This window comes from Paenibacillus endophyticus (genome assembly GCF_014192395.1).
Lineage (GTDB): Bacteria > Bacillota > Bacilli > Paenibacillales > Paenibacillaceae > Pristimantibacillus > Pristimantibacillus endophyticus.
On the sequence record NZ_JACHXW010000005.1, the window covers coordinates 115,344 to 173,014 of the forward strand.

Genomic DNA, 57,671 nt, shown 5'->3' on the forward strand with positions numbered 1-57,671 from the left:
GTACCCGCCGCTGATTTCCTTATCGCGGATAGGCAAATCGTTCTCCACTGGAACACTTATTAATAACAGCTGCAGATCGCTGCTTAACTGCTTAAATATTAACGTTCCGGTGAGATCTACGGTAGGACTAAGTTTTTGTTCAATTTCAGAGATCGAGCTCATCAATGTGAAAGCAAGCACCAAAATAAGCAAGCCTGTCCGCTTATTCGTCCATCCTTTGGGCCAAGCCCGTTTAATCATAACCGTTAATCCAATCACAATACCGACTACTGCGAGCACAAAATAAAACTTGCCGAGCACAAGTCCAAATAATTTGGATAACGAGCGCCCGACAGCCGCTTCCCCGGAGAGAGCAATAATGGAGATCGTAATAAGCAAAATGCCGTATACTTCGTATTTTAGGTTAGTACCTAATGATTTTCTTCGTCTCTTTTTTTTAGCCAATTCGGTCACCTCTGGTAAAAGATTATACCATAGGTGGGCAATTGTTCCTATGAGACATTCGTACGAACATCCGTTTGGCGTTATCGATATTGAATAATAGTACCTGGCGTGAATTGCGGGTTCAAATAATCATCTAGGCCACACTCGATTAACCTAACAATTTTCCCCATCCCAGGAGCAATGGGAATGACCTGCATTTTAACTCCGCTTGTCCATATCTCCTGCATGCTTTCCCTATCGTCATGAAAACCCTCGAGAACGACTTCTAAAGGCATATTCGTATAAAGCGTCATTGGAGCGTCACCTCCACTTTGCTTTGCTTGGCCGCTTCAATTCGATTATTCAGCTCTTTGAGCGCTTCTCCTAAACCGCCAACGGCATCAATTAGCCCGTGCTTTACTGCATCGGAACCAATAACCGTCGTACCAATATCACGCGTGAGCTCACCTGTCTTGAACATCAGCTCTTTGAAGATATGCTCGGACACATTAGAATGCGAGGTTACAAAACGTACGACACGCTCCTGCATCTTATCCAAATACTCAAACGTTTGCGGGACTCCGATCACTAATCCGTTCAGCCTTATCGGGTGAATCGTCATTGTCGCGGTTTCAGCGATAAAAGACATATCTCCTGCAACAGCGATCGGGACGCCAATGGAATGACCGCCGCCAAGGACAAGCGTGACCGTAGGTTTCGTTAAAGATGAGATCATTTCGGCTATGGCTAGTCCTGCTTCCACGTCACCGCCGACTGTATTGAGCACAATAAATATGCCTTCAATTTTATGATTTTGTTCTGCTGCGACTAGCTGAGGAATAAGATGCTCGTACTTGGTCGTTTTATTCTGCGGCGGTAATACAAGGTGACCCTCTACTTGCCCGATAATCGTCATACAAAATATGTTTGATTCCGTCATTGCTGGTGTCGCGGTCTGACCTAGCTGTTGAATCGTTTCAACGACAGCACTTGCTTTCCTTTTGTCATCTGCATTTGGTTCGGGCAGCTCTGCTGTAATATCCATACGTGAATGCCAATACATGTACAATCCCCCTCTTGTGATATTGCTTGTCATAGTATGGGGTCTCTCGTCGAATTTATGCAGTTGCAACCCATCTGTTAGCAGATATAAAAAAAGAATCGCTTGTATCCGCCGCGGCAATTGCGGAGTGGACAAGTGATTCTCTTCTTTTTAAAATTATTGTATTATACTTCCATTATAATAGGCAGGATCATTGGACGACGACGGGTTTGCTCGTACAAAAAGCGACCAAGCGCATCCTTCACATTCGTCTTAAGCGAAGCCCATTCATTGACTTTATCATTCATCAAACGTGTTAAAGTCGATGTAACAATGCGGTTCGCCTCATCAAGAAGACCTTCGGACTCCCGTACGTAGACGAAACCACGCGAGATAATATCCGGACCAGACAAGATCGCTCCGTCTTGCTTGCTGAGTGTAACAACAACGACTAGAATACCGTCCTGCGAAAGCAGCTTGCGGTCACGCAATACGATATTACCAACGTCGCCGACGCCCAAACCGTCAATCAGAACGTTACCTGCTTGTACTTTCGACCCTTTGCGACCGTTTCCGTTCTGGAATTCGACAGTATCTCCGTTATCAATAACGAAAATGTTCTCACGTTCAATGCCGATTGCTTCTCCCAGCTTCGCATGTTGACGAAGCATACGGTACTCACCATGAATCGGAATAAAATATTTCGGTTTGATGAGGTTAAGCATTAGTTTCAGTTCTTCTTGGCTGCCGTGACCGGATACGTGAACGCCGGATACCGAACCGTTGCCATAGATGACATTCGCGCCAAGACGGAATAATTCATCGACTGTACGACCAACATAACGTTCGTTACCTGGAATAGGCGTTGCTGCAATGATAACGGTATCGCCAGGAAGGATATCCACCTTGCGGTGAGTGGAGCGTGCCATGCGCGTAAGCGCCGACATCGGCTCGCCTTGACTGCCTGTACATAAAATAACGACGCGATCAGCTGCAAGCTTATTGACTTCCTCCGGCTCGATAATCATGCCTTCTGGAATATTCAAGTAACCAAGATCGGATGCAATGCCAACAACATTAACCATGCTGCGTCCGACAACAGCGATTTTGCGTTTTGTCGCGATGGCAGCGTTAATGATTTGTTGAATACGGTGAACGTTCGACGCGAATGTCGCAACAACAACGCGCTGTGATGATTTGCGGAAAATATCTTCAAGGTTGTCTCCAACCTGAGCTTCCGACGGTGTGTAGCCAGGGCGCTCAGCGTTCGTACTATCGGATAAAAGTGCCAATACGCCACGTTTTCCGATTTCGGCAATGCGTTGCAAGTCTGCAAACTGTTCATTAACCGGAGTATGATCAAACTTAAAGTCACCTGTATGGACAACAGTACCTTCCGGGGTGTCTAAGCTAACGCCAACGGAATCTGGGATACTGTGGTTTGTTCTGAAGAATGACGCACGGATGGTTCCTAATTGAATTTCGCTGTCTGCGTTGATAAGAATACGCTTCGTTTCTCCAAGCAAGCTAGCTTCCTTCAATTTCCCTTCAATTAGGCCCATTGTAAGTTTTGTAGCATATAACGGAACATTTAGGCTTTTCAATACATATGGCAATCCGCCGATGTGGTCTTCATGACCATGCGTAATAATAATTCCGCGAACTTTGTCGCGATTTTCAGTAAGGTAGGAGATATCGGGTATTACAATATCAATCCCGAGCATGTCCTCTTCTGGAAACTTCAAGCCCGAGTCAACGACAACGATGTCATTGTTATACTGGATAACGTACATATTTTTTCCGATTTCGCCTACTCCGCCTAGTGCAAAAATGAGCAGTTTATCCTGGTTGTTCTTCTTAGACAAGTGTATCTTTCCTCCTTAAAATTTTGCGAAGCGAAAACCGCTTCGTAATCATCTGTTAAATTTGTCGAAGCAATTTCGCTTCAGAGCATCTGATTATTTTTGCGAAGCTAGAATGGCCTCGTAATTATTGTGTTTATATGGAAAAGCAAAGCTAAACATTACTTATCCATAGGTGTTGTGATGCCGAACTTCTCGCTACCTATGCACGTGTTTCGTCAGATGCCGCTCTGACGTTAAGTTCATTTCCAAATATTTGCCGCACCCAGTCACTTGAAATCATTATACATGAAGAAAAAGCTGGAATACAAGTGAAACACGATATTGCTATTTTGAATTAGGTTTCCCCAAAAAATAAAACCGATGCTGGACGCACCGGCTGGGATAACTAAAATCGAATAATTATGCCAATAAATTGCGTAGGAATGCGGCCTCAGCTTCATTAACGGTAACGAGCGGCAATCGAACCCCGCCAACTGAAACGCCTTTTAAGCCTAATGCATATTTTACTGCCACTGGGTTAGGCACAGGATGCGGACAGTAGAATAGACCTTTGAACACAGGCAGCAGCATTCCGTTAATACGAGCAGCCTCCTGAACATTGCCGTCTAAATGAGCTTGAATAAGCTCTTTCATCTGAACGCCCACGATATGACTAGCTACGCTGATAATACCATAGCCGCCTACAGCCAAAGACGGCAGCGTCGCGCTGTCATCACCGCTGTATACTCTAAAGCCTTCAGGTGCTCCGCTAATAATTTGCGACAGCTGTTCCGTATTAGCACAATCCTTTGTCGCAATAATATTGTCGATTTGAGCTAAACGAAGCGTTGTATCCGCAGAGATATTTACGCCTGTACGGCCTTCCACGTTATACAAAATAATCGGCAGAGTCGTTGCTTCTGCGATTGCTTTGAAATGCTGGAAGAGTCCTTCTTGGCTAGGACGATTGTAATAAGGTGCGACAAGCAGGATTCCATCAACGCCAGCAGCTTCAGCATCTTGGGTCAAATGGATGGAATGGGCCGTATTGTTGCTGCCTGTACCTGCAATAATTTTGCAGCGTCCGTTTGCATGCTTGACAGCAAATCGGAACAGTTCCAGTTTCTCCTCATCGGAAAGAGTCGGTGATTCACCAGTCGTACCTGACACGACAAGGCTGTCGCTCTGCTGTTCCTCAATTAAATAATCGATCAATTGGCCCGTTTTTTGCCAATCAATATGACCATCCCCATCAAATGGTGTAACCATTGCGGTAATCAGTCTTCCAAATTCCATCTGAATTCCTCCTAAAAGTGTTGCTCTCTATCGATGAAGCTCGAACTTCGCGTGGAGAGAACGAAGTGCCTCAGCCATATCCGCTTCACGAACGAGCACCCAAATCGTTGTATTTGAATCAGCAGATTGCATAATGGAAATCCCTTGCTCCGTCAGCGCTTCCACGATACGTGCCATAACGCCGGGTTCCCCGTTCATTCCTCCGCCTATTACAGATACTTTTGCACAGCCATTAATGGCAGAAGGGGCAAAACCAGCCTCTACCAATACCTTTACTGCTCGTTCTGCATCTTGGTCAAAAACAGTATATATTGCACCGCTAGGCGTCACATTAATAAAGTCTACGCTAATACGATGCTTAGCCATCGATTGAAAAACCTGTAGCTGTACGTCATTTCGGCCTTCAATCGCTTTCACTGAAATCTGGGTAATCCCAGAAACGTGAGCAATGCCGGTAACATGCCTATCCTTGACAGATAGCTCTGCTTTCAGCTCAGCTGAATCCGTAACAAGCGTTCCAGTTTCTTTGGAAAATGTTGATCTTACACGCAGCGGTATGCGTGCTTGCTGTGCAATCTCCACAGCACGAGGATGAATGACCTTCGCGCCTTGCCTAGCCATATTGCAGATTTCAGCATAACTCACTACAGGCAATGGTTTCGCTTCCTCAACAATTCGAGGATCGGCTGTCAATATGCCATTCACATCCGTATAGATATCAACCATCTCTGCTCGAAGCGCTGCTCCTAGAGCTGTAGCCGAAGTGTCGCTGCCGCCTCGTCCTAGTGTTGTCGTATCGCCATGCGCCGTGCTTCCTTGAAAGCCCGTTATAATAACGACGGTACCTTCCCGCAAATGTGCAAGCACCTTTTCTGGTCGGATTTCTTTAATCCGTGCATGCCCGTACTGCTCGTCAGTCATCATGCCCGCCTGTCCGCCAGTGAGGACAACGGAAGAAATCCCGCTCGCATGGAGTAAGCTGCATAAAGCAGCTGCGGAAATAATCTCTCCGCAGCCAAGCAGCATATCTCGCTCGCGAGCCGGCAAGCTGTCGCCATTATCACGTATCATCTGCAATAAAGTATCTGTTGCATAAGGATCACCCTTGCGTCCCATAGCGGAGACAACAACGACAATGGCAAAACCATCGTTTCGTTCTCTAGTAATATGTTCGATCACATGTTCTCTGGCATCATTGGTAGATAGTGAAGTGCCCCCGAATTTCTGAATCAGGATGCGCATAATATAATCCTCCATGATCGATCCCAGGAAAAAGCAAACAATGACCTGCTTAATACATTAACCTTTTGAAATATGTTCTGCGATTTGTACGGCATTCCATGCTGCGCCTTTGAGCAGGTTATCGGATACAATCCACATATTAAGTCCGCGCTCAAACCCAAGATCGCGTCTCAAGCGACCAACAAAAACATCCGGCTTGCCGGCAGCCTCAGTCGCTAGAGGGTACTGCTGATTTGCTGGATCATCAACAAGCGTTACGCCCGGTGCGTCCGCAAGCAGCTGTTTAACCTCTTCCAAATCGTAGTCGTTTTTAAGTTCCACATAAACAGATTCCGAATGCCCGTATACAACAGGAATACGAACGCAAGTCGCCGTAACCTGAATCGACTCGTCACCCATAATCTTTTTTGTTTCGCGAACCATTTTCATTTCTTCTAGCGTATAGCCGTTGTCCTGGAACTTATCAATCTGTGGAATCGCATTGAATGCAATTTGATGCTTAACAGGCAATGAACCCACAGGTAGAATAGCGGGATTTACTTCTTCTCCATTCAACGAGGCAGTTGTCTGACGAAGCAGCTCATCGATTGCAAGGCTCCCGGCGCCGGATACTGCTTGATACGTAGATACGATAATGCGTGCTATTCCGTAACGATCTTGAAGCGGCTTAAGCGCAGCTACCATTTGGATAGTGGAACAATTGGGATTAGCGATTATACCCTTATGCTCGCTAATCTTCTCTAGATTGACTTCAGGGACGACAAGAGGAGTATTCTCGTCCATACGAAATGCATTCGTATTGTCAATACATACTGCTCCATGCTCAACCGCATGAGGCGCAAGCGCTTTTGTTACGTCGCCGCCCGCGCTGAACAACGCGATTTCAATGCCTTTGAAGCTATCAGGTGTTGCTTCTTCAACCGTATGCTCCTGACCTTTAAAGGTAATGATTTTACCTGCGGAACGGGCAGAAGATAATAGCTTTAATTGTTTGATAGGGAAGTTTCTGGACTCGAGTAAATGTAGTATTTGTTCTCCAACTGCGCCTGTTGCACCAACCACTGCAACATTAAACAATCGCTGATTCGACATTTGTAGTCGTCTCCCCTCGTCCATCTGTCCTTAATGCCGCTCGACAAGCAGAGGCTGCAGCTGTTTGCCTTGAAGGGCAGCTTCGCATGCTTCCAAGACCAAATCCATTCTAGCAACAAGCGAATTCGGCTTCTGCACAGGATTGTCTTGGCCAAACGGTACAAAATAAATATGTTTAGCCACTAATAGCTTCGCTATGTTAGCAGCATTTAAACCTAGTCCATCATTCGTCGAAATCGCAAGAACAAGCGGGCGTCCATTGCGCATTTGCGCTTTGGCGGCCATAAGAACGGCACTATCCGTTATCGCATTCGCTAGTCTGCTTGTTGTATTTCCAGTACACGGTGCAATTACAAGCACATCTAGCAGCTTGGATGGACCTAGCGGCTCCGCCTGCACAATCGTTGAAATAATTTCATTTCCTGTAATCGCCTTAAGCTGTGTCTGCCAATCCTCGGACTTGCCAAACCGCGTATCCGTAGTCATAATCGTATTCGATACGATCGGCACCACATTCGCACCTGCATCGACGAACCGTTTAATTTCTGGCATAACCTCAGCAAACGTACAATGTGAGCCTGACAAAGCATAGCCCACCGTAATTCCAGACCAATTCATATCCCATTCCCCCGCTTAATCGTATCGTCCAAAATCAACTGTGATAAGCAATCCGCCATGATACGTCCAGCTGTTTTGGGTGCGACGATACCGGGAAGTCCGGGCGCGAGCATCGCTTTAATCCCGCGCTTCTCTGCAAAGCGGAAATCAGTGCCGCCAGGCTTCGATGCGAGGTCAATAATGACGGCCCGCGAAGGTAAATTTGCGATAATTTGCGCTGTGACTATCATAGTCGGAATTGTATTAAAAAGCAAGTCAATATTGCTCACATGCTGCAATAAACCACTGATGTAGAAAGGCTCAAAGCCCATTTCTGCCGCTCTTGCGAAGTGCTCGGAACGACGTACGCCAACCTTCACTTTAGACCCTAAACCCTTCAACGTACGTGCCATCGTGAAGCCCGTTCTTCCGAAGCCCAGGACCATGGAAGAGGAGCCATGAATTGTGATATCCGTATTCTGAATCGCCATCATCAAAGCGCCTTCTGCCGTCGGGATCGAATTGTATATCGCAACATCGTCACGGTCAAACAGCTCGACTAACGACAAGGAATGTTTCTCGCAAAGCTGGCGCAGATAAGACTTTGCCATTCCGGTGTAAACCGTGCAGTGTTTAGGCAGCTTCGAAAAATGCCCCTCTGTTACTTGCATCTCCCGGTCGCTGAATACAGCGTGAATGATACCTTGGTCATCGGTACCTACCGCAGGCAAAAGCAGTGCATCGACAGCTTCAAACAACTGTTCCTCAAACTCCGCCTGAACGGCTCCGTCCAGCGATGAATGTAAGCCGTCAAATCCTGATATAGTGACTGAAGCATCAAGCTCTGTCAACTTGCGAATGACCTCAAGCTGCCTTGCATCACCGCCAAGCAACAGCACTCGGACGCCTGTTAGCATTAAGCTCCACTCCTTTCTTGCTAATCGCTCAAGATCATCTTATGCTTGCGCCCAGAGCGGGGTGAAAAATAAAAAAAGATCGGGCAAATAACCCGATCTTCTTCCAAGTTGGAACTTATATGCAATTGCTTACTCTAAACGCCTGTATGACCAAAGCCGCCCGCGCCTCGCACCGTTTCGGGAAGCACTTCCGCCTCGATAATGGAAACCGCTGGCACAAGCTGAAACACCATTTGCGCGATACGCTCGCCACGTGTAATGGTAAATGGTTGCTGCCCCAAATTAACAAGCAGCACCTTCACTTCACCGCGATAATCGGCATCAATCGTACCTGGAGAATTCAAGCAGGTTATGCCATGTTTATATGCCAAACCGCTCCGCGGCCTGATTTGCGCTTCAAGCTCTCCAGGCATCGCCATCGCAAAGCCTGTTGGAATAAGCTTGCGCTCTCCTGGCTGCAGCTCGATTGATTGTTCAACGGCTGCTTGCAGGTCGAAGCCCGCGGCCCATTCAGACATTTTTTGCGGAACAGCAATATCCTCATTTCCAGATAAACGCTTAAACAGTACCTGATACAAATTGATTCCTCCCCAATTGCGCTGCTGCCTTATCATTCGAGCCTACCATCGCTACGGAAAAAGGAACGGACAGCATTCTTTTCGTAACCTCAACCACATGCGACATCTCTACAGAATCGATGCGGTTCAGCAATTCATCCAATGTGTAATGCTGGCCTAACATCAGCTCGTTTTTGCCGAGACGGTTCATCCTGCTGCTCGTGCTCTCCAAACTTAAGATCAGGCTCCCCTTCAATTGCTCCTTGCCGCGGTGCAGCTCATCCTCGCCTAACCCTTTGACGGATAGCTCATTAAGCTGTTCCATCGTCAAATCAAGCACGTCTTTGGTTTGTTTCGGCGCAGTACCGGCATATAGCGTAAATAACCCGGTATCCGCATAAGAAGTATGATAGGAGTAAACGGAATAGGCAAGGCCGCGCTTTTCCCTAATTTCTTGGAATAGCCTGGAGCTCATGCCTCCACCTAGAGCGTTGTTCAGCAGAATCATGGCATACAAATGTGAGTCCGTAATCGAACAGCCCGGAAACGATATGCATAAATGGTTTTGTTCCGTTTTCTTCTTGTAGAACAGATAATCGCCATGAAAGGATGGTGCCGTCACGATCGCGGAAGCCGGCTTGCTATTGGTGAAGCTGCCGAAATGCTTTTCCAAAAGCGCTAATAAACTTTGCTCTTCTACATTGCCTGCAACACTGATAACGACATTCTCCAGCGTGTAGTTGTCATTCATGTATCCGCGCAGCGTCTCTGAAGTCATCGCCGTCAACCGTTCCTCTAGCCCCAAGATGGAGTAGGCTAACGGATGGTCACCGAATGCAGCACGTGACGCTTCGTCATGCACTTTGTCATCGGGAGTATCCTCGTACATCGATATTTCTTCAAGTATGACATTCTTCTCCTTAGCCAATTCCTCTGGATCTAGCTGCGAGTTGAAAAACATATCGGATAAAGCGTCAACGGCGAGCGGCAAATGCTCATCAAGCACTTTGGCGAAATAACATGTGTATTCTTTGGAGGTAAACGCATTTACATTGCCTCCAATTCCATCGAACAGATCTGCAATGTCCTTTGACGTACGGCTTTCTGTTCCTTTAAAAAGCATATGTTCAATAAAATGCGAAATCCCGTTGTTTTCCGGCGTCTCGTTTCTTGACCCAGTTTTGACCCAAATGCCAAATGAAACCGATCTAACAGTCGGTATGTATTCAACAACTACGCGTAATCCGTTGCTCAGCATATATTTGTTCATCAGTAGTCCTCCTAGTGTTTCGATCGGCAAATCGAAATGCAGACAATATCATTAAAAATATTCGCCTTACAAAACTCGCATCGTTAAACATGCTTTCTTGAACATGAATGTTTTTACTATAGCAGAATCAGTCGGCTCCCTCAACCGCAGCAGGAAGCCGTTTAGAAGAAAGCGTTTCGCTTACCGTTCCGATCGCATACCCTTTTGCTTTTGCAGCCGCTATGATGCCCTGAAGCGCATCACGCGTCGTTGCTGTTGGGTGCATTAAGATTAAAGCTCCAGGCTCAAGCTTGGCGGATATTTTTCTAATAACCGAGTCCGCCGGCGGCTTCTGCCAATCAATTGTATCGATCGTCCATAACACCGTCTTCAACCCCATCTCCTCGGCAATCTGAACGGTCGTTTGGTTGAAAGAACCTGAAGGCGGAGCAAACCATTTGTTATTAACGTGAAGCTTCGTTTTCAGAAGCGCTTCTGTCTTTGCAATTTGGTTATATTGCGATTGTCTGTCTAGTGCTTTCATATCTGGATGCGTATAGGCATGATTGGACATTTCATGCCCTTCAGATTGAATGCGGGATGCGAGCTCCACATTTTTGTATAACCAGCTTCCATCCAGAAAAAAAGTTGCCTTTACGTTTTCACTCTTCAGTGTGTTAAGAATGGCATCCATGAATTCATTGCCCCATGCCACATTAATCATTAGAGAGATCATCCTCTTATTAGAGTTTCCTCGATAGATCGGATGCGGTCCCAAATCATTCAGCTTAATTTGAGGTTCAACTTCTTTGAAGACATATTGAATTGTTTCTGCTGGCAGTGCAAGCAAAGCAGCTTCCAATGTTTTTTCCACATCCACTTCCAAACCATTGTAACCTGGAATGGCTCTCCACACACGGTCGATACGCGCGTTTACTGGTGAAACCTTTAGTTTATCAGCTTCTGTCTGGATAACCGCCAACAATCGATCGCGCTCTTTCGTCCCGATATATATGTTTGTTGTTGCTGTAACGTTGTCTTTATACTTAATAGTAGCCAGATATCTAGAAACATCCTCATTCATGCTTACCAGTGCAAGCACGAGCAGCATGCTTGATACAATCATCGCTGCCTTCCTCACCATCATTTCGTCCACTCCCATAAAAGTCCTAGCATGCCTTTTAAGCTTGACCTTAAACCAGCATGTTAATTCATATGTATGAATCATTGGACGAGTTTATGCAGCAGCTCCACGCTGTTAACGATGATGTAGGCAACAAAAAGCAAAAAAGAGCCAGATTGAATCTGTCTCTTTTCATATTTCACATATATGGACCATAAACATAAATGTCTATTGCGGTGCAGCTTCAGTCGTCATCAACACTTTTGCAGACAAGTTAATTCGTCCTTGTTGATCGATTTCAGTTACTTTCACCTTAATTTGATCGCCGATGTTAACAACATCTTCCGTTTTGGCAACACGTTCAGTTGACAGTTGGGAAATATGGACAAGTCCATCTTTGTTCGGTAGAATTTCAACGAAAGCACCGAACTTCTCAACGCGCTTAACCGTACCTAGGTAGATCTCACCAACTACAACCTCTTTCACGATACCTTCAATAATGGATTTGGCTTTTTGGTTCATCTCTTCATTAGAAGAAGCGATAAATACCATTCCATCCTGTTCGATATCGATTTTGACGCCTGTTTCTTCAATAATCTTGTTGATAATCTTGCCGCCGGCACCGATTACATCACGGATTTTGTCCGGATTGATACGAAGCGTCAAAATTTTCGGAGCATATTTGGATAAGCTAGTCCGAGTTGTCGGCAGGCTTTCAAGCATTTTGCCAAGTATGAAAATACGTCCTTGACGGGCTTGCTCAAGCGATTGCTCTAATATTGCACGGTTGATGCCGGCAATCTTAATGTCCATTTGAATGGCCGTTACGCCTTCAGCTGTACCTGCAACCTTAAAATCCATATCTCCAAGGTGGTCTTCCATCCCTTGAATATCCGACAAGATCGCGAAATGGTCGCCATCTTTGATGAGACCCATAGCAATTCCTGCTACTGGAGCTTTGATCGGTACCCCTGCATCCATCATAGCCAGCGTGCTAGCACAAATACTTGCTTGCGAAGAGGATCCATTTGATTCAAGCACTTCAGATACAAGGCGAATTGTGTAAGGGAATTCCGCTTCAGATGGAATAACCTTCGACAATGCTCGTTCGCCTAATGCGCCATGACCAATTTCACGACGACCTGGTGGACGAAGTGGGCGAGCTTCACCTACGCTAAATGGAGGGAAGTTGTAATGATGCATAAACCGTTTTGTTTCCTCAGGCGAAATGCCGTCCAAAATTTGAACATCACCCATTGCACCAAGCGTACAAATACTTAGCGCTTGTGTTTGTCCACGCGTAAACAATCCTGTTCCGTGCGTTCGCGGAAGAATCGCAACATCACATTCAATTGGACGAATCTCATCGAGCGAGCGACCATCCGGACGGATCTTGTCGTGTGAAATTAGACGGCGTACCTCTTCCTTCACGATATCATAAAGCACTTCCTTGACATCAGACAGAAGCTCAGGCGTATCAATATATTTCTCTTCAAAATGGGCAACAGCCCCGCTATTTACTGCATCAATTGCGTCTTGACGAGCATGCTTTTCTTCTACTTTAATTGCATCGACTAAACCAGCAGAAGCATATTCACGTACATCGGCATTAACTTGCTCATTGACTTTGCGCAGCTTAACTTCCATCTTCGGTTTGCCGGCAACAGCCTGCAATTCTTCGATTTTAGCTACAATCTTTTTGATTTCATCATGTCCGAACATGATTGCTTCAAGCATCACGGATTCAGAAACCTCGTTCGCTTCGGCTTCTACCATCATGATGGCATCTTTCGTACCGGCAACGACCACGAAAATATCCGTTTCTTGGCTTTGTTCAACGGTCGGGTTAATGATAAATTGACCGTTTACTCGGCCCACATTAACGCCGCCAATTGGGCCGTCAAACGGTACATCGGAAATCGATAATGCCGCAGATGTACCAATCATTGCAGCAATTTCAGGCGAGCAATCTTGATCCACGCTCATAACGATGTTCATTACTTGAACATCATTACGGAAGCCTTCTGGGAACAATGGACGAATAGGTCTATCTGTAAGGCGGCTCGACAGAATAGCCTTCTCACTTGGACGGCCTTCACGTTTAATGAATCCGCCTGGAATTTTACCAACCGCATACAAACGCTCTTCATAGTTAACCGTTAGCGGAAAGAAATCCAAATCCTTTGGACCCGCAGAAGCTGTCACTGTACATAATACGACAGTATCTCCATATTGCACGGTTACTGCAGCATTTGCTTGCTTTGCAAGACGGCCTGTTTCGATGGATAGCGGTCTTCCGCCTACTTCCATCTCAATTCGTTGTACCATTATATCCCTCCTATACGTTTCTATGTAGACTATTTTACTGCAATACGCAGGTAATTATAGGTGCTTCCCTATTACAAAAAGCAACCCGAATCCGCTTATCCGTTATTCCCGGACGGCAGGACAACCAGGTTGCTTTTCATTACGCATAGTTTAGCGGCGTAGGCCGAGTTTTTCGATCAATGCGCTGTAACGTCTAACATCATTGTTTTTAAGGTATGCAAGCAGCTTACGGCGCTGACCTACCATCTTGAGCAAACCACGACGGGAATGATGATCTTTCTTGTGCTCCCGCAAATGTTGAGTCAAGTTAACGATGTTTTCAGTCAGGATAGCCACTTGAACTTCCGGAGAACCGGTATCAGTTGCATGTGTCTTATGCGTCTCAATCAGTTCGTTTTTACGTACTTGTGTAATTGCCATCCTAATTCACCTCCTTCTTGATAATCGCCAATAGCCACGAAGCCGTCGGTGAGAACGGACATCCAAGCTAAGGTTAAGTTAATGAATACTTCATACAAATCGTATGACTACTCACAACGTTGTATAGTATAACATATATGTTGGACAAATGTCGAGAAGGATAACATTAGTTTGCAATGAAAACTGTTCACAAACCAACTATTCGGAATACCCGAGTATCTCTTTCGCTTGCCGAGAATCAGTACCGATTTGTTCAATCAGCTCTGTTATCGAATCAAACTTCTTCTCTGACCTAATAAATGAAATAAATTGAAGACGCAGCTGCTCATCATAGATATCGCTGTTGAAATCGAATAAATGAGCTTCCATTACGGGCTGCAGACCATCCTTGTTGAAGGTTGGCTTCAGTCCATAATTCAAAACACCGGAATACGCTTTGCCGTCTAACCAAGCTGTAACCGCATAAACACCTAAACGTGGCGTTATATATGGTGCTGTTATCTGGAGGTTTGCAGTTGGGAAACCGATAGTCCTACCTCTTTTATCTCCATGTACGACACTGCCTGTTACTTCATAAGGACGTCCGAGCAAGCGTTCTGCTAGCTCAATCTCCCCTTGCTCCAACGCTTCTCGTATATAAGTACTGCTAACTTTAATCCCATTCTCGAATAAAGGCTCAATGACTTCGACAGAAATATCGGGTTGACCCAGCTTCATCAAGGCATCAGCATTGCCGAGTCCTTTATGTCCAAAATTAAAGTCAAAACCCACTACGACATGTTTGGCCCGCAGTGTACGCAGTACTTCAGCTACGAAACGCTCTGGTGAGACCGAAGCGAATTCCGTATCGAATCTCATTATAAAGACCAGGTCCACTCCAAGCTCGGCAAATAAAGCAGTTTTCGCATCAAGTGGAGTTAGACAACGATAGTATTGCTCGCCTTGCCCTAGCACTTCCTTCGGATGCGGATCAAATGTTAAAACCGCCGATAGCATATCAGAGCCCTTTGCTTCATTAACCGCCTGGCGAATGACGTTTTGATGACCGCGATGGACACCGTCAAAATGGCCGATTGCTATGGAAAGCGGTTTGTCCAGCGATAACATGGACAAACCGTTTAAAGGGAAACTTAATGGAATTATTTCCAACGCTGAAACACCTGCATTTCCTTTTAGCTTTCTAGAACGTTTATTATGCCGAAAAAACTTTAATTGGCTTGAAAACAGCAGAACCAAAGTCAATCTGGAAAATACCAAGAAAAGAGCCATGCTCGTTGTAAAGACGTACTAGCTGCTCATTCTGCATAATGTCCAAATGGATACCAGAATGGGCAAGCCCTACCTTCTGTCCCATTAAAGCAAGCCGGCCAATCGATTCAGGAACGCTTGCGCGCTCTAAATGCGTAATCGCTTCATCGGCGGGAATCAGATGGTTATTCAACTTTCCTGCTTGCTGCAATTCCTCAATTTGTTCAAGCGTCAAGCAGCTTTCCTTCGTAATGCCGCCAGACATCGTTCTCGTCAGGTGAGCCATTGCTGCAGGAACCCCTAGCGCTTTACCAATGTCCACACATAACGTGCGGATATATGTACCTTTGGAGCACACGACAGAAAAAGTTACTCTCGGTTGATCAAGCTCAAGCTGAAAATCCAGAAGGTTGATTTCATGAATAGTCACCTTCCGAGACTTCCGTTCCACCGTTTTGCCTTCTCTTGCAAGCTCATATAAACGCTTGCCATCAATTTTAACGGCTGAATACATCGGAGGTACTTGTTCGATCTCACCAATGAAACCAGTCAAAGCTTGACGAACCTCTGCTTCTGTTACAGATACTGATGCTTGGCTTTCGACCACCTTACCGGTTAGATCCTCCGTATCGGTTGAGATGCCAAGCTGCAGTACTGCTTCATAGGATTTCGGACGCTCCTGCACGTATTCAACGACTCTCGTTGCACGTCCAAGACATAGAGGCAATACGCCGGTGACCATAGGATCAAGCGTGCCTGCATGTCCAATTCGTTTCATCTTTAACACTCGGCGAACTTTAGCGACCACATCGTGGGAAGTCCAGCCTTCGGGCTTCCAAACTGCCAAAATGCCGTCCATCGATTAAACCAACGCCTTTCTCACTGCTTCAACTAACACGGCAATCGAAGTCGGTAACGAGCCTTCCAGACGACAGCCTGCCGCCCGAACATGTCCTCCGCCACCGAATTGCTGCGCAATGGCAGCCACATTGGCTTTACCGGCTGAACGTATGCTCGCTTTAACTGCACCATCTTCTGTTTCCTTGAACAAAATACCCACTTCAACCCCATCGACATTCAACGCGTAATTCACGATTCCTTCAAGATCCTCAGGAACAGCGCCTGTTTCGCGAAGATCATCCTTTCCGATATAAACCCAGCCGATTTCCTGGTTATCTGAGAAAGTAAGTCGATTCAAGGCTAATTGAAGCAGCTTGAGTTTGGCTCTTGTCATTTTCTCAAGGAGATGATCTGCAAGTTCATTTCCCGATACTCCCAATGCAAGAAGCTGCGATGCAATTTCCATTACACGCGGGCTCGTATTGGAATAACGGAATCCGCCTGTATCGGTTAATAAACCGGTATAGATTGCTGTTCCGCAGTCCAGATCACAAGCGATCCCAGCTCTTTCTATCAAATCGAACAAGATTTCAACGGTAGCTGCTGCTTCTGCACGTATGACATTGACCGTGCCAAATCCATTATTGGTCGGATGATGATCGATATTGAGCAGCTTTGCATCAGGTGCAAAGCTGCTCGAAACCTCACCGATCCGTTTGAAATCAGCGCAGTCAATGGATATCACCGCATCGAATTTCCGCTCCGGAATGGCATTCTTATAATGAATAATGGAATCAAATTGATTCAGAAAGCTAAGCCGCGAAGGCAGCTCGCTTTCATTAATCAGAATAAAGGTTTTACCCAGCTTTTCAAGAAGCCAGCCTATAACGACAGTCGAGCTTATCGCATCCCCATCAGGCTGAACATGAGAAACAACCAGAAAGTCATCGTAAGTTCTCATAAATGCCAGCGCTGCATCGAGCTCCTTTAAATAGCTGCCTTGTTCCATCATCGAGCCGAATTTCCGTTATTGATATTTTCAAGCAAAGCCTCAATTCGGCTGCCGTATTCAATACTGCTGTCAAATTTAAACAGCAATACTGGCGTATGACGCAGTCTCATGCGCTTGCCAAGCTCTGTACGGATAAACCCAGTTCCGCTAGCAAGCGCTTTTAGCGTTGCTTCCTTCTGCTCTTCGCTGCCAAGTACACTTAAGTATACTTTTGCTTGAGAAAGGTCGCTTGACGTTTCTACGCCTGTTACGGTAATAAAGCCGATTCTTGGATCTTTAAGCTCAGTCTGTATAATCTGGCTTAGCTCTTTTTTAATTTGTTCGCCAACCCGTCCTACCCGGATTTTAGCCATACTATACTCACCTCTCTACTGATTCCATGACAAACGCTTCAATCGTGTCGCCTTCACGAACATCGTTGTAACGATCTAGCGTAATGCCGCATTCGTAGCCTTGTGCTACTTCCTTGGCATCGTCCTTGAAACGTTTCAAGGAATCGATTTTGCCCGTAAAGACCACTATGCCGCCGCGAATCAAACGCGCTTCCGCGGAACGTGTGATTTTACCGGAAGTAATCATACAGCCTGCAATTGCGCCAACCTTCGTCACTTTAAATACGTTACGAACCTCAGCGTGGCCGATTACAACCTCTTTGAAGATTGGATCAAGCATGCCTTTCATTGCCTGTTCAATTTCATCGATTACGTTGTAAATAACGCGGTGCATACGGACATCGACTTTTTCTTGGGCAATTGTTGCTTCTGCCTGCGGATCAGGTCTAACGTTAAAGCCGATTACAATCGCATTCGAAGCGGATGCCAATATAATATCGGACTCCGTAATCGCTCCAACGCCGCTGTGAATGATCTTAACGCGAACGCCTTCGATATCGATTTTGGCTAACGAGCCTTTTAGTGCTTCAGATGACCCTTGAACGTCGGACTTGATGATAACGTTCAGATCTTTAATTTCACCATCTTTGATGTGGTTATACAGATCATCAAGCGTTACGCGCGTATTAGCGCCCATATCCGATTGACGTTGTTTAATCGAACGACGATCAGCAATTGCGCGAGCTTTGCGCTCATCCTCAAATACCATGAACGGATCGCCAGCTTGCGGAACTTCAGTTAATCCTGTAATTTCTACCGGAGTTGAAGGACCAGCTTCTTTTAAACGGCGGCCTTTGTCGTTAACCATTGCTCTAATACGGCCGAAACAGTTGCCGGCAACAAAAGCATCTCCGATTTTCAATGTTCCGTGTTGTACGAGAATACGGGCAACTGGACCTTTTCCTTTATCGAGCTCGGCTTCGATAACCGTTGCTCTTGCACGCTTATCAGGGTTCGCTTTGTAGTCGTTAACTTCAGCAACAAGCAGAATCATCTCAAGCAAACCTTCAAGACCGATTCTTTGCTTAGCGGAAACCTCGACGAAAATCGTATCGCCGCCCCACTCTTCCGGAACAAGCTCATATTCAGTCATTTCTTGCTTGATTTTTTCTGTGTTCGCTTCAGGCTTATCAATTTTGTTTACCGCTACGATAATAGGTACACCGGCAGCTTTGGCATGATTGATCGCTTCAACGGTTTGAGGCATGATGCCATCATCGGCTGCGACAACAATAATCGTAATATCGGTAACCTGTGCACCGCGCGCACGCATTAGCGTAAACGCTTCGTGACCCGGTGTATCTAGGAAAGTAATTTTCTTGTGGTTGATTTCAACCTGGTACGCACCAATATGCTGTGTAATACCGCCTGCTTCTCCACCAGTAACGTTTGTTTGACGAATAGCATCAAGCAAAGTCGTTTTACCATGGTCAACGTGACCCATAATGGTAACAACTGGAGGACGTGTTACTAAATCTCCATCCTCGTCTGACTCCTCAACCGTTTCGAAGGAATCTTCCTCAACCGGAATTTTCACTTCTACTTCAACGCCGTAATCAGTAGCGATCAAATGAATCGCATCCATATCGATCTCTTGGTTGATAGTAGCCATAACGCCTAAGAAAATTAGCTTCTTAATAACTTCTGAAGCATCCTTATGAAGCAATTTGGCAAGTTCGCCGACAGTCATTGTACCGCGAACGATAATTTTTTTCGGTGTATTGTCAACTTTCTCGCGTGGCGGCTGTTGTTGGAACTTGCCACCGCGACCTTTTTGACCGCCACGGCCGTTGTTGCCTCTGAAGCCGCCTGGCTTGCCGTCTTCAAATTTCTTCTGGCCTGGTCTTGCATTTCTGTTGTCGTTTCCGCGCGCTTGCCCCTGCGCCGGCTTGGAGTCAAAACGACTTTGACCGGATGGAGCAGGACGACTGGAAGCATCTTGGCGCGGAGCGCTAGGACGACTAGCTGAACTGCCTTGTCCTCCTTGCGGCGGGCGGCTCTGTCCTCCAGATGATGGACGGTTGCCTTGTCCGCCTTGGCCTTGCCCTGGACGACTGGAGCTGCCTTGTGAAGGACGGCTGCCCTGTCCGCTTTGAGCTGGACGGCTGGAATTGTTGCTGCCCTGTGAAGGACGGCTGGAATTGCTGCTCTGTGCTGGACGATTATTGCTGGATGCTTGCGCTGGACGACTCGTTTGTTGTCCGGCTGGTCGTTGTTCGGATTGTTGCTCTGTGGTTTGTGGTTTCGTATTAATAGAATTCATAGGCCCCTGTCTGTCTTGCGTAGTATTTTTGTTTTCCTGAATCAATTGCGGCTTTCGTTCCTGCTGATGCGGCTGCTGCGATTGCGGCTTGTTGGCAGTAGGCTGTGCGGAGGAAACCGAGACGTTCGTCGTTTCCTGTGCGCGCTTAACGGCAGCGTTTTGTTTGATATTGCGAAAAAACCCTTCGACTTTGTTTACCATTTCATTTTCCATAACGCTCATATGGTTATTAACTGGCAAATCCAGTCTTTTTAGAATCGTAATAATTTCTTTGCTGCTCATATTAAGTGACTTGGCATACTCGTAAACGCGCAGCTTATCTTTATTATCCTTGCTGTCTTGTTTATTGTCCAATATGATCCACCTCCGTATTATGGCTCAGATGACTCGCAATCATTTTTCCGAACTGCATATCGGTTACCGCAAGCACAACCCGTTCTGGCTTACCAATCGCCCTACCTAGTTGCTCACGATCGAATGCTTCGGCGAGTTGTATTCCGTAGGTGTTGCATTTGTCACGAAATTTTTTCTTCGTATTGTCTGAAGCATCTCCTGCGATGATAACGAGAAATGCTTGTTTGTTTCTGACGGCTTTGAGGACAATTTCATCCCCTGTAATCAGCTTTCCCGCACGCATCGCCATGCCAAGCTGTGATAAGCTTTTATTCTGCTTCATCGCTTATCAGCTCCTTATTCGCGATAAACTGCTCCTCTACCGCTACGAAATCCTGCTCGAGCTGGTCATATATATGTTCTCCAACTTGCTGTTTCAACGCTCGATCGAGCGCTTTGGATTTTTTCGCCAGTTTAAAACAGCTCACTTTGCCGCATAGATACGCGCCGCGTCCAGCTTTTTTCCCTGTCAGGTCAATCTGCACCTCTTCGGCCGGTGTCCGCACAATCCGGATGAGTTCCTTCTTCGGTTTCATGTCCTGACAAGCGACGCATTTGCGAAGCGGTACTTTTCTCGGTCTCATTGCACACCCCTCCTCTGCCAGCTGAATTGACGCTATCATTGCCGAAACGGATTAATCGATGGATACCGAGTCTTGGTGCATAATGGTAGTCAACGATTTCGGACGGCCATATTCTTGCTCCGCTTGCGTTTCACTTTTAATATCAATCTTCCAGCCAGTCAGCTTAGCTGCCAGCCTTGCATTCTGACCCTTAATGCCAATCGCAAGCGAAAGCTGGTAATCAGGAACGATTACCCTTGCCATTTTCTCTTGTTCGAATACGATAACTTCAAGCACCTTCGATGGGCTAAGTGCATTCGCAACGTACTCATCCACGCTTTCAGACCAACGAACGATATCGATTTTTTCGCCTTTAAGCTCGTTTACGATCGTCTGAACGCGCAGTCCTTTTTGACCGACGCAAGATCCTACCGGATCAACTTCGGTGTTGCGGGAATGAACCGCAATTTTGGAGCGGAAGCCTGCTTCGCGGGCAACCGAGCGAATTTCTACTACGCCGTCGTAAATTTCTGGCACTTCAAGCTCGAACAAACGTTTGAGCAAGCCGGGGTGCGTACGGGATAAAATAATTTGAGGACCCTTAGTCGTATTCTCCACTTTCGTGATGTAAGACTTTACGCGATCGCCGTGCTTAAACTTATCGGTAGGCATAAGCTCAGTAAGTGGAAGTACCGCTTCGACCTTGCCAAGATCCACAAACAAGTTGCGGACATCCTGACGCTGAACGATACCGTTAACGATATCTTCCTCTTTATCGATAAATGCGTTATAGATCAGTCCACGCTCAGCTTCGCGAATGCGCTGCGTTACGACCTGTTTAGCGGTTTGGGCCGCAATTCGCCCGAAATCGCGCGGCGTAACCTCAATATCCGCAATGTCATCGATTTGATAATGCGGATTGATTTCACGAGATGCCTCTACCGTAATTTCAAGACGCGGATCAAGCACTTCGTCGACAACCGTTTTGCGTGCATAAACTTTAATTACGCCAGTATGGCGGTTAATGTCAACACGCACATTCTGCGCGGTATTAAAATTTCTTTTGTAGCTGGAGATAAGCGCAGCCTCAATCGCTTCAAGAAGAATATCCTTCGAGATTCCCTTGTCTCTTTCTATTTCTTGTAATGCTTCAATAAAATCCATGCTCATTGGACTGAATTTCCCCCTTTCAATATAAAAAACGAATATTTAGAATACGATAGCCAGTCTAGCTCCGGCTACCTTATCGTAAGGAATCGTATACTCCTTCTTGCCAGTTCGAACGATCGCATTTACCCCGTCAAACGCAAGCAGCAGCCCCTCAAATTCTTTAGCGCCGCTGATCGGTTCATATGTCGTTATGTAAACGTGTTTACCGATAGCTTTACGAACATCCTCTTCCTTCCGAAGCGGTCTTTCTGCACCGGGGGAAGAAACCTCAAGGAAATAAACGTCGGTAACCGGATCGTTTTTATCCAGCTGCTCGCTCATAAATTCGCTAATACGGCCGCAATCATCAATATCGATGCCGCCTTCTTTATCCACGAATATACGAAGGAAATAGTTGCTTCCTTCTTTCACATACTCAATATCAACCAGTTCAAATCCATTGCTGCTGAGGTATGGCAGAGCCAATTCTTGGACAGCGGCTTTGATTTTGGATGTACTCAAATTCAGTTGACCTCCTGTTTATACGCACTATGCCATTTTGCCGTTTACAAAACGTAAAGAGTGGGTTTCCCCACTCTTCTGCATCAAAGTCTTTATCATCATCATTGCCAGAAAAATTATAACATAACCGCACTATAGTGACAAGAAATCTTTTCTATTGAAACCAATTCTAGAACAAGGAAAGCTGGTTGGATTCAGGCAAACCACGGAAGCAACCCATGCTTCCAAGGACCTCGATAATCGTCTTGGTTGCCTTGGATTTCATCTGGAAATCTTCAATTGACAGGTATTCGCCTTCGTTCCTAGATGCAGCAATATTGCGTGCCGCATTATCTCCAATACCAGCTATCGCTGCGAAAGGCGGAATGAGAGAATCACCATCTACCAGAAACTTGGTAGCATCCGAGCGATAAAGGTCAATCGGCTTGAAGGAGAAACCGCGAGCGGTCATTTCAAGCGACATTTCGAGCTGGGAAACCATGTTTTTCTCTTTCGGCAGCGCATTGAATCCTTTTGCTTCGATCTCGATCAGCTTTCGCAATATCGCATCATAACCTTGGCATAGCAGCTCCAAATCAAAATCATCCGCTCTTACCGTGAAATAAGTTGCATAATACTCAATCGGATAATAAAGCTTGAAGTAGGCGGTACGTACAGCAGAAATGACATATGCGGCAGCATGTGCTTTCGGGAACATATACTCGATGCGCAGACAGGAGTCAATGTACCACTGGGGTACTTTGCAGCGCTTCATCTCATCTATCCACTCTGGAGTAAGTCCCTTCCCCTTACGAACGCTTTCCGTAATCTTAAAGGCAAGACCGGCATCCATCCCAGCTTTGTAGATGAGGAAGAGCATGATGTCATCCCTACACCCAATAACCGTCTTGATATTGCAAGTGCCTTTCTTTATAAGCTCTTGTGCATTACCCAGCCATACGCCCGTACCGTGAGACAAACCTGAAATTTGAAGTAAATCCGCAAAAGAAGACGGCTGCGTTTCCTGAAGCATCTGTCTTACGAATTTTGTACCCATTTCTGGAACGCCATAAGTGGCTACCGAAGACCGGATTCGCTCGCCTGGTATGTTGAGTGCCGCTGTAGAGTTGAACATGCTCATCACTTTCGGATCATTCATTGGAATGCTTATCGGATCAACACCAGTCAAATCCTGAAGCATCCGCATCATAGTCGGATCATCATGTCCCAGTATATCGAGCTTAAGCAAGTTTTCATCGAAGGCGTGATAATCGAAATGTGTCGTTTTCCACTCTGCGTTTACGTCGTCTGCCGGGAACTGAATAGGCGTAATATCCTCAACTTCGATGTAATCGGGAACAACGACAATCCCCCCAGGATGCTGCCCTGTGCTGCGTTTTACGCCGGTGCAGCCGCTAGCTAGCCTAGCGAGCTCTGCTCCCCGCCATTTCTTGTTATGTTCTTCTTCATACTTCTTAGTGAACCCATATGCCGTCTTCTCAGCTACTGTTCCTATCGTTCCTGCCCGGAATACCGCTTTCTCACCGAACATGATTTTCGTAAAGTTATGGGCAATCGGCTGATAGTCGCCAGAGAAGTTAAGATCGATATCGGGAACTTTATCGCCCTTAAATCCAAGAAAGGTTTCGAACGGAATATCTTGTCCTTCGCCCTTCATCGGCTTTCCGCAATTCGGACATAATTTATCCGGAAGGTCAAAGCCGCTCGGAATGCTGCCATCTAGAAACCATTCACTATGCCGGCAATCCGAATTTTTGCAAAGGTAATGCGCTGGCAGCGGATTAACCTCGGAGATGCCAAGAAACGTCGCCACGACCGATGAGCCTACGGATCCCCTTGAGCCAACCAAATAACCATCAGCATTAGACTTTTTGACCAGCTTCTCCGATATCAAGTAGTTCGCAGAAAATTTGAATTTGATAATTGGAATAAGTTCCTTTTCTAACCGATCAATGACCACCTGCGGCAGGTTTTCTCCATACATAGACTTCGCCGTATCATAACAGGTATTGCGGATTTCATCGTCCGCACCTTCGATATCCGGGGCAAACAAGCCTTTGGGGAACATGTCGAAAGGTTCAAAACGCTCTGCAAGCTCTACCGTATTAGTGATAACAACTTCGCGGGCTTTTGCATCTCCCAAAAAAGCAAATTCCTCCAGCATTTCCTCTGTTGTCCGAAAATGAGCGTCAGGCTTGCGTATGCTTTTAAGCGGGCTAAAGCCTGTAATCCCATGAATCGTAATATCGCGGTACATTTTGTCCCGAGGATTCAAGTAATGGACGTTTCCTGTCGCAATAACCGGCTTGCTCAGCTCATCCCCGATTTGACAAACCCGGCGATGGGCTTGCTCGATCTCTGCACGGCTGCCGACGAGACCTTTCTCTACAAGATGCATATAGAAATCGATCGGCTGGATTTCGAGAACATCATAGAAACGAGCAACCTCTAACGCTTCTTCATAGGACTTGTTCAGGACGGTTTCAAAAAACTCGCCTTTCTCGCACCCTGATATAACAAGCAAGCCTTCACGGTGCTCGGTAAGCTTCGTTTTTGGAATCGTTGCAACACGCTTGAAGTGTTCCGTATGGGATAAAGAGATAAGCTTAAATAAGTTTTTCTTGCCAACTGCATTGAGAGCATAAACATTGCTATGAAACGGCCTGGAGTTCGATAAATCAATGCCGACATAATCATTAAGCTGGTGGAGATTCGTAATATTCCGTTCTGCCGCATCGGCAATTAAGCCGTACAGCACACCGCCGAGAGCAAGAGAGTCATCTACTGCACGGTGATGGTTCTCGAGGCTAACCTTGTATTTATCCGCCAACGTATTCAGACGGTGATTTTTGAGCGACGGATATATAAATCTGGCGAGTTCAAGGGTGTCCAGAACTGGATTTTTCACCTCAGGCATACCGAACGCTTTACAATTCGCTTGTATAAATCCGATATCAAATCGCGCATTATGCGCAACAAGCACGTCATCGCCAATAAACGAAATAAATTCGCGAAGCATAGGCTCAATTTCCGGCTGTCCTTTGACCATATCATCATTAATATTGGTCAGTTGCTGAATATGGTAAGGAATTTTCTCATGCGGATCGATCAGCGTCGAGAAACGATCGATTTCTTTGCCATCACGCATCTTAACGCCAGCCAGCTCTATGATTTTATTATTGATAACAGACAAGCCCGTCGTCTCGATATCAAAAACGATATAAGTTGCCGTTGCCAGTGGCTCAGGCCTCGAATGCAATACCATAGGAACAGCATCGTTAACAATATTGGCTTCCACACCAAACAGCACTTTAATCCCGTGTTTTTTTGCTGATTTATTAGCGTCAGGGTAACATTGAACATTGCTATGATCCGTTACAGCAATCGCCTGATGGCCCCATTTGGCTGCAGTCTTAATGTACGTATCCACTGGTGTAACAGCGTCCATAGCACTCATTGTCGTATGCAGATGAAATTCAACGCGTTTTTCTTCCGCTTTGTCCATGCGGTCAGGCGGTGATTTGACTTCATGCAAATCATTCGGCATCATGACTAGCTCCGGCTCCTGCATGAAACGATCGTATTCGATTCTGCCCCGTGCTTTCACCCATTTGCCATTTGAGAGCTGATTGAGTATTTTCACGTCATCCTTCGTCTTTGCAAACATTTTCATTGCAATCGAATCACTGAAATCGGTGACGTTAAACGTAAACAAGGTACTGCCGTTGCGAAGCTCTTTTACATCCAGGCCAAACACGGAGCCTTGAACGGTAATTTTCTTCTCTTCCTCAACGATATTCATGAGTGGAACTGGCTCTTCACGAATATCATAGCCCACCGCAAGTCTAATTTCAGAATCATCAACAAGATCAGATTCTGCTTGCGAACTTGCCATGAGTTCTTGCACATATTCTCGTTCTTCTTGAACAATCTTGAGTGCGTACTCATCCAAAATGTCCTGTCTAGACTCGCTAATAATCATTTTGACTTTGCAGGAACGCTGAAAATACTGATTATAGAAGCGAATAATTTCATCATCAAGACGTTTTTTTCTAGCAAGCTCCAATCCCGTATTGTCCAAAAGGGACAAGATCAACGTATCGCCTTCAACCGCTATCGTCGCTTTTTGAAGCCAGCCGTTAACGGAGGCAATCTCACGCTGCGCCCATTCCATGAACAAACCCCAATATTGCGTTACGATAGATTCTGTTTCCACGACCTCATCATAAATGAGAATAAACTTGACCTCAGCAATATGCTCAAACTTTATACGCGCCGCCTGACAAAGGCCATTGTAGGCCTGTAAAGGAACCATGGACGTTTTGCGTATGCAAAACGTCCATTCACGATTACTGTTGCTTACTATAACCTGCTCGATATATCCATCTTGAAAATAAGTTTGTATTAGTTCTTTCGGCAGCCCCGACTGCTGCAATAGCATCTCGAAGCGCTGCCGATTATCTGCGGTTTGGCCCAAAAAAATCAACCCCTTAAGATCCGAACCGAACTAGCTTCAGTCCTTAATAAGCTCTTGCAAATACGACAGTATGTTTAGCGGAGTCGCCGCATACTAAACAGTTCTCTTTATGAACAGTAGGCTCGAATGGAATGTTCCGGCTTGTTGCCCCGGTTTCTTCTTTTACCTGCTTCTCGCATGCCGCAGAGCCGCACCAGCCTGCTTCTACAAAGCCGCGCTGCTCTTCCAAAAAGCTTTTCATTTCATCAAGCGTATCTACCGTACGGGAATTATCGACTCGGAATTGCTTGGCACGGTTAAACATCTCATGATGCGTTTCATCGAGCATCGTTTCAATTTCAGCAATTAGGTTGTCTTGTTTGACGATACGCTTCTCGCCTGTAATACGAGATACGAGAACCACTTGACCGTTTTCCATATCGCGCGGTCCAAGCTCCAGACGAAGCGGCACACCGCGCATTTCGTATTCATTGAATTTCCAGCCGGGACTTACATCAGCACGATCGTCAACGCGCACACGTATGCCAGCTTTTTTGAGCTCCGCATACAGCTCATCTACACGACCTACTACTTGCTCACGCATCTTGGCAGGACCAATCGGAATCATAATAACTTGTGTAGGCGCAACTTTTGGAGGCAAAGCAAGACCCCTGTCATCACCATGAACCATGATTAACGCACCAATAAGTCTTGTGCTTACTCCCCAAGAAGTCGTATGCGCGAATTGCAGCGTATTCTCGCGATCGAGATACTTAATATCGAACGCAATAGCAAATTTAGTTCCGAGGTAATGCGAAGTACCCGCCTGAACGGCTTTGCCATCCTTCATCATGGCTTCAATCGAATACGTATCTACTGCACCGGCAAATCGCTCTGAAGGTGTCTTTTCCCCTTTAATGACGGGGATTGCAAGAAACTCTTCGACGAATTGCGTGTATACATCAAGCATTTGCATCGTTTCTTGACGTGCTTCTACTTCGTTCTCATGAGCTGTATGGCCTTCCTGCCACAAAAACTCGCTTGTGCGAAGGAAAGGCATCGTGCGCTTCTCCCAACGGACAACGTTCGCCCATTGGTTGATCAGTAGCGGAAGATCACGGTAAGACTGGATCCACTTCGAATACATATGGCCGAACATCGTCTCAGATGTCGGACGGATGGCAAGACGCTCTTCAAGCTTCTCGCCAGCCGCTTCTGTTACCCAAGGCAGCTCAGGGTTAAAGCCTTCCACATGTTCCTTTTCCTTCTGAAAGAAGCTCTCTGGAATGAACAAAGGGAAGTATGCGTTCCGGTGTCCCGTCTCCTTGAATCGGCGGTCCAGGTCACGCTGAATATTTTCCCAAAGCTCATAGCCCTCCGGGCGGAATACGATACAGCCCCTTACAGGCGAGTAATCCATAAGCTCCGCTTTTTTGATTACGTCGAGATACCATCTTGAGAAATCCTCGCCCTGCGGCGTGATTTCGGTTACGAATTGTTTGTCTTTAGACATAAGCGACCAATTACTCCCCTTTTACTAAACGTAAAATATCATTATAGGTGACTACGAGCATAAGAAGCATGATGAGCGCGAAACCCACAAAATGAACCATGCTCTCGCGATTTGGATCAATTGGACGACGGCGTATCGCTTCAATTCCAAGGAAAATGAGACGGCTCCCATCGAGTGCCGGTATCGGCAATAGATTGAATATGCCTAAGTACAAGCTAAGCAGCGCTGTCCAAGAAGTTAATTGAACAATGCCTTGCTGTGCAATCTGGCTGGTTACTTCGGCTGTGCGTACGGGACCGCCGAGATCATCCAGCTTGAATTCTCCGAAAATCAGCTTTTTGAAGCCTTCAAAAATACTAATCGTCATGCTTTTCATCAGTTTAGCAGCACCGGTAAAGGTTTCTCCAAAGGTTGCAGAACGCGTAGGAGTTGAAGCGCTGATGCCTACCTTGCCTACGCCTTCTTTATTAGCTTCTGGGGTAATGACGACCTGCTGTGCTTTGCCGTCACGGATGATATCGATACGAATGGGAACATTCGGCGATTTCCCGATTATTTCAATCATCTTATCGAAATCGGCACCGATTTTGACGCCGTTAACGGCATCAAGAACATCTCCCTTTTTCAGATCCGCCTTCGATGCGGGCATCCCCTCTGAGATATCGCCCACGAGCAGCTTATCCGGATTTTCTACTGGAATGCCGGCCATTTGGATGTAGGCAGCAAATAATACGAAAGCAAGAATAAAGTTCATCATCGGGCCTGCAAAAATAGCAAGCGCACGCTGTGGAACTGTTTTGCTCCCGAATTGTCTATCGATTGGTGCAATTTGGGTTTCCTTGCCTTTTGTTATCATTAATGCAGTTGGATGAACCGAATACGTTTCATTCTCGCCTTCCACATCCAATGTTACTGAAAGCTTGTGCTCCAAATCAATGGTAACAATTTCACCGCGTATGACGCCGCTCCGCTCGTCAAGGCGATCCAAATAGAGTCGGGTCACTTTATTGTCCTTCACTCGAACCGCAATCGTCTGGCCAGGCTGGACATCGACGATTTCCGGGTCCTCGCCTGCCATTCGCACGAATCCGCCTGCAGGAATTAGACGAAGCGTATATCTTGTTTCTCCGCGCTTGACTGAAAACAGCTTCGGTCCGAACCCAATGGCAAATTCCCGAACCAAAATGCCCGCACGTTTGGCAAAATAGTAATGACCCCATTCATGAATCGTCACAATGACGAAAAAGACGAGTATAGTCAAAAACACAACTTGAATCATGTGCATTAAGCTGAAGCCTCCTGTTCATTACGGCCTGTACATAGATTATCATTATTCTCCCGTCCGATACAAGAGAACCGGTTTTCGGCCAACTTAAACGGATTCAGCCATTCTGCGTGCCCAAGCGTCCACTTCCGCAATCGTCTCCACATCATGAATATTGACTGCGCTGTGCTGACCGACTACTGTTTCCAGTATCCGTTCAATGTCAAGAAATGTGATCTCGCCTTTTAAAAACCGTGCTACGGCAACCTCATTCGCTGCATTGAACACAGCTGGTGCAGATTGTCCCAGCCTTCCGCATTCAAAAGCCAATCGCAGGCACGGATATCGCTCAAAATCCATTTCACGAAAATGAAGCTTGCCGATTTGAGCAAGGTTCAGCCTCTCTGTCGGTGTCGTCTTCCGCTGCGGATACGACAAGGCATATTGAATCGGTACGCGCATATCTGGCATTCCCATCTGCGCAATCACACTATTGTCGGAAAACTCAACATAGGAATGAATAATGCTTTCCGGATGAATAATGACATCTATTTGGTCGTATGTAACATCGAATAACCATTTCGCTTCTATAACCTCTAAGCCTTTGTTAACCATCGTCGCGGAATCGATCGTAATCTTTGCTCCCATCGCCCAGTTCGGGTGGTTAAGCGCTTCGGCAACCGTTACTCCCTCAAGCTGGGCTCTTGTCCGATCACGAAAGGAACCGCCCGATGCCGTTAAAGTAATTTGTTGAACCGATTTGCGATCCTCGCCGTTCAAGCATTGATAAACAGCGGAATGCTCGCTATCGATAGGCAATATCGATACTCCGCGCATTTTAGCTCGATCCATCACGATGTGTCCTGCCGTCACTAGCGTTTCTTTGTTAGCAAGTCCAATCGTTTTGCCCGCATCAATTGCTGCGAGCGTCGCTGGAAGGCCCCTGCTGCCCATAATTGCAGTCACGACTAAATCGGCATCTGTTTCTGCCGCAACTGCAATTAAACCTTCTTCGCCATAAACGACCTTGGTTCCGAGCGGCAAATGAGTACGTGCTGCATCAGCATCTGCTTTGGATGCCAAACTTACAATCGTCGGTTTAAACTGCCTGGCTTGAGCAATCAGCAAATCAACATTAGAACCAGCGGATAATCCGACTACTTTGTATTCCTCGGAATGATGAGCGACGACATCCAAGGTTTGCGTTCCAACTGATCCCGTCGAACCTAATACACTAATTTTTTTCATGCAAATCCTCCTGGCCTATACAGGTAGCAGCTCCGTAAGCACTAATAGCGGAAATACGATAAGCCAGCTGTCGCATCTGTCAAGAACGCCGCCATGCCCCGGAAGCAGTGTTCCAGTATCTTTAATATCCCTAACACGCTTGTAAGCCGATTGTATTAAATCTCCGAATTGGCCAGCCACAGCAGCTATGCAGCCAATCAGCAAAGCTTTCGACAGCGTAATAAAATCCGGAAAGCATAATGCAAAGACAGCAGAAACCGCCAACGAAAACAAGACGCCTCCGAGTGCACCCTCAATCGTTTTATTCGGGCTGATGGATGGCCATAGCTTTGTTCTACCAATAGCTCGTCCAGTAAAATAGGCGCCAATATCCGATGCCCAAATACATCCAAAAGACAAAAATGTCCACATCATGCCGTAAGTTTCAATTTGCCTAACCTCACCCATTGCAGCAAAGCCGTAACCTACATATAAAGCGCCTAGCAACATAAGTGCGGCGCCATCGATTGTTGTTCTATTTTTTGTAATCACGGTAAGTGCCAGCAACAAGAAGGCTAATATCCAAAGGATTGCCAACGTGGACGGAACACTAATTCCCCACTCCGACCAAGGAAGCACAAACAGTAGCACACCCGCGTATCCGAGCAATGAAGACGGATGCGACCATGCTACACCATTCATGCGCGCATATTCAGTAAAGCCGATAATTGCCAGTAAGACGAGCAGAGCGGTATATAACCAACCACCAACCACAGTTAAACCGATAAAACCTACACCTGCTATTACACCCGTAATAATTCGTTGTCTCAATGAAAAGTCACACTCCGTTGCTTGAAGCTACAATCCACCATATCGACGCGCACGACGCTGATATTCCAGAATCGCTTCTTGAAAATGCGCTTCCGTAAATTCCGGCCAATACACATCCGTAAACCACAATTCACTATAAGCAAGCTGCCACATCATGAAATTACTTAATCGCAATTCTCCGCTTGTTCGAATAAGCAAATCCGGATCCGGCAATCCGCTCGTGAGCAATCGATCCGACATCACCTTATCGTCTATATCATCGATTGACAGTTGTCCTTGCTGTACATCCGAAGCGATCGTTTTTATCGCTTCAAGCATTTCCTTGCGACTTCCATAATTAAGTGCAAAGTTCAAAACAAGGCCAGTATTGTTAGCCGTTTTTACGATGGCTTCCTCAACAGCGCTTAATGTGAAAGATGGCAAATCCTCTTTATGCCCCATCATCCGAACCTGTACATTGTTTGCGATCAGCTCTTCTAATTCAATCTCAAGAAATTGCTGAGGAAGCTTCATCAGAAAATCCACTTCAGCCTTTGGTCTTTTCCAGTTCTCCGTAGAAAATGCATATAACGTCAAATATTTGACGCCAAGCCGATCTGCTGCAATAGTGATGCGTTTGATCGCTTTCATCCCAGAATGATGACCTGCCATTCTTGGCAATCCGCGATGTTTAGCCCAACGGCCGTTACCATCCATAATAATCGCAACATGCTCAGGCACGTTTTCTGAGGCCACAGAATCAGTCGGCTGTAAGGACGATTTGCCTAATTTGGCCCAAAGTCGCTCGATCATCTTACTTCCTCCCAACCGAAATCAAAACCAAACCCCACCTAGCGGAGGGGCCCAGAGATTATTATACTTCCATAATTTCTTTTTCTTTTGTTACCAGTACTTTATCCACTTCAGCGATGAACTTATCGGTCGCCTTTTGAATATCCTCTTGGTGACCGCGCGATTCATCCTCGGAAATAGCCGTTTTCTCTAGCTTTTTAATGCCGTCATTAGCATCACGACGAATGTTGCGAATGGCTACTTTAGCTTCTTCACCAAGCTTTTTCGATGTCTTTACGAGCTCGCCACGGCGTTCTTCCGTAAGTGGCGGAATCGAAAGTCGAATGGATGTGCCATCATTCGATGGCGTTAAACCAAGGTCCGATTTCATAATCGCTTTTTCGATAGCTGACATCGATGTTTTATCCCACGGTTGGATAAATAATGTACGTGAATCAGGAGTACTGATGTTGGCAAGCTGATTCACTGGCGTCATTGATCCATAATACTCAACTTGAATACGGTCCAATAATGATGCACTTGCTTTTCCCGCACGTAGTGAAGACAAATCTCGTTTTAGGGCCGAGATTGCTTTATCCATACGTTCTTCAGCGTTTTTTTTCAATTCTTGTGGCATTATTTCGCACTTCCTCTCACAATCGTTCCGATTTTCTCACCCAGCACGACGCGTTTAATATTCCCTTTCTCTGTAATCGCAAATACGATAAGAGGAATATTATTATCCATGCAAAGCGATGCAGCGGTTGAATCCATAACGCCTAAATTACGGTTAAGCATATCCAGGTATGTAAGCTCCTCGAATTTCTCAGCCGTACTATCTTTAAACGGATCGGCTGAATATACACCGTCCACTTTGTTTTTCGCCATTAATATTACTTCAGCTTCAATCTCTGCAGCGCGCAATGCCGCTGTAGTATCCGTAGAGAAGAAAGGATTTCCTGTTCCAGCTGCAAATATAACGACGCGCCCCTTCTCCAAATGACGGATAGCACGACGTCTGATGTATGGCTCAGCAATCTGTTGCATTGCAATTGAAGTTTGGACGCGAGTCGGTACATCGATTTGTTCAAGCGCATCTTGAAGTGCGAGTGAATTCATAAGTGTAGCCAGCATACCCATATAATCAGCTGTTGCGCGGTCGATTCCTTTAGCAGAACCAGCTATGCCGCGCCATATATTGCCGCCGCCAACTACTATAGCTACTTCTATCCCAAGTGCTACGACTTCTTTCACTTGATCTGCAATTGATGATATGACAGTTGCTTCAATGCCATAACCTTCTTGCCCAGACAATGATTCACCGCTGACTTTCAAAACGATACGTTTATAAACAGGCTGCTCCAACGTTAATACCTCCATCATGCACCTCATTTTTGCTGAGGTCCTTCAAATATGTTCTATTCATACAAGCAGGCGGGGCGGACGCCCCGCCCCGCCTGTGCGTTCGGATTAATGTTTAACTTGTGCCATAACTTCTTCAACGAAATTGTCAACTTTTTTCTCAAGACCTTCACCAAGTTCATAACGAACAAAGCGACGGATTGAAATGTTTTCACCGATTTTGCTGATTTTTTCGTTTAGCAATACAGAGATCGTTTTGTCTGGATCTTTGATGAACGATTGCTCAAGAAGACAGAACTCTTCGTAATATTTCGAGATACGGCCTTCAACCATTTTTTCAACGATTTTTTCAGGTTTGCCTTCGTTAAGCGCTTGAGCTTTCAAAATTTCGCGCTCTTTTTCTAGTTCTTCGGAAGAAACCTCTTCACGGCTAACAAATTTAGGGTTAGCTGCAGCGATTTGCATAGCAACGTCTCTTGCAAACTCACGGAATTGATCCGTTTTTGCAACGAAATCCGTTTCACAGTTTACTTCAACGATAACGCCAATACGGCCGCCTGCGTGAATATATGATTCAACTACGCCTTCAGTTGCAATACGACCTGCTTTATTAGCTGCTGCCGCCAAACCTTTTTCACGAAGTACCGCAATTGCTTTTTCAACATCATTGTTTGTTTCGTCCAAAGCTTTCTTGCAATCAAGCATTCCAGCTCCAGTTCTTTCCCGAAGCTCTTTTACCGCGCTAGCACTAACTGCCATTGTAAGCCCTCCTATAGGTTTCACGAAGTCTATGTAGCTTCGCAAATAATTAATATTGGTTTTAATGATTTACATTCGAAAAAAGGGCAGTGAGAGGTTTATCACCATCTGACCACCCTTTGTTGAATAACTGAAGCTTTAAATTAAGCCGTTGTTTGTTCGCCTTGATTAGCTTCAACAATAGCATCAGCCATTTTGGACGTCAACAACTTAACGGCACGGATTGCATCATCATTACCTGGAATCACGTAGTCGATTTCATCCGGATCACAGTTTGTATCAACGATACCTACGATTGGAATTCCAAGTTTGCGAGCTTCTGCAACTGCAATACGCTCTTTGCGTGGGTCAATAATGAACAACGCGCTTGGCAAACCTTTCATGCCTTTGATACCGCCGAGGAATTTTTCCAAACGGTCTTTTTCTTTGTTAAGAATGATAACTTCTTTCTTAGGTAGAACCTCGAAAGTGCCATCCTCAGCCCATTTTTCAAGTTGCTTCAAACGATCAATACGTTTTTGAATCGTTTGGAAGTTAGTCAAAGTTCCACCCAACCAACGTTGGTTGATATAGAAGTTGCCGCAACGCTCTGCTTCTTCTTTTACGGAATCTTGAGCTTGTTTTTTCGTACCTACGAACAGCATAGTGCCGCCGTCTGCAGCGATCGATTTAACAAAGTTGTACGCTTCGTCAACTTTCTTAACCGTTTTTTGCAAATCGATAATGTAAATCCCGTTTCTTTCTGTGAAGATATAACGATCCATCTTCGGGTTCCAACGACGAGTCTGATGACCGAAGTGTACCCCAGCTTCTAGTAGCTGTTTCATGGAAATAACCGCCATTTCTTCAACACCTCCTAATAATGGTTTTTTAGTGCTCCTCCGCTAGTCGCATCTTTTGTCAAAACTTCCGCCGGGCGGAAGCACCATTTGACAAAATTGACCTGCGTGCGTTTTTAACACCGTGAATTAATATACCATAAATACAATCTTCGCGCAACATTCGTTTCCGAAAGATAGACTAACTATTTTTAGCTGATGATAATGCCGCCGCTTGTTCTTCCGTAAGCGGTTGGCTTGTTACTACAGTTATAACTTGTTCAATTGTGCTGTCTTCATGAAACAAAAAATAACCGGCGCGAACCAGCTTTTTAGACTTTTTCATTTCAGCAATAAATGCTGCGCCATCATCAATGATATGATTTGAAGTAAGCAGCTCAGCCGTCTTGGATAGACCTATGCCAGCTTTGATTCTTATCACATGATTAATAACAGCTTTTTCATTTTCAGGTACTACAGTCGGACTCTCAGCAGTCTCCTCGACCTTGTTCGGCGGCTCTGCACTCGGTACTGGGGTTACGGCCGGCTGCGTTTCTTGTTTGCTAGCTTCAGATCCAACGTCTTGGTCAAGCTCAATGGAATCACGTTCTGCCTTAAGCAATGCATCGACTTCAATCTGCGTGTATAACTTGTCCGTAGTCTCGTTGTCCCGCTCTGCCAGCTTCTCTCTGCTCTGCTCTCCTGAGAGCATTAATTGAAACAACAAGGCACCGATCATAATACCCAAGCCTAATCCGATTAAAAATATTCGATTTTTAAGCACGGGATGCCTCCTCTTGCTTAGACAGCTGAATAATAAGCTGAACCTCGCCTTTGTTCATCCCCAGTTTCTTCGATATAATTTCTATCGATTTGCCCTGCTCATAAAGTGAAAAAAGATCCTTGTAGCGCGATTGTATCGACTGTTTATCCGTTTCTGCTTCTACTTGTGCATCCAGTATATGCATAGCCTCTTGCTGTGAAGGTACAGGGAACTGTGTTTGATTCGAATCGCTTGATGTATGCTGTGCGTATTCTATAGCTGATAAGCTGCCAGATTTACTCACTTTGGTGAGCGTATCTTGCAGCTGCTCCGTTAGCTGCTCGCATCTGGCTTCCAACTGCGCAATGCGCTGTTCTTTTCGAACAGCATCCGATTTCGATTCTTCTTGTGCGTTTTTTACTAAAAGAACCAGCTCTTCATTATCCTTTTCCATGTTCTCCATAAACTGCTCCAGCGCGTTCTCCATATTTTCCATGGATTTCGGCCGCGTTACTACTTCCTGCTTCTTGCGGGGCATAACTAAGCCGCCTACAATGACAACCGCTCCGAGTAAAATAATATATTGCAAGTAAGGCTGCATCGTTTTAGCCTGCCTTTCTAAAATAGCCTGGTTCTAAAGCTTTAAGTCCAATCGATGCCCTTTGTATGGATGTGCAGGTGGATGATCTTGCTCCTCATTATCTAAGCAAGGCTCTTTTCGCTCCTGTTTGGCGTTTCGGTAAGCATTACCTTGCTCTCCATCCTGATCATTGCGTATGTGAGCTCCATTGGATTGCTCAACAGCCGTATTCTTGCCGCGCAAAAGCTCGGTTTGTTTCGTTGTTTGAGCAGCCAGCGTATTCTGATCCGCCACTGGCTTATGAAGTGCTTGACCATGCATGCCGCTAAATTCCTGCGTGCGCGGTATAGACATCTGTAAGTCAATCGATTTGAAGGTCATATCAACTCACCCCTTTGGGTTATTGATCAACAATGAACTAGCTTGAGTACGGTACTAACACGATATCTCCATCCGAATACCGAAAAGAAACCCGCTGGGAAGAATCCTTTACAAACTTTGTATATCGGCCAATTACAATTTTTGTCCCGCCATAAACAATATTGCTGACATCCACTTTTGAGCGTTCCGTATCCTCAAGCGTCCTTTCAATTTCAAGAATTCGTGATTTGACAGCATCATTTTCCATGACGATCTGACGCTTGGACGTCGTTAATTTTATTCTCAGAGCAAGCTTTTCCGGAGTAAGATGTCCCGCAGCTGCTAGTTGATCAAGTATAGTAAGCGCTTTATCGGTTTTGTCAAGATTATCGAAATACTGCCTGCCTCTTGTTCTCAAATCGAGCAGTTCCGTACGGTACTCAGGATTGACACCAACTTCAATTATAGTTGCAGTAGACATCGAATTCCCTACCGTTCTTGCGCTAACCAAATCACCAGCTTGCACTAAACCACCTACAATAAGGCCTTTAGCACCTGAACAAATGACATTCTTTCCAGCTTTTACATGAGAATGCATGATACTTTGAGAAACAAGCACCTCTTCGCCCGCTATTACATTACTATCTTGAATAAAGCTGCTTCGTACGTTGCGAGCCGCTTTGACAAAACCTTTGTTCCCGCCTAATATCCCGCCTGTAATTTCAATTGAGCCTTCCGATTCAATTTCGGCACCTTCCACCCCGCCAATTACGCGAATATCGCCGGATGCCTTAATGCGGAAGCCGCTAAGAACGTTGCCCCTAATGACAACGGTACCTACAAAATCAATGTTGCCAACGCTGTAATCAACGTCCCCATTAACCTCATAAACCGGAAAGACATTGATTTTTTCTTTATCTGTCAAAGAAATCAAACCATCTATAGCGGAATACATTGCAGTTTGCTGATCGTTCAATACCACATTTTTGCCTACTTTAAAACGGACCGATTTCCCCGTCTTAGAAGGGATTTCTTCGCCTGTCACCGTTTTCCCCGCTGGACCTGGTGTGGGATCAAACCGCTCCGCAATCAATTGACCGCGTTTGACATTTTTTAGCTGTACAACCTCTTTGAAATCAACTTTGCCATCCTCAAGCTCTGCTGGAGCCTTATTAGCTTTGTTCACATCATGTACTAGCTTAACGTATCCATCCTTGCCTGGTAGCGGCGGCTCCCCTTGTGCGATAAGTGTTTGTTCTTTGCAGTATGTGAGAGGATTAGTGCCAATCTGATTAAGAACTTCTGTTCGAAGACCATAAACGATTCCCTTGCTTCTTAGAAACCGTTCAAGCTCATCGCCGTTACATTCGAATTCATCCGTAATCCTGCTAAATGTAATAAAGGCAGACAGCTTATCGGCTGATGTCTGGATGCTTAGGTATGATTCTAATTGTAGATTATCCACCTGACTCCTCCTCTCTTAATGTTGCATGAGTTGATCTTTATGCTTAGCCAAAGCTCCTCGCAGCCGTAGAATGGCTTTGGAATGGAGCTGGGAGATTCTCGACGGTGATAGTGACATTACTTCTGCAATCTCACTCAAGGACAGCTCTTCATAATAAAACAATGAAACGACAGTTCGTTCCTTTTCCGTTAACCTGTCAATGCCTTTTACCAGCGATTCCTTAATGTAGAACTCATGTACTTTATGGTCAGGGTTTTTAGCTTTGTCATCCACAAGCAACGACATTCTCGTCTCTGACTCTTCTTCTCTTATCGGGTCTTCCAGCGAACATACGGTAGTGACCGAAATATCTTGCAACATATTCGTAAATTCCTTCTCTGTCAGCTCCAGATACTGGCTGATCTCCGCATCTGTGACAGAGCGCAAATATTGCTGTTCTAAATGCTGGTAGGCTTCTTCAACTCTTTTCGCTTTCTCTCTGACCGAACGCGGTACCCAATCTCCTTGTCTCAGCCCATCTATAATAGCTCCGCGAATTCGCCAAGATGCATAGGTCTCAAACTGTAAGCCGCGTTCGTAATCAAATTTCTCGATGGCATCGATTAGTCCCATCACACCATTGCTCGCAAGATCATCTTTTATAACGTTTTTGGGAAGTCCAATAGCCATTCGGTTTGTAACGTAATCAACTAAAGGCAAATATTGTTCGATCAGACTTTTTTTCGCTTCCAAATCGCCCTGTTCTCTCCAGGCTTGCCACATCTGCAAGTTTGTCAAATGAGGGGGTTTCTGCTCAGTCATCGACTCACTCTCCTGTCAGGTGACGAATGGCTTTAACCAATTCTTCAGGTTGTGTATTTTTTGTAGATAGCAATTGCGGCGGGCTTAACGGTTTGAAATCAACTGCTGCATTATTGTGAGAATCAGTTGTCGGAGATGATCCTCCATCCTGCAGCTGCGATTTCAGCAATGCATTTAAATCCGCCGACTCGTCAGGTGTTTTTAAGTCAAGCTGTGTACCTTTACCATCATTATCTTCGAGTGAATCGCCCACTAATGAAGGAGGCTGAAGAATGTAGGCCAAAATGGCTCTTACTCCATACGCAAGAACAAAAAAAGCGATGAAAGCATACATACTTCTTAGCAGCATGACAACAATCGGATTATTTCCAATTGAGAAAGCTACCGTCAGCACGGTGCCGAAAATTCCAAATACGACATTCCATCGCCATGTTCCCAGCATATCAAATCTCCTTTGTTCCAAACTGGACGCTTCTTATCGAAAGCATCCCGCTAATACTATCAAATTCAATTGTCCTTCCGAAACTGCCTCCCGTATCTTGTGAGATAATGGGAATTTTAAACCGGTGAAGCATCTCCGTGCAGGATTCCACGTTACGGGGTCCAATTCTGAGTGAATCGGTATGCCCCGACATAGCAAACATCTGGGCGCCGCCCGCCATTTTAGCCTTCATGCTAATAACATGCGCGCCTGCCGCTAACATACGGTCCAGCAGCTCTGGGATGGCTGTATCTGCATACTTAGCCAAATTCATTTTGGTCTCACGGGCAATTTCTGAAGATGGCAGCATCACATGTGCCATTCCGGCTATTTTTCGAATGGGATCAAATAAAGTAAGTCCCACACAAGATCCTAAGCCGGTTGTTTTGAGTATTGCTCCATCTGTTGCAATATTTAAATCAGCCATGCCGACTTTGACCAAATTATGTTGTATCATTCAGAAACGACTCCCAAAGCCCTGAAAATTTTCTCAAACGACTCTGGATCCGGAATCAGGAAGAAATGCCCTTCCAGTGATTGACGATCCTCTAAAAACGTCGTTTCAATTAATAGGGCCGAGTCGCCCATCTCACCGTACTGCATTAAACCATAGCTGAGTACAGCACCAGCCATATCAACTGCGATCGCAGGAACAGAAGGTGCCATTGTAAGATGAGTAAAATCTGCAAGTGAGGATAAATAAGAACCTGCCAGAATGTTGCCGATCTCGCAAAGCGCCGAGAGCTCCATTTCTGAATATCCCTCTTGCTCCTCCATATTTATCGAAAGCAGCTGCCTCAAGATTCTTCTCGCGGAGGCTTCTTCAATAATAAAAAACATATTGCCTGGTGCTTCGCCTTCCACCCTGAGGAAAACTGCAATTACAATTTGCTCAGAACCACCAACTCGTTCAGCGACTTCTTCGAACGGAAGCAGGCTTACCTTTGGCACAGCCATATCGACGGGTTTATCCAACAATCGTGATAGTGCAGTAGCAGCATTGCCTGCTCCGATATTGCCGACTTCTTTCAGTACATCCAGTTCAAACGCTTCAAATCGGCTAAATAAGCTCACCTCTTAAACCTCAAGCTGTTCGATTTGGATGATTTCATTCTTATTAAGTACCTCGGACAAGTTAAGCATGATGAGAAGTCGACCTTCACCAAGTTTAGCAATGCCTCTTAAGTATTTAGCTTTAATCCCGCCAACGATCTCAGGAGGCAAGTCGATTGCATCCGTATCAATATCGATTACGTCATTTGCTGAATCAACGATGAAACCTACCTCGATATCAGCTACAGCTACAACGATAATTCTTGAATTTTCTGTTGGTGTCGTTTCCGTAAGGTTAAAGCGACCGCGAAGGTCGATAACTGGGACGACAATACCGCGAAGGTTAATAACACCTTTTATAAATGCCGCAGTTTTAGGGACGCGAGTAATTGGAGACAGCCTTTCAATCGTGCGAACCTTATCTACTTCGATACCGTACTCTTCGTTGCCAAGCGCAAACACGATAACCTTTAATTCTTCTCCCATACTAAAAACCTCCCTATTTGATTAGTGCATTCGGATCAATGATCAGTGCGACGTAACCATCGCCTAGAATGGTAGCCCCCGAGATTGCTTCAACATTGGTCAAATATTTGCCCAACGTTTTCAAAACAATTTCACTTTGGCCGATAAACTCATCGACCATCACAGCAGCCCATTTTTCACCTTTGCGCACGACTACGATTTCGGTTTCTGTCTCTTCGTTCTCATTGAAATCAGGAGAATCGAGTACTTTGCTTAGCGATACGAGCGGAATAATCACATTCCTAAACTCAATCATCTTATTGCCGTGCACATGCAGAATTTGTTCCTTGCGAATAATGCCGGTCTCAACGATTGATGATAATGGAATGGCATACTTCTCGGAACCAAGCTTAATTAACATCGCAGATATAATCGACAGTGTGAGAGGCAATTGAACAGAGAACTTCGTTCCTCTGCCAAATGCAGAATCAATCGTAACATTGCCGCCGAGCGAAGTGATTTTCGAACGTACCACATCGAGCCCTACGCCTCGTCCGGAGATATCGGATATTTTATCAGCAGTACTGAATCCAGCTGCAAATATAAGCATGTTAATTTCATCGGCAGACAATAGCTTCGCTTGTTCTTCGGTTACGACACCATTCTTAACAGCTGTTTTAAGCACGCGCTCGTGATGAATGCCTCGGCCGTCCTCTTCTACCTCAATGAATACATGGTTCCCGCTGTGATAAGCACGCAGGTAAATCGTTCCCGTCTCTGGCTTCCCTGCCGCTATTCGCTCTTCAACGGTTTCAATGCCGTGATCGACGGAATTTCTTAACAAGTGAACAAGAGGATCCCCTATTTCATCAATCACCGTACGATCAAGCTCTGTATCGGCACCGGTAATGACAAGATCAATTTTTTTGTCCAGCGATTTCGCTAAATCGCGAATCATACGCGGAAAACGGTTAAATACAGAATCCACCGGAACCATACGTAGTTTCAGTACGATACTTTGCAAATCGGAGCTGACTCGCGTCATATGCTCCACGGTTTCCGTTAAATCATTGCGTTTAATTTCACTTGAAAGCTGTTCTAGTCTTACTCGGTCGATAAGCAGCTCGCTGAATAGATTCATCAGCGCATCTAGTCTTTCAATATCAACACGAATGGTTCTAGAAACATTAGCAGGTGTATTTGCTGCTGCAGGTGCTTGTCCCTTAGCTGCTTGACTGCTCGGAGCTGCATCTTCTTTAGCTTTAGCAACGACAGGCGCTTCAATTTGAGCTGCCTCGACGGTCTCAACAGCCGCAGCCGCAGTGGACTGACCGAGTACAGCTAATGATTCAGCATCTAACAGTGTCACCTCAGCGGTTTCAATCTCAGAAATATTAAGAAGCTGGGATTGAAGATCCTCCTGCTTCAAGTTTGAGATCGTAAATACAGAAAAGGTAAAATCAAATTTTTCCTGCTCGATATCTTGCACGGATGGATCAGATTTAATGACCTCGCCATTTCGCTCGAGTAAATCAAAAACCATATAAGCACGAACGGCTTTCAGCATGCAATTATCGCGAATGGCGATTTGAATATGATAGACATTGTGGCCGGTCTCAATCGATTGAAGAAGAATTGAAGATTGGAATTCATCGAGCAGCATCGCCCCTGATGCGCTTGATATTGATGCATTAGCTGCAACGACAGGAGCTGCTGAAGCACTGCTCGCGCTGTAGTCGCTTTTAAGAATAATTTGCAATGACGCTACGATTGATGTGACGTCGGCTTTGCCTGTTCCTCCGCCAACAATATCCTGAACCATCGCTTCAAGGGCATCCAGCCCTTTGAACAATGTGTCAAAGATAAAGCTGTCCATTTTGAGTTTGCTGTTACGTACGAGGTCTAATACGTTCTCCATTTCGTGTGTAAGTGCAGCCAAATCTTCGAAACCCATTGTTGCTGACATCCCTTTCAGCGTATGCGCTGATCGGAAGATGTTTTGAACGATACTAAGTTCTTCAGGCTCGCTTTCCAAACGAAGTAAATTTTCATTCAAGGATTGCAGGTGATCATTAGATTCATCGATGAACATCGATAAATACGCATTCATATCCATTTCCTAGCACCTCCTGTTAGTATGTTCTTGCGAGTGTGGCCTATTTATTTCAGCATGGCTTGCACGAGTTGTGAAGCTATGTTTTGCAGCGGTACGATTTGATTGACACAGCCTGCTTCTACCGCAGATCTTGGCATCCCATAAACCACACAGGATTCTTCGGCTTCTGCAATAGATGTCTCAATCCCAGACTCTGATAACAGCTTCATCCCTTTTGCGCCGTCGCTTCCCATTCCTGTCATAATAACAGCATGACGTTTAAGCTCACGAATCGGCAGTAAAGATTCAAACAGAACATCAACGGATGGACGATGACCATTTCGCTGCGGCTGCTCGGTGAGCCTAATGAAGTATCCGGCGGCATCCTTTGCAAGCTCCATATGAAAAGCACCTGGTGCGATATAAACCTTCCCTGCTACAACTCTCTCGCCCTGCTCCGCCTCTACAACATGAAGCTCGCTAAAGCTGTCTAACCGCTGAGCTAGCGACTTTGTAAACTTAGGAGGCATATGCTGAACGATAAGTACAGGTGCTGGAAAGTCGCCTGGTAAAGAGGTAATAACTTCATGCAGGGCCCTAGGACCTCCTGTAGATGTACCGATAGCCACAATATGCTTAAAGGTTCCAGTCGCTCCGCTAGTCTTGCTTTTTTTGATACTAGGCGGTTCAGGAATTAAAGGCTTAATCTCTGGAAGTTTCGACTTCACAACCGGCTTCAGTGTTGGAGCCGTTAGCTTCGCATTATTCGGAGCAGGAGTTTCAGATCGTTTAGATTTTTGCTGTTTATGTAAAGGGGATACCGAACGCTGCGTCACTTGCTGCTCCTCTGGCTTCGGAATCAAGATCGAGTCCGAACTAAATGGTGCAGTCGGCTGAGTGGGAAGGCTTGGCTCCACAGGTTGTACTTTCTTCTCTATCGCAGCAGAAATCTGCTGCTTGGCTTGATGGTTTTCTGCAATAATAGAAGCGGATTTCTCATTAATGGAGATAACAGGCTGATAACGCTTGGTTAATACTGCAATCCGCAACTTTTCTAGTAGGACCTCTCCAACCTGATGAATATCATTTGAAATGGCGCTCGAAGGCTTACGGATAAAGTCAAAGGCCCCGAACTGAAGCGCTTTGATCGTTTCTCTCGTATTATCCTCACTAATACCTGACAGCATAATAACAGGTGTTGGGTTTTCTTTCATAATGGCTTGCAAGGCTTCAATGCCGTTCATTAGAGGCATTTCCAAATCCAAGGTAACAGCATCTGGCTTCCATTCACGCACTGCTTCAATCGCTTCTTGGCCGTTCACGGCAGTAGCCACAATTGTAAATTGCGGGTCTTGAACGATCAAATCACTAATAATCTTCCGCATGAATCCGGAATCATCAACAACAAGTACGCGGTAAGGAACCATTCTTTTCACTCCTCACTTCCAAAGGATTATCTTGAGAGTCTGAACATTTTGTGCAAAAATCCTTTGACGCCACCGCTAACTGTATCACTTTGTGGGATTTCAAGAAAACGTTTTGCAATTTGATTAATAGCAATAGATGCCTCTGTTCCCGGGTATGCAAGGGTAAAAGGTACTTGGCGCTTCACAGCCTTCGAAACATTGGGATCATCCGGGAGGATGCCGAGATGCGGAAGCTCCGATTGGAGAAACCGTTGTGAAACCATGCTGATTTTGTCCGCGGTTTGTTTTCCTTCTCTCGCATCGGATGCACGGTTAACAATCAATTTGAATTGAATGTCTGCTTCCATTCCTTTAACCATCTTAATTAAAGCATATGCATCGGTAATCGATGTAGGTTCAGGAGTTGTAACGACAATCGTTTCTTGAGCAGCCGTTATAAACTTCATGGTCTCCTTCGATAATCCAGCGCCAGTATCGAACAGAATGACATCATATTTGCCGTGAAGCTTGCTGATTTCAGCCGCGAATCGGTCCAACTGTTCCAATGACAAGTCCATTAAATCACGGAACCCGGATCCCCCTGCAATAAAGTGAAGCCCCTCTGGACCTTCCTGCACAATCTCCCAGATTGTTTTTTCTTGCTTTAGCAAATGATAGAGATTGTAAGTCGATGAAACCCCCATCAGTACATCGATATTTGCCATACCGATGTCAGCATCAAAAACAAGTACTTTTTTACCTAACCGCTGCAATGAAAGAGCAAAATTCAAACTAAAATTCGACTTCCCTACTCCGCCCTTCCCGCTGGTTACCGTTACAACCCGAGTCGCAAGAACATCTTCACCGCGTTCTTGCTGTTTGACTAAGTTACGCAACGCTTCAGCTTGGTCCATCATGAGACACTACTCCTCAAAAGCTGTCGAATATACGAATCAACTTTAAAGCTTTCAATATCATCCGGAACGGTTTGCCCGCTTGCCATGTATGTCGGCAGCAGCTCATAATTCATGATGAGATTGAAAATGGCTCCATATACGGATGTTTCATCAAGCTTTGTGAATAGCACCTTCCGTACACCGTATTTGCAAAAGTGATCTGCAACTGCGGCCATATCACGTGTTTTGCCTGTCATGCTTAACACGAGCACCGTTTCGCTCGGCTCGCTCGTTTGAAGCAGGCTGTTCACTTCTGAAACGTGAAGCTCGCTGCGGAAATTTCGACCTGCTGTATCCATATAAATTAATTCACGCTCTTCAAGCTGCTTGAATGCGCGTGGCAAATCCATTTGCGAAAAAACAACCTCCATCGGAACGTTCAAAATGTTAGCGTAAGTCCTAAGCTGGTCCACCGCTGCGATTCGATAAGTATCTGAAGTAATAAACCCAACTTTTTTCCCTTGCTTGATGGTTTGTTCAGCTGCCAGCTTTGCAATAGTCGTTGTCTTGCCAACACCTGTCGGACCTACGAAATGTACTACTCTGACTTGATCGCTAATGCCGCTTCCGCTATAAGGTTGAAGCCAGGCTTCGAGCAGCAAAAATGCCTGCTCCCAGACCTGCTCTTTATTATAGGAAGTTCCTTCTTCCGTTTGCTTGTCTAAAATTTCGTTAAGCAAGCGTTCAATCCATTGCGAATCCATCTCTTGCTCAGCAAGATGGTCACTTAATGCAATCAGATGCTCTGACAGCTCTGTGCTTTGACTCTGCTTCTTTGACAAAGTGACCATATATTCTTTTAAATCTCTGATTTCATCAATTATGAATTGTTCCCGCTCATTGCGTTTTTTTTCCTGCTCGTCAATCAAAGGTGCTGGTGGCGGCTCCATAACTGCAGTAGCCGTTCTTTGTACCGATTGAAGGATTTGTTCGACAGCAGCATCGACTTGCGGGTTCGGTGCCCGCTGCGCTTGAGCTGGGGGATTGGCTTGATTCGTTTCAATAGCTGCAATAACTTCCATCTTTTTTTTGCTAAACATGCCCATAAAGCCGCCGACCTTGATTTCTTTTGTGTTCAGAATAACGGCGTCTTTACCTAGCTCACTTCTAATTAACGACACGGCCTCAGGCAATGCGTTTACGACATATCGTTTCACTCTCATAAATTCACCACCCCAACGCTTTGCACCTCAATGTTTGGCTCTAGTTCACTGTATGAAAGCACCGGTACATCCTGCATCGTTCTTTCAACAATTTGTCTAAGGTACATGCGAATTGTAGGCGAAGCGAGCACAACTGGCTGCTGGCCTGATTGAATCTGACGATTGACATGCTCGTTCAGCTTCTGATAGATCTGCTGCGTGGATATCGGATCCAATGCGATATAACTGCCTTGATCCGACTGCTGAACAGACTCAGCGATTTTTTTCTCCAGCTGCGGTCCTACTGTAATCACTTTCAGCGTATCGCTGCCTGATGAGAATTGTTGCGTAATTTGTCTTGATAATGACTGTCTTACATATTCCGTCAATATATCAGGATCCTTCGTATAATTTCCATGATCCGCTAACGCTTCGAATATCGTCACCAGATCACGAATGGATACCTTCTCGCGCAACAGCTTGGACAATACCTTTTGAACATCACCAACAGTAAGGATGGCAGGAATCAGTTCTTCAATAAGTGCTGGGTATGATTCTTTAACATTCTCAACAAGCTGCTTCGTTTCTTGCCGGCCAATAAGCTCATGAGCATGTCGTTTAATAATTTCTGTCAGATGCGTCGCAACTACAGATGGGGGATCAACAACGGTATACCCGGAGAGCTCTGCCCTCTCCTTCATCTGCTCATCAATCCAAATGGCTGGCAATCCAAAAGCAGGCTCTACCGTTTCAATCCCAATAACGGAATCATCCTCAAACCCAGGACTCATTGCCAGATAATGATTCAGCAACAAATCTCCTCGAGCTACGGTATTTCCTTTTATTTTGATTACATATTCATTTGGCTTCAATTGAATGTTGTCGCGAATCCGTATAACAGGAACAACAAGTCCCAGCTCAAGAGCGCATTGCCTGCGAATCATAATGATTCTATCAAGCAAGTCTCCACCCTGCTGGGTATCTGCTAGAGGGATAAGACCATAACCAAACTCAAATTCAATCGGATCAACCTGCAGTAAACTAATTACGCTCTCTGGGCTGCGAACTTCTTCGATCTGCTGCTCTTCAACGAGCATCTCCTCTTGTTCTTGCTGTTTGTTGATTGCTTTTTGCATATACCAGCCGCCAAAAGCAAGCATAATTGCAAACGGCCACGTTCTTAGCGGACCGATTGGCGTTAAACCGAGTAATCCGATTGTTCCTGCCGCAATAAACAATAACTTAGGATACTTGAATAATTGAGCGGTAACATCCTCTGCCAAGTTGCCGTCTGATGCTGCTCTCGTCACAATAAGACCAGCCGCTGTCGAGATAAGCAAAGCAGGGATTTGACTCACAAGTCCATCACCAATAGTCAGAATAGAGAAAGTGGAGAGCGATTCGCCAAAACTTAAGTCGTGAATCGCCATACCGATAATGAAACCACCGACTAGATTTATGACTAGAATAATAATAGATGCAATTGCATCCCCTTTTACGAACTTGCTTGCACCGTCCATCGCTCCGTAAAAATCAGCTTCCCGCTCGATTTTCGAACGACGGGCTTTTGCTTGCTGCTCATTGATCAGTCCGGCATTCAAATCCGCGTCAATACTCATCTGCTTACCGGGCATTGCATCAAGCGTGAATCTTGCCGCAACCTCAGCAACACGCTCCGAGCCTTTTGTGATTACGATAAACTGCACCACAACAAGGATAAGGAAGACGATAAATCCTATCGCAATTTGTCCTCCGCCTACCCAGCTGCCGAAGGCCGCGACAACTTCCCCAGCCTCGGCATGAGATAAAATATTTCTTGTTGTTGAGACGTTTAGAGCTAGTCGAAACAGGGTAGTTATTAACAGTATTGCAGGGAAGATAGAGAAATCCAGCGCTTCCTTCGTATTCATCGCAATAAGTAAAATCATCAAGGCAATTGAAATGTTTAAAATAATGAGTATATCAAGTAGTAGGACTGGGATCGGGATTATCATCATGAGTACAATGCCAATTACGCCAAATAATACTACAAAGTCTTTTGCTTTCATGACGCCGTCTCCTCCCGTAGTGTTAAGATGATTTTACTCGGCCTTTCATTTTGTATACATATGCAAGCACCTCAGCCACCGCTTGAAACAAGTCTGGAGGAATGACATCCCCGATTTCAGCCCGTTCATACAACGCTCTGGCAAGTGGTTTATTTTCCATCATGACTACGCCATTTTCTTTAGCTATCTCCCTAATGCGAAGCGCCACGTGATCCATCCCTTTTGCAATGATCTTCGGTGCTTCCATCTTAGAGGCATCATATTTCAGTGCGATAGCAAAATGTGTAGGGTTGGTAATGATGACATCCGCGTTAGGCACTTCCTGCATCATGCGCTGAAACGCCATTCTCCTCTGACGCTGGCGAATTCTGCCTTTAATCAACGGATCTCCTTCAGATTTCTTATGTTCATCTTTAATATCTTGTTTTGACATTTTCAAACTTTTATTGTGTTCGTATCGTTGATAGAAATAATCAGCAATTGCCAATACAGTTAGTACAGCCCCGATTTCTATCCCTAATCTCAACGTTAAACTTGCAGTAAAAGTAAATATTTGTTGAATGGGTAGACTAGCAAGAACTAATATTCGTTCCCATTCTTTTGAAATTGTGATATAAACTAAAACACCAATAATTAGTAGCTTCAAGACGCTTTTCAAAAATTCAACGATCGTCTTAGCAGAAAAAATTTGTTTAAAACCACTTATTGGATTCAACTTCTCTATTTTCAACTTTAACGGTTCACCTGTTAAAAGAAATCCAAACTGTATAACATTACCTAAAACCCCAATAACCATTGTTATTACAAAAATAGGCATTAATATTAAGAGCATTTCAGTTGATATATCAATAAAGAGTGACAGCACGTTGCCCGTGGTTAGTTCCATGAGCAACCAGTCTTCAAACAGATTCCCAAATAGCATCATAATATGTTTCTTGTAATAATCACCAAACATAATAAAGCCCATAAAGATAAACAGTAATATAAATGATCCTGGTAGATCAGAGGATCTAGCAATTTGTCCTTTGTTTCTAGCTTCACTCTTTTTCTTTGGAGTTGCCTGTTCTGTTTTTTCTTGACTGAAAAGCTGGAGATCAAGCTTTAGACGATAATCCCGCACACAAGTATTCCTCCTATTGCCCCACAGTCGGTGGTCTTTGAACAACTCCTAATAATTGCTCTAATGACTCGAACATAATGGAAAATAATTTTTCAAAAATACCTGCAAGACTCGGCATTAACAAAATTAATAAAAAAAGACCTATTATAAGTTTAATGGGAATTCCGATTACAAATACGTTAAATTGAGGTGCTGATTTTGTCAAAAACCCTAATCCAGCATCTGTAAGAAACATCGCAACAATTAGTGGTGCTGCAGTTTGAATGGCTAATAAAAAAGTGTTGCTAAATGTTCTTAACAAAAAATCCGTTATACTACCATTCATAAAACGACTGAACAGTACGTTATCGAGTGGCATCCATTGATAACTGTCCATGAGGCCTGTCAATAAAAAATGATGGCCGTTCATCATGAGGAAAATTACGATAATCAACATGTATTTAAAGTTACCAAGCAGTGGGGCAGAAGTTCCTGTATGCGGATCAACGATATTTGCCATTGCGAATCCAACCTGTAAATCCATAAAAGCTCCAGCCGTTTGAACCACAGTGAAAAATAAATAAACAACATAGCCCATTAACACACCTATCAATATCTCGCGAAACAAGATGAGCACATACTCTGCATCAGGCACGATCGATTGTTTCATTCCATACGTTAGGAAAACGATAAATGAAATGAAAAAACCGAGTCCTAGTTTAAAGACATTCGGCACGCCTCGCGAAGAAAAGACAGGCGCAACGACGAAAAACGCAGTTATTCGACAAAAGATCAACAAAAAAATAGGAAAACCTTGTACGATCGCATTCATCCACTCACAACCTAACCGATGTAATTATGAAGATTATTCAGCAGATTGTATGTGAAATCGATAACCGTATTTAGAATCCATGGTCCAAAAATGATAATGGATACAAAAACCGCTACAATTTTCGGAACAAATGCGAGCGTCTGCTCTTGAATCTGAGTTGTTGCTTGGAAAATACTAATGATTAGACCTACGACCAAAGCAAGAACGAGCATTGGCGCACTGGCTTTCAAAACCACGAATACAGCCTCTCCGGCTAACCCGATTATGAAATCAGTACTCATCGAACGTCACTCCCTGCTAGTATCACGTGTTGAAGCTTAACAATAAAGATTTAACGATTAAGTACCAACCATCCACTAACACAAACAGCAATAATTTAAACGGTAGAGAAATCATAACAGGAGGCAGCATCATCATCCCCATAGCCATTAAGGTGCTGGCTACGATCATATCGATGACTAGAAAAGGAATGAAAATCATGAAACCCATTTGAAAGGCTGTTTTCAATTCGCTTATTGCATAAGCTGGTATTAATACCGTAATAGGAATCTCCTCGAATGAAGCAGGCTTCTCCGTTTTTGTGTAATTCATGAACAGCATAAGATCCTTTTCGCGCGTATGCGAGAACATGAACTTCTTCATTGGAATAGATGCTTCTTTAAAGGCATCGGTTTGACTGATCTCTCCTTTGAGGTATGGCTGAAGTGCAACCTCATTCACCTGCGAGAAGGTTGGAGCCATAATAAAAAAGGTAAGAAACATCGCTAAGCCGATTAGCACCTGGTTAGGAGGCATTTGCTGTGTACCAAGCGAAGTCCTGACAAAACCCAATACGATTACAATTCGTGTAAAGCTAGTCATAAGCACCATTATTGCTGGAGCAATGCTTAACACTGTAATCAAGAGAAGTATGGATAATGCGCTTGTACCGGGTGCTTCGCCATTCCCGTCACCAATATTGATGGATACATCGGGCAACGGCTCTGCAAATGCTTGATCATGAACGAACATGGCAAGCATCAGTACAGCGACGATTGATATCCACCACTTATTTTTCATCATCCATCAACCGTTCATTTAATTTTGAGTTATGCAATAGCGATTCCAACTGCTGTTTACGATCAGCTTGCTGACTAAGTTTATTTTGTAATAAATCTTCAAAAGAGGACGATTTGTTCCATTGTTCATTTATAGGCTCTGATTCATTCTTTTTGTTGCGATTTTTGAGCTTGTTAATTACTTGTCCTACAACGTCATTGCCCCATCCAGCATCCTTTTGACGCTCTAACGCTGCAATTACAGCGGTAACCTGCTCTGGATCGTCTAACTTATCAATTAGAGTGATGCTTTCGCCAACGCCAACTATGTAGATTCGACCTGCAATTTCAACGACTTGCATGGAATTGTTCTGGCCGAGTGCAATGCCGCCGAGTGAGCGAAGCGATCGATTCGCTCCCCACATACGGTTGCGCTGAGACAGCCATTTAATGACAAAAATAATTAATACGATTACGATAGCAAGTGCGACGATGACCCATACCAAACTGCCTGCGAGATCATTTGATCCCGTGAACACCATTTGTTCGTCATTGCTTGCGCTGCTGCCGTCTAAGGCAGCAGCAGCCGCAAATCGAGGCCATATCGCCATCCCAAGAGCAGACACCATTGAAATGCGCGAAGTTAAGTTAAGCATAATATCTAACCGTTATCCGAGAGTTTTCTTAATCGCTTCGATTACACGATCAGCTTGAAACGGTTTGACGATGAAGTCCTTTGCGCCTGCTTGAATCGCATCAATTACCATTGCTTGCTGACCCATTGCTGAACACATAATCACTTTTGCGTTTCCATCGAGCTTTTTAATTTCTTTCAATGCGGAAATTCCGTCCATTTCAGGCATCGTAATATCCATCGTTGTCAAATCTGGTTTTAGTTCCTTGTACTTCTCAACCGCCTGGGCGCCATCTTGGGCTTCACCGACGACTTCGTATCCGTTCTTTGATAAAATGTCACGAATCATCATTCGCATAAATGCTGCGTCGTCTACGATTAGAATGCGGTTTGCCATCTTTTTATCCTCCTAGGATGCTATTGTAATTTTTGAATGCGGTCCCATTGGCTTACGATATCCGTAACTCGAACACCAAAGTTTTCATCGATAACAACAACCTCGCCTTTGGCAATGAGTTTATTGTTTACCAGGATGTCAACCGGCTCACCGGCTAACTTGTCCAGCTCAATAATTGAACCTTGCGACAGCTCCAAAATATCTTTTATCTGCTTTTGGGTCCTTCCTAATTCTACAGTGACCTTTAGCGGTATGTCGAGAAGTAAATTGAGGTTTGTCTCATCTGGCTGAATATATGGCACATTGCCAAAATTAGCAAATTGGACAGGCTGTACATTAACGTTTCGATTCGCAGCATGACCATAGGTATGCGGACCAGGCGGCTGCATGCTCATATCATAGCCCGCTGCAGGCGTTTGGTACTGCGTAGGCGGCATTTGCTGCTGCATAGGCGGTGCTGCATGCATTTGAGGCGGCGCAGCGTTCATATACGCGGTTGCTGCCGTTTCCTGCATCGCGGCTTGTTGTGCCGAAGCAGGCGGTGCTGTTTGTGGTGCTGCCACGGCTTCTGGAGCTGCCGGTTCGTCTACCGTTCCCATCAAAATATCTACCATTTGCTTCGCAAAAGGGATCGGAAGCAGCTGCATGATCGTTGAATCAATGAGATCGCCTATTGTCAATCGGAAAGATATTTTGATAAACAAATCAACCGGCGGCAAATGCTCCATGCCGTCACCATTGTTCACATCTAAAATATCGATGCCAGGAGGCGAAATATTAACAAAACGATTGAATATCGTAGACATCGAAGTCGCCGATGAGCCCATCATTTGATTCATTGCTTCTTGCACAGCGCTGATATGAATTTCATTTAGCTCTTCAACCGTTATATTGGTTCCTTCGCCGCCGAGCATGAGATCCGCGATGATCTGAGCGTCCTTCGTTTTAATAACCAAAGAATTAATGCCTTGAAACCCATCGACATATTGAACGCTAACAGCAACATGAGGTTTAGGGAAAATATCGGCAAGCTCTTCCTTTTTCACAATCGTTACTTGAGGTGTCGTAATGTCTACTTTTTTACCTAACAACGTCGATAATGCTGTCGCTGCGCTGCCAAAAGTAATGTTTCCTATTTCACCGAGCGCTGATTGTTCCATCTCAGATAGGAAGTCCGAAAGCTGCGATCCGCCTTCTGAAGGTTGCTCGGCTTCCGAATCATTGGAGGACTGACGAAGCAATGCATCGATTTCCTCTTGTGACAAATAGTCCTTACTCATCATAATCTTCTTCCACTCCTTCAACGACAATCTCATCTACTTGAACAGCTATCCGATCTTTAACAGAGCCGGGACTGCCAATAAACTTAAGCTTATCCCCCACTTTAATTTTCAAGCCTTCATCCACTGACTTATTAAGTGAAATAACATCCCCAACATTCAGACCTAAAAATTCTTTAATGGTAAGCGCCGATTCACCTAACTCAGCAACGATGGGAAGCTTAGCTTTGTTAACACGCTGCTCCAGAATCTCCACCTCTTCTGGCGCGCGAGCTTTCTTCTGGGAAACAAACCAATGATGGACAGATAACCTTGACATAATGGGTTCAATAACGACATGGGGGATACAGAGATTGATCATACCCGTTGTGTCGCCAATTTTTGTGCTGAACGAAATTAGGGCTATCGTTTCATTCGGCGAAACAATCTGCATAAACTGCGGATTGGTTTCCAAAGCTTCTAGCCTTGGCGAAATGTCGATAATCGTTTTCCATGCTTCCTGCAAGCTTTCAAACGTTCTGCTGAAGATTCGTTCCATTATAATGGTTTCAATCTCCGTTAAATTGTTGATTTTGGAAGGTGCTATGCCTTGTCCTCCAAGCATACGGTCAAGCATGGCATAGGCCACATTCGGATGAACCTCAAGCACCATTCGACCTTCGAGCGGCTCCGCTTCAAATATATTCAAGATCGTCATTTTAGGAATCGAACGAATGAATTCGTCATAAGGCAACTGCTCGACCTGCACGACATTAATTTGAACAAAAGTGCGAAGTTGCGCTGAGAAATAGGTTGTCAAATATCGCGCAAAGTTTTCATGTATCCTTGTTAAGCTCCTTATATGATCCTTCGAAAAACGAACGGCGCGCTTAAAATCATACAAGCTGACTTTTCGGGTCGTTTCTTCCTTCTTGAGATCCTCTGCGTCCATTTCGCCAGAATCCAAGGCTGCTAATAGCGCATCTATTTCATTTTGCGATAGAACATCAACCAAATATCTCACCTCCTTCGAGGAATGTCGGCGTAGTTAAGTTAAATTTCAGTAATGATAAAGTTAGTGATTTCTACTTTAACCAATTTTCCTTTTGGAATGATTGGCGTAATAAGATTCAGCAGCTTGGATTCAAGCGCATCTTCTCCCTGCGAACCGTTCAGTTCATCAGCAGTCATGTCAGCTAGTGCTCTGTTAATGATCGGCCTAACTTCAATTTCGATAATCTTATCGAACTCTTCCTTAGCTTTCTTCCCGTCAAGTTGGAACGCAAAGCTAAGCACAACAACATATTCCGGATCCTTCAGATTTCTTCTGAAATCCTTTAATTCGGAAGTAACCTCCACCCGCTCGTCCGCGGATAATACCTTAACCTCGATTGTCTTTGTTTCTGTAGCTTGCTCTTTCGGATCAGCAAAGAATGACTTAAACAAAATAATGGCAACAACAGCTATTAGTGTTATAGATAATAGAATTGTTATTAACCATGGAAGCATTTTTTTCATGATGAGGGACCCTCCGTTTGCTCACTCTTTTGGGCCGCCGCAATGAGGCCAATTGTGCGTAAATATTGTTGATTAAGCAACAGCAGCTCAGATGTTTTCTCCGTAACGACTAATTTTTTTCCTGTCGTAAGCGTTATAACCGTATCTGCTGCTTCTTCAATCACTTCAATCAATAAAGCATTTATTGTCACTTTTGTTCCATTTAAACGCGTTACGGTAATCATTAGTTACCCCCCTCACACCTAGGGGAGGCACTAAGCCTCCCGCTCGTTATGAATTACCTATCGTTTTAAGTTAACAACCTCTTGCAGAATCTCATCTGAAGTCGTGATGATTCGAGAGTTGGCTTGGAAGCCGCGTTGTGCCACGATCATTTCCGTAAACTCAGCAGTTAAATCAACATTGGACATTTCAAGCTGACCCGCAATAATAGCGCCTGTTCCTAGTTCCGGATCACCTGCGAATGTCATGAAATCTTCAATCGAAGCGTCTGGATTCGCATTGGCTGTAACACGATACATGTTACCGCCAAGCTTCTCTAATCCGCTTGGGTTTACAACTTTAGCAACCCCTAGTTGCGCAATGGGTTCAGTACCGTCAACCGTTACCCCCATAATCGTACCGTCCTGACCGATAGAAAAAGCAGTAATCGCTTCATCAAGAATGATTGGCTCTTGATCTACGCTAAGAACAAAATAGCCGTCACCAGTCACGAGCTGTCTGTTTGAATCAAGCGTAAAGTTCCCCGCACGAGTTAGAAGCATTTCGGAATCATCACTTGCTCTGACTACGAAAAAACCGTCTCCATCAAGCCGAAGATCTGTCGGTTGGTTAGTAGTCATTGCACTTCCCGCTGTATGTACGGTATCAATAGAACCGATAGATACGCCTAATCCGATTTGCTTAGCATTTACACCGCCGCGAACACCTTCCTCAGGTGCTGTGACGCCAGCAACTGTTTGGCTAAGAATATCCTTAAACATAACACGGCCCGCTTTAAAGCCAACCGTATTTACATTCGCAATATTGTTACCAATAACGTCCAGCTTTGTTTGAAAGCCGCGCATACCAGAAACGCCCGAATACATCGATCTTAGCATTTAGATTATTCCTCCTGGAATATAATATGAAATCCTCTTATTTCAAATTGTAGTATGCACTATCATTTAGCTGCTTCAATCGATCCACAGCCTGAGGCTCCCTGATAGGTCCAGCCTTCTCACGATAAAATAATAGCACTATCAATTTGCGTAAATACATTGCTTTTCATTTGTCCGCCATCCATCGCGGTTACGACGGTTCGACTCGGCACATTTACTATCATAGCAATATCGCGAAATACAATTAAGGAATCCTGCGCCCCTTTGGAGGCTGCTTCTTCTACCGCATTTATAATTTTAGTCAGTGATTCAGGCTGCAACTTAATGCCCCTCTGCTGCATGCGTACCTCCGCATGATGGCTGAATTTAAGCACTTTGGCATTAAGCATTTCTTGAAATTCTGACGACTGCGAATGACGGTTGACTGCAGTCTTGCCCGCTTGGTGAGGTGTGGTTATGACTGGGAAAATATGACCAATTTTCATACCTTCGTTCATATTAGCCTTCAGCTCCTTCCTCAGCATTCGCTGGATTAGAAGATTCGCTGCCTGCATCATCGTCGCTTGAAGAATCCCCGTTGTCGCTTGTTTCAGAAATCGAAGTTACATAATCAAGTGCAACCTCAGCTCCGCCTACTCTCGCATACAGGATGCCTTCCTTCGAAATA

Annotated in this window: 60 protein-coding genes (2 of these 60 cut by a window edge); all 60 read right to left on the minus strand. The window is 45.0% G+C overall.

What is annotated here, in order from left to right; translation table 11 throughout:
- Positions 1–444, minus strand: the 5' end (the start) of a protein-coding gene (locus FHS16_RS10220; protein ID WP_183561633.1) for an FtsK/SpoIIIE family DNA translocase. The gene continues 2,238 nt to the left of window position 1, outside the view; 444 of the gene's 2,682 nt are visible here — the first part of the coding sequence; its start codon is at positions 442–444; its stop codon lies off the left edge, out of view.
- A gap of 80 nt (positions 445–524) precedes the next feature.
- Positions 525–737: a YlzJ-like family protein gene (locus tag FHS16_RS10225; protein ID WP_183561636.1), complete on the minus strand. Its 213-nt coding sequence runs from the start codon at positions 735–737 to the stop codon at positions 525–527.
- Positions 734–1,468 (minus strand): ClpP family protease, encoded by a 735-nt coding sequence (locus tag FHS16_RS10230; RefSeq protein ID WP_183562114.1) that lies wholly within the window; start codon positions 1,466–1,468, stop codon positions 734–736. Before FHS16_RS10230 ends, FHS16_RS10225 begins: the two co-directional genes overlap by 4 nt.
- 182 nt (positions 1,469–1,650) lie before the next feature.
- The gene (locus tag FHS16_RS10235; protein ID WP_138751535.1) at positions 1,651–3,330 is read right to left on the minus strand and encodes a ribonuclease J; all 1,680 of its coding nucleotides are present in this window, start codon (positions 3,328–3,330) and stop codon (positions 1,651–1,653) included.
- Between the two features lie 399 nt (positions 3,331–3,729).
- Entirely contained in the window at positions 3,730–4,605 is an 876-nt protein-coding gene (gene dapA, locus FHS16_RS10240) for a 4-hydroxy-tetrahydrodipicolinate synthase (protein WP_183561638.1), read from the minus strand.
- Between the two features lie 27 nt (positions 4,606–4,632).
- Positions 4,633–5,847: an aspartate kinase gene (dapG, locus tag FHS16_RS10245; protein ID WP_183561640.1), complete on the minus strand. Its 1,215-nt coding sequence runs from the start codon at positions 5,845–5,847 to the stop codon at positions 4,633–4,635.
- Between the two features lie 57 nt (positions 5,848–5,904).
- A complete protein-coding gene (locus tag FHS16_RS10250) occupies positions 5,905–6,939 on the minus strand; it encodes an aspartate-semialdehyde dehydrogenase (protein WP_183561642.1) in 1,035 nt (344 codons plus the stop codon).
- A gap of 30 nt (positions 6,940–6,969) precedes the next feature.
- Positions 6,970–7,557 (minus strand): dipicolinate synthase subunit B, encoded by a 588-nt coding sequence (locus tag FHS16_RS10255; protein ID WP_183561644.1) that lies wholly within the window; start codon positions 7,555–7,557, stop codon positions 6,970–6,972.
- Positions 7,554–8,453 (minus strand): dipicolinate synthase subunit DpsA, encoded by a 900-nt coding sequence (dpsA, locus tag FHS16_RS10260; RefSeq protein ID WP_183561646.1) that lies wholly within the window; start codon positions 8,451–8,453, stop codon positions 7,554–7,556. The genes FHS16_RS10255 and dpsA overlap by 4 nt, the downstream gene beginning before the upstream one ends.
- 134 nt (positions 8,454–8,587) lie before the next feature.
- Positions 8,588–9,031 carry a dUTP diphosphatase gene (gene dut / locus FHS16_RS10265; protein ID WP_281379055.1) on the minus strand — a complete coding sequence of 148 codons (444 nt, stop codon included), beginning with the start codon at positions 9,029–9,031 and terminating at the stop codon, positions 8,588–8,590.
- Positions 9,012–10,280: a M16 family metallopeptidase gene (locus FHS16_RS10270; RefSeq protein ID WP_183561650.1), complete on the minus strand. Its 1,269-nt coding sequence runs from the start codon at positions 10,278–10,280 to the stop codon at positions 9,012–9,014. Before FHS16_RS10270 ends, dut begins: the two co-directional genes overlap by 20 nt.
- A gap of 127 nt (positions 10,281–10,407) precedes the next feature.
- Positions 10,408–11,406 carry a polysaccharide deacetylase family protein gene (locus FHS16_RS10275; RefSeq protein ID WP_183561651.1) on the minus strand — a complete coding sequence of 333 codons (999 nt, stop codon included), beginning with the start codon at positions 11,404–11,406 and terminating at the stop codon, positions 10,408–10,410.
- A gap of 204 nt (positions 11,407–11,610) precedes the next feature.
- Complete coding sequence (gene pnp, locus FHS16_RS10280; RefSeq protein WP_183561653.1) at positions 11,611–13,710, minus strand: polyribonucleotide nucleotidyltransferase; 2,100 nt, start codon at positions 13,708–13,710, stop codon at positions 11,611–11,613.
- Between the two features lie 150 nt (positions 13,711–13,860).
- Positions 13,861–14,130, minus strand: coding sequence for a 30S ribosomal protein S15 (gene rpsO / locus FHS16_RS10285; protein ID WP_053375765.1), 270 nt, complete (start codon positions 14,128–14,130; stop codon positions 13,861–13,863).
- A 198-nt stretch (positions 14,131–14,328) separates the two neighbouring features.
- Positions 14,329–15,279 (minus strand): bifunctional riboflavin kinase/FAD synthetase, encoded by a 951-nt coding sequence (locus FHS16_RS10290; protein WP_183561655.1) that lies wholly within the window; start codon positions 15,277–15,279, stop codon positions 14,329–14,331.
- A gap of 43 nt (positions 15,280–15,322) precedes the next feature.
- On the minus strand, positions 15,323–16,237 hold the full coding sequence (gene truB, locus FHS16_RS10295) for a tRNA pseudouridine(55) synthase TruB (protein WP_183561657.1): 915 nt from the start codon (positions 16,235–16,237) through the stop codon (positions 15,323–15,325).
- Between the two features lie 3 nt (positions 16,238–16,240).
- Positions 16,241–17,230 carry a DHH family phosphoesterase gene (locus FHS16_RS10300; protein ID WP_183561659.1) on the minus strand — a complete coding sequence of 330 codons (990 nt, stop codon included), beginning with the start codon at positions 17,228–17,230 and terminating at the stop codon, positions 16,241–16,243.
- The gene (gene rbfA / locus FHS16_RS10305) at positions 17,227–17,583 is read right to left on the minus strand and encodes a 30S ribosome-binding factor RbfA (RefSeq protein ID WP_054028943.1); all 357 of its coding nucleotides are present in this window, start codon (positions 17,581–17,583) and stop codon (positions 17,227–17,229) included. The genes FHS16_RS10300 and rbfA overlap by 4 nt, the downstream gene beginning before the upstream one ends.
- A 7-nt stretch (positions 17,584–17,590) precedes the next feature.
- Positions 17,591–20,167, minus strand: coding sequence for a translation initiation factor IF-2 (infB, locus tag FHS16_RS10310; RefSeq protein WP_246431712.1), 2,577 nt, complete (start codon positions 20,165–20,167; stop codon positions 17,591–17,593).
- Between the two features lie 61 nt (positions 20,168–20,228).
- The gene (locus FHS16_RS10315; RefSeq protein WP_183561662.1) at positions 20,229–20,561 is read right to left on the minus strand and encodes a L7Ae/L30e/S12e/Gadd45 family ribosomal protein; all 333 of its coding nucleotides are present in this window, start codon (positions 20,559–20,561) and stop codon (positions 20,229–20,231) included.
- A complete protein-coding gene (rnpM, locus tag FHS16_RS10320) occupies positions 20,548–20,862 on the minus strand; it encodes an RNase P modulator RnpM (RefSeq protein WP_183561664.1) in 315 nt (104 codons plus the stop codon). Before rnpM ends, FHS16_RS10315 begins: the two co-directional genes overlap by 14 nt.
- A 51-nt stretch (positions 20,863–20,913) precedes the next feature.
- Positions 20,914–22,011 (minus strand): transcription termination factor NusA, encoded by a 1,098-nt coding sequence (gene nusA, locus FHS16_RS10325; RefSeq protein WP_183561666.1) that lies wholly within the window; start codon positions 22,009–22,011, stop codon positions 20,914–20,916.
- A 39-nt stretch (positions 22,012–22,050) separates the two neighbouring features.
- The gene (rimP, locus tag FHS16_RS10330; protein ID WP_183561669.1) at positions 22,051–22,512 is read right to left on the minus strand and encodes a ribosome maturation factor RimP; all 462 of its coding nucleotides are present in this window, start codon (positions 22,510–22,512) and stop codon (positions 22,051–22,053) included.
- A 169-nt stretch (positions 22,513–22,681) separates the two neighbouring features.
- Complete coding sequence (locus FHS16_RS10335) at positions 22,682–26,989, minus strand: PolC-type DNA polymerase III (protein ID WP_183561671.1); 4,308 nt, start codon at positions 26,987–26,989, stop codon at positions 22,682–22,684.
- Positions 26,990–27,032: 43 nt separating this feature from the next.
- Positions 27,033–28,481: a proline--tRNA ligase gene (proS, locus tag FHS16_RS10340; protein ID WP_183561673.1), complete on the minus strand. Its 1,449-nt coding sequence runs from the start codon at positions 28,479–28,481 to the stop codon at positions 27,033–27,035.
- Positions 28,482–28,491: 10 nt separating this feature from the next.
- A complete protein-coding gene (rseP, locus tag FHS16_RS10345; RefSeq protein WP_183561675.1) occupies positions 28,492–29,766 on the minus strand; it encodes an RIP metalloprotease RseP in 1,275 nt (424 codons plus the stop codon).
- Between the two features lie 87 nt (positions 29,767–29,853).
- Entirely contained in the window at positions 29,854–30,993 is a 1,140-nt protein-coding gene (locus FHS16_RS10350) for a 1-deoxy-D-xylulose-5-phosphate reductoisomerase (RefSeq protein WP_183561677.1), read from the minus strand.
- A 15-nt stretch (positions 30,994–31,008) separates the two neighbouring features.
- Complete coding sequence (locus FHS16_RS10355) at positions 31,009–31,803, minus strand: phosphatidate cytidylyltransferase (protein WP_183561679.1); 795 nt, start codon at positions 31,801–31,803, stop codon at positions 31,009–31,011.
- 27 nt (positions 31,804–31,830) lie between these two features.
- Positions 31,831–32,595: an undecaprenyl pyrophosphate synthase gene (gene uppS / locus FHS16_RS10360; protein ID WP_183561681.1), complete on the minus strand. Its 765-nt coding sequence runs from the start codon at positions 32,593–32,595 to the stop codon at positions 31,831–31,833.
- A gap of 61 nt (positions 32,596–32,656) precedes the next feature.
- Positions 32,657–33,211, minus strand: coding sequence for a ribosome recycling factor (gene frr, locus FHS16_RS10365; RefSeq protein WP_183561683.1), 555 nt, complete (start codon positions 33,209–33,211; stop codon positions 32,657–32,659).
- Positions 33,211–33,939 carry a UMP kinase gene (pyrH, locus tag FHS16_RS10370; RefSeq protein WP_138752926.1) on the minus strand — a complete coding sequence of 243 codons (729 nt, stop codon included), beginning with the start codon at positions 33,937–33,939 and terminating at the stop codon, positions 33,211–33,213. The genes frr and pyrH overlap by 1 nt, the downstream gene beginning before the upstream one ends.
- A gap of 105 nt (positions 33,940–34,044) precedes the next feature.
- Positions 34,045–34,695, minus strand: a complete 651-nt coding sequence (tsf, locus tag FHS16_RS10375; protein ID WP_141500749.1) for a translation elongation factor Ts — start codon at positions 34,693–34,695, stop codon at positions 34,045–34,047.
- Between the two features lie 143 nt (positions 34,696–34,838).
- Positions 34,839–35,537 (minus strand): 30S ribosomal protein S2, encoded by a 699-nt coding sequence (gene rpsB / locus FHS16_RS10380; protein ID WP_054028957.1) that lies wholly within the window; start codon positions 35,535–35,537, stop codon positions 34,839–34,841.
- Positions 35,538–35,715: 178 nt separating this feature from the next.
- Complete coding sequence (locus tag FHS16_RS10385; RefSeq protein ID WP_183561685.1) at positions 35,716–36,297, minus strand: hypothetical protein; 582 nt, start codon at positions 36,295–36,297, stop codon at positions 35,716–35,718.
- Positions 36,290–36,877 carry a DUF6115 domain-containing protein gene (locus FHS16_RS10390; protein ID WP_183561687.1) on the minus strand — a complete coding sequence of 196 codons (588 nt, stop codon included), beginning with the start codon at positions 36,875–36,877 and terminating at the stop codon, positions 36,290–36,292. The genes FHS16_RS10385 and FHS16_RS10390 overlap by 8 nt, the downstream gene beginning before the upstream one ends.
- Before the next feature lie 33 nt (positions 36,878–36,910).
- Positions 36,911–37,237 (minus strand): hypothetical protein, encoded by a 327-nt coding sequence (locus FHS16_RS10395; RefSeq protein ID WP_183561689.1) that lies wholly within the window; start codon positions 37,235–37,237, stop codon positions 36,911–36,913.
- 37 nt (positions 37,238–37,274) lie between these two features.
- Positions 37,275–38,681 (minus strand): flagellar assembly protein A, encoded by a 1,407-nt coding sequence (locus FHS16_RS10400; protein ID WP_183561691.1) that lies wholly within the window; start codon positions 38,679–38,681, stop codon positions 37,275–37,277.
- 15 nt (positions 38,682–38,696) lie between these two features.
- Entirely contained in the window at positions 38,697–39,482 is a 786-nt protein-coding gene (locus tag FHS16_RS10405) for a FliA/WhiG family RNA polymerase sigma factor (protein WP_183561693.1), read from the minus strand.
- A 4-nt stretch (positions 39,483–39,486) separates the two neighbouring features.
- The gene (locus FHS16_RS10410) at positions 39,487–39,924 is read right to left on the minus strand and encodes a hypothetical protein (protein WP_183561695.1); all 438 of its coding nucleotides are present in this window, start codon (positions 39,922–39,924) and stop codon (positions 39,487–39,489) included.
- A 1-nt stretch (position 39,925) separates the two neighbouring features.
- On the minus strand, positions 39,926–40,420 hold the full coding sequence (locus FHS16_RS10415; protein ID WP_183561697.1) for a chemotaxis protein CheD: 495 nt from the start codon (positions 40,418–40,420) through the stop codon (positions 39,926–39,928).
- Positions 40,417–41,037, minus strand: a complete 621-nt coding sequence (locus tag FHS16_RS10420) for a chemotaxis protein CheC (RefSeq protein WP_183561699.1) — start codon at positions 41,035–41,037, stop codon at positions 40,417–40,419. Before FHS16_RS10420 ends, FHS16_RS10415 begins: the two co-directional genes overlap by 4 nt.
- A gap of 3 nt (positions 41,038–41,040) precedes the next feature.
- The gene (locus FHS16_RS10425) at positions 41,041–41,502 is read right to left on the minus strand and encodes a chemotaxis protein CheW (protein ID WP_183561701.1); all 462 of its coding nucleotides are present in this window, start codon (positions 41,500–41,502) and stop codon (positions 41,041–41,043) included.
- Positions 41,503–41,515: 13 nt separating this feature from the next.
- A complete protein-coding gene (locus FHS16_RS10430) occupies positions 41,516–43,597 on the minus strand; it encodes a chemotaxis protein CheA (protein ID WP_183561703.1) in 2,082 nt (693 codons plus the stop codon).
- Positions 43,598–43,641: 44 nt separating this feature from the next.
- Positions 43,642–45,003, minus strand: a complete 1,362-nt coding sequence (locus FHS16_RS10435) for a protein-glutamate methylesterase/protein-glutamine glutaminase (RefSeq protein ID WP_183561705.1) — start codon at positions 45,001–45,003, stop codon at positions 43,642–43,644.
- Between the two features lie 26 nt (positions 45,004–45,029).
- Positions 45,030–45,899, minus strand: a complete 870-nt coding sequence (locus tag FHS16_RS10440) for a MinD/ParA family protein (protein WP_183561707.1) — start codon at positions 45,897–45,899, stop codon at positions 45,030–45,032.
- On the minus strand, positions 45,896–47,101 hold the full coding sequence (gene flhF / locus FHS16_RS10445) for a flagellar biosynthesis GTPase FlhF (protein WP_183561709.1): 1,206 nt from the start codon (positions 47,099–47,101) through the stop codon (positions 45,896–45,898). The genes FHS16_RS10440 and flhF overlap by 4 nt, the downstream gene beginning before the upstream one ends.
- Positions 47,098–49,128 (minus strand): flagellar biosynthesis protein FlhA, encoded by a 2,031-nt coding sequence (gene flhA, locus FHS16_RS10450; protein WP_183561711.1) that lies wholly within the window; start codon positions 49,126–49,128, stop codon positions 47,098–47,100. Before flhA ends, flhF begins: the two co-directional genes overlap by 4 nt.
- A gap of 22 nt (positions 49,129–49,150) precedes the next feature.
- On the minus strand, positions 49,151–50,248 hold the full coding sequence (gene flhB / locus FHS16_RS10455; protein WP_183561713.1) for a flagellar biosynthesis protein FlhB: 1,098 nt from the start codon (positions 50,246–50,248) through the stop codon (positions 49,151–49,153).
- A 13-nt stretch (positions 50,249–50,261) separates the two neighbouring features.
- Positions 50,262–51,059: a flagellar biosynthetic protein FliR gene (fliR, locus tag FHS16_RS10460; RefSeq protein WP_183561715.1), complete on the minus strand. Its 798-nt coding sequence runs from the start codon at positions 51,057–51,059 to the stop codon at positions 50,262–50,264.
- Between the two features lie 11 nt (positions 51,060–51,070).
- Entirely contained in the window at positions 51,071–51,340 is a 270-nt protein-coding gene (gene fliQ, locus FHS16_RS10465; protein WP_183561717.1) for a flagellar biosynthesis protein FliQ, read from the minus strand.
- 22 nt (positions 51,341–51,362) lie between these two features.
- Entirely contained in the window at positions 51,363–52,079 is a 717-nt protein-coding gene (fliP, locus tag FHS16_RS10470) for a flagellar type III secretion system pore protein FliP (protein WP_376769663.1), read from the minus strand.
- A 28-nt stretch (positions 52,080–52,107) separates the two neighbouring features.
- Complete coding sequence (locus tag FHS16_RS10475) at positions 52,108–52,707, minus strand: flagellar biosynthetic protein FliO (protein ID WP_183561719.1); 600 nt, start codon at positions 52,705–52,707, stop codon at positions 52,108–52,110.
- A 57-nt stretch (positions 52,708–52,764) separates the two neighbouring features.
- A complete protein-coding gene (locus FHS16_RS10480; protein WP_028611027.1) occupies positions 52,765–53,127 on the minus strand; it encodes a response regulator in 363 nt (120 codons plus the stop codon).
- A 20-nt stretch (positions 53,128–53,147) separates the two neighbouring features.
- A complete protein-coding gene (gene fliY / locus FHS16_RS10485) occupies positions 53,148–54,410 on the minus strand; it encodes a flagellar motor switch phosphatase FliY (RefSeq protein WP_183561721.1) in 1,263 nt (420 codons plus the stop codon).
- Complete coding sequence (gene fliM / locus FHS16_RS10490) at positions 54,400–55,401, minus strand: flagellar motor switch protein FliM (RefSeq protein WP_183561723.1); 1,002 nt, start codon at positions 55,399–55,401, stop codon at positions 54,400–54,402. The genes fliY and fliM overlap by 11 nt, the downstream gene beginning before the upstream one ends.
- Positions 55,402–55,439: 38 nt before the next feature.
- Positions 55,440–55,904, minus strand: coding sequence for a flagellar basal body-associated FliL family protein (locus FHS16_RS10495; protein ID WP_183561725.1), 465 nt, complete (start codon positions 55,902–55,904; stop codon positions 55,440–55,442).
- Positions 55,901–56,128 (minus strand): flagellar FlbD family protein, encoded by a 228-nt coding sequence (locus FHS16_RS10500; protein ID WP_183561727.1) that lies wholly within the window; start codon positions 56,126–56,128, stop codon positions 55,901–55,903. The genes FHS16_RS10495 and FHS16_RS10500 overlap by 4 nt, the downstream gene beginning before the upstream one ends.
- 57 nt (positions 56,129–56,185) lie before the next feature.
- The gene (flgG, locus tag FHS16_RS10505) at positions 56,186–57,004 is read right to left on the minus strand and encodes a flagellar basal body rod protein FlgG (RefSeq protein WP_183561729.1); all 819 of its coding nucleotides are present in this window, start codon (positions 57,002–57,004) and stop codon (positions 56,186–56,188) included.
- Between the two features lie 119 nt (positions 57,005–57,123).
- Positions 57,124–57,501, minus strand: a complete 378-nt coding sequence (locus FHS16_RS10510) for a TIGR02530 family flagellar biosynthesis protein (protein ID WP_183561731.1) — start codon at positions 57,499–57,501, stop codon at positions 57,124–57,126.
- Position 57,502: 1 nt separating this feature from the next.
- Positions 57,503–57,671 carry the 3' portion of a flagellar hook capping FlgD N-terminal domain-containing protein gene (locus tag FHS16_RS10515; protein WP_183561733.1) on the minus strand. Its footprint extends 356 nt past the window's final position, so only the last 169 of its 525 coding nucleotides appear in the window; the start codon falls outside the window, past its right edge; its stop codon occupies positions 57,503–57,505.

Bases quoted from the DNA above. Each gene is read 5' to 3' on its own strand.
- fliY (WP_183561721.1), bottom strand. From the start codon at position 54,410: ATGATGAGTAAGGACTATTTGTCACAAGAGGAAATCGATGCATTGCTT.
- FHS16_RS10230 (WP_183562114.1), bottom strand. From the start codon at position 1,468: ATGGATATTACAGCAGAGCTGCCCGAACCAAATGCAGATGACAAAAGG.
- rbfA (WP_054028943.1), bottom strand. From the start codon at position 17,583: ATGGCTAAAATCCGGGTAGGACGGGTTGGCGAACAAATTAAAAAAGAG.
- flgG (WP_183561729.1), bottom strand. From the start codon at position 57,004: ATGCTAAGATCGATGTATTCGGGCGTTTCTGGTATGCGCGGCTTTCAA.
- FHS16_RS10495 (WP_183561725.1), bottom strand. From the start codon at position 55,904: ATGAAAAAAATGCTTCCATGGTTAATAACAATTCTATTATCTATAACA.
- FHS16_RS10225 (WP_183561636.1), bottom strand. From the start codon at position 737: ATGACGCTTTATACGAATATGCCTTTAGAAGTCGTTCTCGAGGGTTTT.
- fliP (WP_376769663.1), bottom strand. From the start codon at position 52,079: ATGCTTGCCATGTTCGTTCATGATCAAGCATTTGCAGAGCCGTTGCCC.
- rseP (WP_183561675.1), bottom strand. From the start codon at position 29,766: ATGCACATGATTCAAGTTGTGTTTTTGACTATACTCGTCTTTTTCGTC.
- infB (WP_246431712.1), bottom strand. From the start codon at position 20,167: ATGAGCAGCAAAGAAATTATTACGATTCTAAAAAGACTGGATTTGCCA.
- rpsB (WP_054028957.1), bottom strand. From the start codon at position 35,537: ATGGCGGTTATTTCCATGAAACAGCTACTAGAAGCTGGGGTACACTTC.
- FHS16_RS10430 (WP_183561703.1), bottom strand. From the start codon at position 43,597: ATGGATATGAATGCGTATTTATCGATGTTCATCGATGAATCTAATGAT.
- FHS16_RS10350 (WP_183561677.1), bottom strand. From the start codon at position 30,993: ATGAAAAAAATTAGTGTATTAGGTTCGACGGGATCAGTTGGAACGCAA.
- proS (WP_183561673.1), bottom strand. From the start codon at position 28,481: ATGTCTAAAGACAAACAATTCGTAACCGAAATCACGCCGCAGGGCGAG.
- truB (WP_183561657.1), bottom strand. From the start codon at position 16,237: ATGGACGGCATTTTGGCAGTTTGGAAGCCCGAAGGCTGGACTTCCCAC.
- dapG (WP_183561640.1), bottom strand. From the start codon at position 5,847: ATGCGCATCCTGATTCAGAAATTCGGGGGCACTTCACTATCTACCAAT.
- flhF (WP_183561709.1), bottom strand. From the start codon at position 47,101: ATGAGAGTGAAACGATATGTCGTAAACGCATTGCCTGAGGCCGTGTCG.
- tsf (WP_141500749.1), bottom strand. From the start codon at position 34,695: ATGGCAGTTAGTGCTAGCGCGGTAAAAGAGCTTCGGGAAAGAACTGGA.
- fliQ (WP_183561717.1), bottom strand. From the start codon at position 51,340: ATGAGTACTGATTTCATAATCGGGTTAGCCGGAGAGGCTGTATTCGTG.
- FHS16_RS10255 (WP_183561644.1), bottom strand. From the start codon at position 7,557: ATGAATTGGTCTGGAATTACGGTGGGCTATGCTTTGTCAGGCTCACAT.
- frr (WP_183561683.1), bottom strand. From the start codon at position 33,211: ATGCCACAAGAATTGAAAAAAAACGCTGAAGAACGTATGGATAAAGCA.
- FHS16_RS10480 (WP_028611027.1), bottom strand. From the start codon at position 53,127: ATGGCAAACCGCATTCTAATCGTAGACGACGCAGCATTTATGCGAATG.
- dapA (WP_183561638.1), bottom strand. From the start codon at position 4,605: ATGGAATTTGGAAGACTGATTACCGCAATGGTTACACCATTTGATGGG.
- FHS16_RS10315 (WP_183561662.1), bottom strand. From the start codon at position 20,561: ATGAAGCAGAATAAAAGCTTATCACAGCTTGGCATGGCGATGCGTGCG.
- FHS16_RS10275 (WP_183561651.1), bottom strand. From the start codon at position 11,406: ATGATGGTGAGGAAGGCAGCGATGATTGTATCAAGCATGCTGCTCGTG.
- FHS16_RS10510 (WP_183561731.1), bottom strand. From the start codon at position 57,501: ATGAACGAAGGTATGAAAATTGGTCATATTTTCCCAGTCATAACCACA.
- FHS16_RS10440 (WP_183561707.1), bottom strand. From the start codon at position 45,899: ATGATGGACCAAGCTGAAGCGTTGCGTAACTTAGTCAAACAGCAAGAA.
- FHS16_RS10390 (WP_183561687.1), bottom strand. From the start codon at position 36,877: ATGCAGCCTTACTTGCAATATATTATTTTACTCGGAGCGGTTGTCATT.
- FHS16_RS10425 (WP_183561701.1), bottom strand. From the start codon at position 41,502: ATGGGAGAAGAATTAAAGGTTATCGTGTTTGCGCTTGGCAACGAAGAG.
- FHS16_RS10435 (WP_183561705.1), bottom strand. From the start codon at position 45,003: ATGGTTCCTTACCGCGTACTTGTTGTTGATGATTCCGGATTCATGCGG.
- FHS16_RS10270 (WP_183561650.1), bottom strand. From the start codon at position 10,280: ATGAACAAATATATGCTGAGCAACGGATTACGCGTAGTTGTTGAATAC.
- FHS16_RS10475 (WP_183561719.1), bottom strand. From the start codon at position 52,707: ATGGCGATATGGCCTCGATTTGCGGCTGCTGCTGCCTTAGACGGCAGC.
- FHS16_RS10410 (WP_183561695.1), bottom strand. From the start codon at position 39,924: ATGCTGGGAACATGGCGATGGAATGTCGTATTTGGAATTTTCGGCACC.
- fliR (WP_183561715.1), bottom strand. From the start codon at position 51,059: ATGAATGCGATCGTACAAGGTTTTCCTATTTTTTTGTTGATCTTTTGT.
- FHS16_RS10395 (WP_183561689.1), bottom strand. From the start codon at position 37,237: ATGACCTTCAAATCGATTGACTTACAGATGTCTATACCGCGCACGCAG.
- FHS16_RS10415 (WP_183561697.1), bottom strand. From the start codon at position 40,420: ATGATACAACATAATTTGGTCAAAGTCGGCATGGCTGATTTAAATATT.
- flhA (WP_183561711.1), bottom strand. From the start codon at position 49,128: ATGAAAGCAAAAGACTTTGTAGTATTATTTGGCGTAATTGGCATTGTA.
- FHS16_RS10500 (WP_183561727.1), bottom strand. From the start codon at position 56,128: ATGATTACCGTAACGCGTTTAAATGGAACAAAAGTGACAATAAATGCT.
- FHS16_RS10250 (WP_183561642.1), bottom strand. From the start codon at position 6,939: ATGTCGAATCAGCGATTGTTTAATGTTGCAGTGGTTGGTGCAACAGGC.
- uppS (WP_183561681.1), bottom strand. From the start codon at position 32,595: ATGATCGAGCGACTTTGGGCCAAATTAGGCAAATCGTCCTTACAGCCG.
- pnp (WP_183561653.1), bottom strand. From the start codon at position 13,710: ATGGTACAACGAATTGAGATGGAAGTAGGCGGAAGACCGCTATCCATC.
- dpsA (WP_183561646.1), bottom strand. From the start codon at position 8,453: ATGCTAACAGGCGTCCGAGTGCTGTTGCTTGGCGGTGATGCAAGGCAG.
- nusA (WP_183561666.1), bottom strand. From the start codon at position 22,011: ATGAGCATGGATTTTATTGAAGCATTACAAGAAATAGAAAGAGACAAG.
- FHS16_RS10405 (WP_183561693.1), bottom strand. From the start codon at position 39,482: ATGACTGAGCAGAAACCCCCTCATTTGACAAACTTGCAGATGTGGCAA.
- rnpM (WP_183561664.1), bottom strand. From the start codon at position 20,862: ATGAGACCGAGAAAAGTACCGCTTCGCAAATGCGTCGCTTGTCAGGAC.
- rpsO (WP_053375765.1), bottom strand. From the start codon at position 14,130: ATGGCAATTACACAAGTACGTAAAAACGAACTGATTGAGACGCATAAG.
- FHS16_RS10300 (WP_183561659.1), bottom strand. From the start codon at position 17,230: ATGATGGAACAAGGCAGCTATTTAAAGGAGCTCGATGCAGCGCTGGCA.